This window comes from Cysteiniphilum sp. QT6929, from assembly GCF_030035755.1.
Taxonomy (GTDB): Bacteria; Pseudomonadota; Gammaproteobacteria; order Francisellales; family Francisellaceae; genus Caedibacter; species Caedibacter litoralis.
Genome location: NZ_CP103983.1, coordinates 346,030 through 403,700 on the forward strand (window position 1 = coordinate 346,030; position 57,671 = coordinate 403,700).

General features: G+C 38.5%; 54 protein-coding genes (2 of these 54 only partly in view). 22 read left to right on the plus strand and 32 right to left on the minus strand.

What is annotated here, in order from left to right; genetic code table 11:
* The 8 genes from NYP54_RS01555 to NYP54_RS01590 all read left to right on the plus strand — a co-directional run.
* Window positions 1-212, plus strand: partial view of a type II toxin-antitoxin system RelE/ParE family toxin gene (locus tag NYP54_RS01555; RefSeq protein ID WP_283156867.1) — the 3' portion only. The gene continues 73 nt to the left of window position 1, outside the view; only the last 212 of its 285 coding nucleotides appear in the window; its start codon lies beyond the left edge, outside the window; the stop codon is at window positions 210-212.
* A gap of 81 nt (window positions 213-293) precedes the next feature.
* On the plus strand, window positions 294-920 hold the full coding sequence (rlmE, locus tag NYP54_RS01560; protein ID WP_283156868.1) for a 23S rRNA (uridine(2552)-2'-O)-methyltransferase RlmE: 627 nt from the start codon (window positions 294-296) through the stop codon (window positions 918-920).
* Window positions 921-931: 11 nt separating this feature from the next.
* Window positions 932-1,507, plus strand: coding sequence for a cob(I)yrinic acid a,c-diamide adenosyltransferase (locus tag NYP54_RS01565; protein WP_283156869.1), 576 nt, complete (start codon window positions 932-934; stop codon window positions 1,505-1,507).
* Window positions 1,504-2,877: a Trk system potassium transporter TrkA gene (gene trkA, locus NYP54_RS01570; RefSeq protein WP_283156870.1), complete on the plus strand. Its 1,374-nt coding sequence runs from the start codon at window positions 1,504-1,506 to the stop codon at window positions 2,875-2,877. Before NYP54_RS01565 ends, trkA begins: the two co-directional genes overlap by 4 nt.
* A gap of 99 nt (window positions 2,878-2,976) precedes the next feature.
* Window positions 2,977-3,276, plus strand: coding sequence for a metalloregulator ArsR/SmtB family transcription factor (locus NYP54_RS01575; protein ID WP_151194140.1), 300 nt, complete (start codon window positions 2,977-2,979; stop codon window positions 3,274-3,276).
* Window positions 3,277-3,296: 20 nt separating this feature from the next.
* On the plus strand, window positions 3,297-5,483 hold the full coding sequence (locus NYP54_RS01580; RefSeq protein ID WP_283156871.1) for a cation-translocating P-type ATPase: 2,187 nt from the start codon (window positions 3,297-3,299) through the stop codon (window positions 5,481-5,483).
* A gap of 164 nt (window positions 5,484-5,647) precedes the next feature.
* The gene (locus NYP54_RS01585) at window positions 5,648-6,805 is read left to right on the plus strand and encodes an iron-containing alcohol dehydrogenase (RefSeq protein WP_283156872.1); all 1,158 of its coding nucleotides are present in this window, start codon (window positions 5,648-5,650) and stop codon (window positions 6,803-6,805) included.
* A 224-nt stretch (window positions 6,806-7,029) separates the two neighbouring features.
* Window positions 7,030-7,485 (plus strand): excinuclease, encoded by a 456-nt coding sequence (locus NYP54_RS01590; RefSeq protein ID WP_283156873.1) that lies wholly within the window; start codon window positions 7,030-7,032, stop codon window positions 7,483-7,485.
* A gap of 4 nt (window positions 7,486-7,489) precedes the next feature.
* Here NYP54_RS01590 and NYP54_RS01595 read toward each other — a convergent pair whose 3' ends face one another.
* Window positions 7,490-8,353 (minus strand): class I SAM-dependent methyltransferase, encoded by an 864-nt coding sequence (locus tag NYP54_RS01595; RefSeq protein ID WP_283156874.1) that lies wholly within the window; start codon window positions 8,351-8,353, stop codon window positions 7,490-7,492.
* Between the two features lie 9 nt (window positions 8,354-8,362).
* Window positions 8,363-9,298 (minus strand): aspartate carbamoyltransferase, encoded by a 936-nt coding sequence (gene pyrB, locus NYP54_RS01600; RefSeq protein ID WP_283156875.1) that lies wholly within the window; start codon window positions 9,296-9,298, stop codon window positions 8,363-8,365.
* Window positions 9,299-9,395: 97 nt separating this feature from the next.
* Here pyrB and coaE point away from each other — a divergent pair, with 97 nt between their 5' ends.
* A complete protein-coding gene (gene coaE / locus NYP54_RS01605; protein WP_283156876.1) occupies window positions 9,396-10,001 on the plus strand; it encodes a dephospho-CoA kinase in 606 nt (201 codons plus the stop codon).
* On the opposite strand, the gene truA is transcribed toward coaE, so the two are convergent.
* From truA to NYP54_RS01630, 5 genes are all read right to left on the minus strand, one after another.
* Window positions 9,965-10,762: a tRNA pseudouridine(38-40) synthase TruA gene (truA, locus tag NYP54_RS01610; protein WP_283156877.1), complete on the minus strand. Its 798-nt coding sequence runs from the start codon at window positions 10,760-10,762 to the stop codon at window positions 9,965-9,967. The two genes, coaE and truA, sit on opposite strands and share 37 nt — an antisense overlap.
* Window positions 10,763-10,814: 52 nt before the next feature.
* Entirely contained in the window at window positions 10,815-11,345 is a 531-nt protein-coding gene (locus NYP54_RS01615) for a M15 family metallopeptidase (protein WP_283156878.1), read from the minus strand.
* Entirely contained in the window at window positions 11,338-11,886 is a 549-nt protein-coding gene (locus tag NYP54_RS01620; protein WP_283156879.1) for a DUF4823 domain-containing protein, read from the minus strand. The genes NYP54_RS01615 and NYP54_RS01620 overlap by 8 nt, the downstream gene beginning before the upstream one ends.
* 119 nt (window positions 11,887-12,005) lie before the next feature.
* Entirely contained in the window at window positions 12,006-12,581 is a 576-nt protein-coding gene (gene folE, locus NYP54_RS01625; protein WP_283157500.1) for a GTP cyclohydrolase I FolE, read from the minus strand.
* A gap of 57 nt (window positions 12,582-12,638) precedes the next feature.
* Window positions 12,639-13,415 carry a type III pantothenate kinase gene (locus NYP54_RS01630; RefSeq protein ID WP_117001338.1) on the minus strand — a complete coding sequence of 259 codons (777 nt, stop codon included), beginning with the start codon at window positions 13,413-13,415 and terminating at the stop codon, window positions 12,639-12,641.
* Between the two features lie 174 nt (window positions 13,416-13,589).
* Here NYP54_RS01630 and NYP54_RS01635 point away from each other — a divergent pair, with 174 nt between their 5' ends.
* The gene (locus tag NYP54_RS01635) at window positions 13,590-14,780 is read left to right on the plus strand and encodes a Bcr/CflA family efflux MFS transporter (protein WP_283156880.1); all 1,191 of its coding nucleotides are present in this window, start codon (window positions 13,590-13,592) and stop codon (window positions 14,778-14,780) included.
* Window positions 14,781-14,876: 96 nt separating this feature from the next.
* On the opposite strand, the gene NYP54_RS01640 is transcribed toward NYP54_RS01635, so the two are convergent.
* Window positions 14,877-15,509 carry a hypothetical protein gene (locus NYP54_RS01640; RefSeq protein WP_283156881.1) on the minus strand — a complete coding sequence of 211 codons (633 nt, stop codon included), beginning with the start codon at window positions 15,507-15,509 and terminating at the stop codon, window positions 14,877-14,879.
* A gap of 185 nt (window positions 15,510-15,694) precedes the next feature.
* On the opposite strand from NYP54_RS01640, the gene NYP54_RS01645 reads away from it, so the two are divergent.
* From NYP54_RS01645 to NYP54_RS01655, 3 genes are all read left to right on the plus strand, one after another.
* On the plus strand, window positions 15,695-16,408 hold the full coding sequence (locus NYP54_RS01645) for a UDP-2,3-diacylglucosamine diphosphatase (protein WP_283156882.1): 714 nt from the start codon (window positions 15,695-15,697) through the stop codon (window positions 16,406-16,408).
* A 67-nt stretch (window positions 16,409-16,475) separates the two neighbouring features.
* Entirely contained in the window at window positions 16,476-16,985 is a 510-nt protein-coding gene (locus tag NYP54_RS01650) for a hypothetical protein (protein WP_283156883.1), read from the plus strand.
* On the plus strand, window positions 16,978-17,430 hold the full coding sequence (locus NYP54_RS01655) for a hypothetical protein (protein WP_283156884.1): 453 nt from the start codon (window positions 16,978-16,980) through the stop codon (window positions 17,428-17,430). The genes NYP54_RS01650 and NYP54_RS01655 overlap by 8 nt, the downstream gene beginning before the upstream one ends.
* Here the strand turns inward: NYP54_RS01655 and NYP54_RS01660 are convergent.
* The 8 genes from NYP54_RS01660 to NYP54_RS01695 all read right to left on the minus strand — a co-directional run bounded on the left by NYP54_RS01660 (window position 17,427) and on the right by NYP54_RS01695 (window position 24,822).
* Window positions 17,427-18,791, minus strand: a complete 1,365-nt coding sequence (locus NYP54_RS01660; RefSeq protein ID WP_283156153.1) for a transposase — start codon at window positions 18,789-18,791, stop codon at window positions 17,427-17,429. The genes NYP54_RS01655 and NYP54_RS01660 overlap by 4 nt on opposite strands.
* A 177-nt stretch (window positions 18,792-18,968) precedes the next feature.
* Window positions 18,969-19,442: an IS1595 family transposase gene (locus NYP54_RS01665; RefSeq protein ID WP_283156281.1), complete on the minus strand. Its 474-nt coding sequence runs from the start codon at window positions 19,440-19,442 to the stop codon at window positions 18,969-18,971.
* The gene (locus NYP54_RS01670; protein ID WP_224728298.1) at window positions 19,439-19,927 is read right to left on the minus strand and encodes a transposase; all 489 of its coding nucleotides are present in this window, start codon (window positions 19,925-19,927) and stop codon (window positions 19,439-19,441) included. The genes NYP54_RS01665 and NYP54_RS01670 overlap by 4 nt, the downstream gene beginning before the upstream one ends.
* A 103-nt stretch (window positions 19,928-20,030) precedes the next feature.
* Window positions 20,031-20,918, minus strand: coding sequence for a site-specific tyrosine recombinase XerD (gene xerD / locus NYP54_RS01675; protein WP_117001343.1), 888 nt, complete (start codon window positions 20,916-20,918; stop codon window positions 20,031-20,033).
* Window positions 20,911-21,603, minus strand: coding sequence for a DUF4276 family protein (locus tag NYP54_RS01680; RefSeq protein WP_117001344.1), 693 nt, complete (start codon window positions 21,601-21,603; stop codon window positions 20,911-20,913). Before NYP54_RS01680 ends, xerD begins: the two co-directional genes overlap by 8 nt.
* Window positions 21,596-22,810, minus strand: coding sequence for an AAA family ATPase (locus tag NYP54_RS01685; protein ID WP_283156885.1), 1,215 nt, complete (start codon window positions 22,808-22,810; stop codon window positions 21,596-21,598). Before NYP54_RS01685 ends, NYP54_RS01680 begins: the two co-directional genes overlap by 8 nt.
* A 184-nt stretch (window positions 22,811-22,994) precedes the next feature.
* The gene (locus NYP54_RS01690) at window positions 22,995-23,405 is read right to left on the minus strand and encodes a Tn3 family transposase (protein WP_283156886.1); all 411 of its coding nucleotides are present in this window, start codon (window positions 23,403-23,405) and stop codon (window positions 22,995-22,997) included.
* Between the two features lie 31 nt (window positions 23,406-23,436).
* Window positions 23,437-24,822, minus strand: a complete 1,386-nt coding sequence (locus NYP54_RS01695; protein ID WP_283155933.1) for a hypothetical protein — start codon at window positions 24,820-24,822, stop codon at window positions 23,437-23,439.
* Between the two features lie 224 nt (window positions 24,823-25,046).
* Between NYP54_RS01695 and NYP54_RS01700 the strand changes: the two genes are divergently transcribed.
* Window positions 25,047-25,622, plus strand: a complete 576-nt coding sequence (locus NYP54_RS01700) for a recombinase family protein (RefSeq protein WP_283157501.1) — start codon at window positions 25,047-25,049, stop codon at window positions 25,620-25,622.
* Between the two features lie 18 nt (window positions 25,623-25,640).
* Complete coding sequence (locus NYP54_RS01705; protein ID WP_283156887.1) at window positions 25,641-26,699, plus strand: alpha/beta hydrolase; 1,059 nt, start codon at window positions 25,641-25,643, stop codon at window positions 26,697-26,699.
* A gap of 159 nt (window positions 26,700-26,858) precedes the next feature.
* On the opposite strand, the gene rplS is transcribed toward NYP54_RS01705, so the two are convergent.
* The 6 genes from rplS to NYP54_RS01735 all read right to left on the minus strand — a co-directional run bounded on the left by rplS (window position 26,859) and on the right by NYP54_RS01735 (window position 31,247).
* Window positions 26,859-27,206 carry a 50S ribosomal protein L19 gene (rplS, locus tag NYP54_RS01710; RefSeq protein WP_117001346.1) on the minus strand — a complete coding sequence of 116 codons (348 nt, stop codon included), beginning with the start codon at window positions 27,204-27,206 and terminating at the stop codon, window positions 26,859-26,861.
* Window positions 27,207-27,239: 33 nt separating this feature from the next.
* A complete protein-coding gene (gene trmD / locus NYP54_RS01715; protein ID WP_283156888.1) occupies window positions 27,240-27,986 on the minus strand; it encodes a tRNA (guanosine(37)-N1)-methyltransferase TrmD in 747 nt (248 codons plus the stop codon).
* Window positions 27,987-27,997: 11 nt separating this feature from the next.
* Window positions 27,998-28,528, minus strand: a complete 531-nt coding sequence (rimM, locus tag NYP54_RS01720; protein ID WP_283156889.1) for a ribosome maturation factor RimM — start codon at window positions 28,526-28,528, stop codon at window positions 27,998-28,000.
* A gap of 135 nt (window positions 28,529-28,663) precedes the next feature.
* The gene (rpsP, locus tag NYP54_RS01725; RefSeq protein WP_117001349.1) at window positions 28,664-28,921 is read right to left on the minus strand and encodes a 30S ribosomal protein S16; all 258 of its coding nucleotides are present in this window, start codon (window positions 28,919-28,921) and stop codon (window positions 28,664-28,666) included.
* A 144-nt stretch (window positions 28,922-29,065) separates the two neighbouring features.
* The gene (rlmJ, locus tag NYP54_RS01730) at window positions 29,066-29,878 is read right to left on the minus strand and encodes a 23S rRNA (adenine(2030)-N(6))-methyltransferase RlmJ (RefSeq protein ID WP_283156890.1); all 813 of its coding nucleotides are present in this window, start codon (window positions 29,876-29,878) and stop codon (window positions 29,066-29,068) included.
* Between the two features lie 4 nt (window positions 29,879-29,882).
* A complete protein-coding gene (locus NYP54_RS01735) occupies window positions 29,883-31,247 on the minus strand; it encodes an L-serine ammonia-lyase (protein ID WP_283156891.1) in 1,365 nt (454 codons plus the stop codon).
* Between the two features lie 117 nt (window positions 31,248-31,364).
* Between NYP54_RS01735 and asd the strand changes: the two genes are divergently transcribed.
* The 3 genes from asd to NYP54_RS01750 all read left to right on the plus strand — a co-directional run bounded on the left by asd (window position 31,365) and on the right by NYP54_RS01750 (window position 35,852).
* Window positions 31,365-32,201 (plus strand): archaetidylserine decarboxylase, encoded by an 837-nt coding sequence (gene asd, locus NYP54_RS01740; protein WP_283156892.1) that lies wholly within the window; start codon window positions 31,365-31,367, stop codon window positions 32,199-32,201.
* A 107-nt stretch (window positions 32,202-32,308) separates the two neighbouring features.
* A complete protein-coding gene (locus tag NYP54_RS01745) occupies window positions 32,309-33,433 on the plus strand; it encodes a CoA transferase (RefSeq protein ID WP_283156893.1) in 1,125 nt (374 codons plus the stop codon).
* Window positions 33,402-35,852 carry a mechanosensitive ion channel domain-containing protein gene (locus NYP54_RS01750; protein WP_283156894.1) on the plus strand — a complete coding sequence of 817 codons (2,451 nt, stop codon included), beginning with the start codon at window positions 33,402-33,404 and terminating at the stop codon, window positions 35,850-35,852. Before NYP54_RS01745 ends, NYP54_RS01750 begins: the two co-directional genes overlap by 32 nt.
* A 55-nt stretch (window positions 35,853-35,907) precedes the next feature.
* On the opposite strand, the gene NYP54_RS01755 is transcribed toward NYP54_RS01750, so the two are convergent.
* Window positions 35,908-36,849 carry a LysR family transcriptional regulator gene (locus tag NYP54_RS01755; RefSeq protein WP_283156895.1) on the minus strand — a complete coding sequence of 314 codons (942 nt, stop codon included), beginning with the start codon at window positions 36,847-36,849 and terminating at the stop codon, window positions 35,908-35,910.
* 318 nt (window positions 36,850-37,167) lie between these two features.
* Here NYP54_RS01755 and NYP54_RS01760 point away from each other — a divergent pair, with 318 nt between their 5' ends.
* The 3 genes from NYP54_RS01760 to NYP54_RS01770 all read left to right on the plus strand — a co-directional run bounded on the left by NYP54_RS01760 (window position 37,168) and on the right by NYP54_RS01770 (window position 44,781).
* Window positions 37,168-41,541 (plus strand): hypothetical protein, encoded by a 4,374-nt coding sequence (locus tag NYP54_RS01760; protein ID WP_283156896.1) that lies wholly within the window; start codon window positions 37,168-37,170, stop codon window positions 41,539-41,541.
* 173 nt (window positions 41,542-41,714) lie between these two features.
* Window positions 41,715-44,138: a DUF1554 domain-containing protein gene (locus tag NYP54_RS01765; protein WP_283156897.1), complete on the plus strand. Its 2,424-nt coding sequence runs from the start codon at window positions 41,715-41,717 to the stop codon at window positions 44,136-44,138.
* Between the two features lie 34 nt (window positions 44,139-44,172).
* A complete protein-coding gene (locus tag NYP54_RS01770; RefSeq protein WP_283156898.1) occupies window positions 44,173-44,781 on the plus strand; it encodes a hypothetical protein in 609 nt (202 codons plus the stop codon).
* Window positions 44,782-44,784: 3 nt separating this feature from the next.
* On the opposite strand, the gene NYP54_RS01775 is transcribed toward NYP54_RS01770, so the two are convergent.
* Both NYP54_RS01775 and NYP54_RS01780 read right to left on the minus strand, forming a co-directional pair.
* Window positions 44,785-45,915, minus strand: coding sequence for a CoA transferase (locus tag NYP54_RS01775; protein ID WP_283156899.1), 1,131 nt, complete (start codon window positions 45,913-45,915; stop codon window positions 44,785-44,787).
* A 33-nt stretch (window positions 45,916-45,948) separates the two neighbouring features.
* A complete protein-coding gene (locus NYP54_RS01780; protein ID WP_283156900.1) occupies window positions 45,949-46,713 on the minus strand; it encodes an enoyl-CoA hydratase-related protein in 765 nt (254 codons plus the stop codon).
* A gap of 433 nt (window positions 46,714-47,146) precedes the next feature.
* Here NYP54_RS01780 and NYP54_RS01785 point away from each other — a divergent pair, with 433 nt between their 5' ends.
* Window positions 47,147-49,375: a glycosyl hydrolase family 18 protein gene (locus NYP54_RS01785; protein ID WP_283156901.1), complete on the plus strand. Its 2,229-nt coding sequence runs from the start codon at window positions 47,147-47,149 to the stop codon at window positions 49,373-49,375.
* Between the two features lie 18 nt (window positions 49,376-49,393).
* Here NYP54_RS01785 and NYP54_RS01790 read toward each other — a convergent pair whose 3' ends face one another.
* The 7 genes from NYP54_RS01790 to NYP54_RS01820 all read right to left on the minus strand — a co-directional run.
* Entirely contained in the window at window positions 49,394-49,582 is a 189-nt protein-coding gene (locus NYP54_RS01790; protein WP_283156902.1) for a hypothetical protein, read from the minus strand.
* 137 nt (window positions 49,583-49,719) lie between these two features.
* Entirely contained in the window at window positions 49,720-50,343 is a 624-nt protein-coding gene (locus NYP54_RS01795; RefSeq protein WP_283156903.1) for an NAD(P)H-dependent oxidoreductase, read from the minus strand.
* Between the two features lie 11 nt (window positions 50,344-50,354).
* Window positions 50,355-51,572 carry a pyridoxal phosphate-dependent aminotransferase gene (locus NYP54_RS01800; protein ID WP_283156904.1) on the minus strand — a complete coding sequence of 406 codons (1,218 nt, stop codon included), beginning with the start codon at window positions 51,570-51,572 and terminating at the stop codon, window positions 50,355-50,357.
* 33 nt (window positions 51,573-51,605) lie between these two features.
* Window positions 51,606-54,419 (minus strand): ATP-binding protein, encoded by a 2,814-nt coding sequence (locus tag NYP54_RS01805; protein ID WP_283156905.1) that lies wholly within the window; start codon window positions 54,417-54,419, stop codon window positions 51,606-51,608.
* A gap of 107 nt (window positions 54,420-54,526) precedes the next feature.
* Window positions 54,527-55,939, minus strand: a complete 1,413-nt coding sequence (locus NYP54_RS01810) for a coniferyl aldehyde dehydrogenase (RefSeq protein WP_283156906.1) — start codon at window positions 55,937-55,939, stop codon at window positions 54,527-54,529.
* Between the two features lie 239 nt (window positions 55,940-56,178).
* Window positions 56,179-57,168: a rhodanese-related sulfurtransferase gene (locus NYP54_RS01815; RefSeq protein WP_283156907.1), complete on the minus strand. Its 990-nt coding sequence runs from the start codon at window positions 57,166-57,168 to the stop codon at window positions 56,179-56,181.
* Window positions 57,169-57,312: 144 nt separating this feature from the next.
* Window positions 57,313-57,671: the end of a LysR family transcriptional regulator gene (locus NYP54_RS01820; RefSeq protein WP_283156908.1), read on the minus strand. The gene runs 493 nt beyond the window's last position; the window shows 359 of its 852 coding nt (coding positions 494-852); its start codon lies beyond the right edge, outside the window; the stop codon is at window positions 57,313-57,315.

A 57,671-nucleotide genomic window follows, 5' to 3' on the forward strand; every position in this document is an offset into this window, starting at 1 on the left:
CTGATGAAGTTGTGGCTATGCGCTTCATTGACAGTATTGAAAGTGCTTTAAAGTATATTTCATTAAATCAACATGCCTCACGTATGGTAAGCGAGATTTCCGAGTTAAGGGAATATATTGTCTATGACTTTCCTTTTTTAATTTCTTATTGGATTAAAAATCAAGACGAAATCATCATTACTTCTTTTCTGCATCAAAAAATGAAAAAGTAAAAAAGTAAAAAAGTAAGCTACTGTATATTTTCCTAGGTGATATACTGTTGACATTAATTAGCACGATACCTTTATTTGTTAATGTCAAAAAACAAACATAGCAAAAGCAGCAAACGCTGGCTTGATGAGCATCATAGTGATCATTATGTTAGCCAATCTAAAAAAGACGGTCTAAGATCACGCGCAGCTTACAAACTCATGGAATTACAGCAAAAGGATAAGCTATTCAAATCAGGCATGACCGTCGTTGATTTGGGTGCCGCTCCTGGTGGTTGGTCACAGGTTTTGACAGATTTTGTTGGTTCTGAAGGCAAGGTGTTTGCCTTGGATATTCTCGAGATGGATCCCCTGCCTGATGTGACCTTTATTCAAGGCGATTTCACCGAGGATGAGCCATATGAAGCCTTAATGCAATTAACTGAAGGTGAGTCAATTGATTGGGTGATCTCTGATATGGCACCAAATATGAGTGGAAATCGCAATACCGATCAAGCCGGATCAATGTATCTGGTTGAATTGGCACTTGATTTTGCCGATAGCACATTAAAATCACGTGGTAATTTCTTAGCTAAAGTTTTCCAAGGTGAAGGCTTTGATCCTTTTGTAAAGGCAGTTCAAGAGCGCTTTCAAAAAGTTGTTATTCGTAAACCTGATGCATCTCGTGCGCGCTCACGCGAAGTCTATGTGATCGGATTTAATAAACGTTAAAGGAATCATTCATGGGTCATAGACTATCAAAAATTTACACCAAAACCGGCGACAAAGGTACTACTGCCCTCTCAGATAATATTCGTATTGATAAATGCGCACCGATTATTGAAACCATTGGTCAGATTGATGAATTAAACGCAGCCATTGGTGTTATTGTCGCCTTTTCAAACAATCTGGAAATAAACAACCAACTACAGAATATTCAACATCATTTATTTAACATCGGTGGCGAGCTGTCCTTTCCTCAATTTAGCCAACTAACGGATCAGGCGATTACCGCACTTGAAATCCAAATTGACCAGTGGAATGAATCTTTGCCACCTTTGAAAGAGTTTATTTTACCTGGTGGCTCACAATGTGCGGCTTTAAGTCATCAAGCGCGTACCATAGCACGTAAAGCAGAGCGTCACTATGTTGCCTTGATCCAAGATCAGACAAAAGCACATAACCCACTTATTTTAAGTTTTTTAAATCGCTTATCTGATTATTTATTTGTGTTGGCACGTTTTTTTAATCAGTTAGATCAGCACGATGAAGTGTTATGGAAAAGCCATAGAAGTGATAAAACACAGGAAAAATTATGAAAATTATTATTTTAGGTGCCGGACAAGTCGGCAGCTCTCTGGCTAAGAATTTACAAAAAGATCATAATATCAGTGTTGTTGATGAAAAAGCTGAGCGACTAAGGCATATTCAAAATCACTTTGACGTCAAAACGATCTGTGGCTCGGCATCACATCCCAATATTCTTGAAGAAGCAGGTGCTAATGATGCGGATATGATTATTGCGGTAACTAATAATGATGAAGTTAATATCGTTGCTTGCCAGATTGCCTATAGTCTCTTTAAGATCCCAACGAAAATCGCACGTTTACGTAACAAAAATTACGCGCGCTATCCGCAAATTTTTAATAATGACAATATCCCAATTGATCTTATTATTAACCCCTCTGAATTAGTTACTCAACGTTTGGTACGTTTAGTTGAACATCCTGGCAGTTTCCAGATTGTTGATTTTGCTAATGGGCGCTTGCAGTTAGCAGGGAGTGAAATTGCCGAGGACTCACCACTTCATGGCATGAGTATACGTGAGTTTAGACAAGAGCTTCCTGATATCGATGCGCGTGTTGTTGCCATTTATCGCAAAAAACAAAACTTACTTATATCCGCTGATACCGTTTTACAAAAAGAAGATGAAGTATTCTTTATTGCTGAGCGAATTAATATTCCTGCGATTTTACGCGAATTTCAACCACAACAAACGGCATGCCGCAAACTCTTTATCGCTGGAGGTGGCAATATCGGTATGGGGCTTGCTAAGAAGCTTGAGAATGATTATTTGGTTAAAATCGTTGAGCGCAACTATGAGAACTGTCACTTAGCTGCTGAAACACTAAACAATACCACCGTACTCTCAGGTGACGCCTCAGATGCTGAGCTATTAAATGCCGAGAGCATTGATGACACTGATCTTTTTTGTGCAGTAACCAATGATGATGAGGCCAATATCATGTCGGCAATGCTTGCTAAGAAAATGGGCGCTAAAAGCACCATTGCCCTTGTTAATAGCCTAAGCTATGCGGCTTTAGTTGATGAAACACACACCATTGATCGCGCGATTTCACCGCAAAGAATCACTATTGGTGTGATCCAAACTTACTTGCGCAAAGGTGATATGTTAAATATCTATTCACTCTATGGCGGACATGCGGAAGCTTGCGAAATTGTCGTACACGGCACAGCTGACAGCTCACCAATCGTCGGTAAGAAAATCAGTGAACTAAACTTACCAAAAGCGATTATTATTGGCGCCATCGTCCGCGATAACACCGTGTTAGTTGCGCATGATCATTACACGATTGAGTCAGGAGATCACGTTATTGTCACGATCACGGATCTTGATCATGTCTATACGATCGAAAAGCTTTTTCAGGTATTGCCAGTTTTTCTATAATCCTTTATTACATATTTTTTCATCTACCCACTTTACATCAGCCATATTTTCACCTAAATTATATAAATTATTTTTTATATAAAAATTTATGGATTTATAATGAGTGATATTGATGAACTTATTTTGACGAGAATTGCTGATGTGTGCCATATCATGGGCGATGCCAACCGTATGCGCATTTTGTTCCTATGCGCTAAAGAAGCAACGCCGGTCAATCACTTTGTTGAAAAGCTTGGCGTATCTCAGCCTCTGGTTAGTCATCATTTGAAATTAATGAAAGAACAGCGTCTGATTAAAGGTGAACGCCAAGGTAAACAAGTGCTCTATTCCTTATACGATGAGCATGTGCATTGCATTTTACAAGATATGTATAAACACTGGTCGGATGAAACCCATTAATCGAATAAAGGGGAAACAAAATGTTTGAATATAAAATTTATGGCATGGACTGTTTGGATGAAGTCTCTGTGGTGAAGCGAGAACTTTTACCTTATGTCAAAGATGAAAGTTTGCTACAGTTTAACCTGTTGAAAGGCAAGCTCATGATTCACAATCAAACACAACAATTTACACAAGCTGAAATTGAAAAAAGGCTCAAAGCAACAGGCTACCAATTTATCAGTTGGCAACAATATGAGATCAAACAGCAAACCAATAGCGAAAGCTTTTGGCAAAAGCATATGCGCAGCCTATTAACTCTGATTTGTGCACTGTTTTTAATCATAGGTTTTGCTATCCATGGCAGTTATCATGGTTTTTTAGATGCCCTTATTGGTGAGCATGGGGCAGCAACTGCCCAACCTGTTAGCTCAATTGTTTTTTATGTTTTGGCATTAATCGTTGGTGGCTTCTTTATTTATCCTAAAGCATGGGCAGCATTAAAACGTATACGTCCTGATATTAACCTTTTGATGACCATCGCTGTGATTGGTGCGATATGTTTAGGTCAATGGTTAGAAGCTGGCATGATTGTCTTTTTATTCTCCATCGCTTCATTGCTCGAATCATGGAGTGTTGGCAAGGCGAGAAAAGCGATTCAATCATTACTAGAAATAGCACCCGATACTGCGAATGTTTATTGTTCACATCATAAAGATATCGATGTTAAGAAGGTTGAAGAAGTTAATATCGGCGCCACAATCGTTATCAAACCTGGTGAGCGTGTTCCTTTAGATGGCGTTGTTAAAGAAGGTGAAAGCTTTATTAATCAAGCACCTATTACCGGTGAATCATTGCCTGTTGAGAAAAAGCAAGGTGATCCTGTATTTGCTGGTAGTTTAAACGAAGATGGTCTTTTGTATGTCAAAGTGACAAAACTTGCCACTGAATCAACGCTGTCAAACATTATCCGTCAAGTGGAACTAGCGCAAGCGAATAAGGCAAAGTCCGAGATGTGGGTTGAGCAATTCGCCAAATACTACACGCCTTTGATGATGATATTTGCCCTATTAGTCGCGATTGTGCCACCATTATTATTTGATGGCAGTTGGTACAACTGGATTTATGAAGCCTTGGTGATTCTTGTCATCGCCTGCCCTTGCGCTTTAGTTATTTCAACCCCTGTGAGCATTGTCTCGGGCTTAAGTGCTGCGGCTAATCATGGCATTTTAATCAAAGGTGGCAGCTTTCTTGAGTTACCTGCGAAGCTTAAAGCAATTGCTTTTGACAAAACAGGGACGATTACCCAAGGCAAACCCCTCATTCAGTCAATTATTAATATCTCAAAAGAGTATAGTGATAATGAATTACTACAACTTGCTGCTGCACTTGAAGAAGGTAATAACCACCCCTTAGCACATGCTATCTTTGATAAAATGGTGGCGCTTAAATTAGAAAAAACCTTTAGTGCTTCCAATATCCAAGTGATTAAAGGCAAAGCGATTACTGGACAGATTAATGATCATCATTATTGGATCGGCAGTCATAAATATCTACATGAGAAAACCAAAATTACAGAAAATTTAAATGCCTTTCATGATCAGATTCTCGAATTAGAAAAAACCGGACATTCGCTATTAATCTTTGCTAATAGCAATCATATTCTTGGCTTATTTGCTGTTGCTGATAGCATCAAAGACAATGCCAAAGATACCTTAACTAAACTCAATGCCCTTGGTATTAAAACCGCGCTATTAACTGGTGATAATAAGGGTGCTGCACAGTTTATTGCGCAACAAGCTGGACTTGATGAGGTTTACTCTGAGCTTTTACCCGAAGATAAAGTAGCAAAAATCAAAGCCTTACAAACTCAATATCAAACAGTTGCGATGGTTGGTGATGGCATTAATGACGCCCCTGCTTTGGCAACGGCTGATTTAAGTCTTGCCATGGGAGACGCGGGCAGTGATGTTGCAATTGAAACGGCTGATATTGCATTGATGTCCGATGATTTAGCTAAATTGCCGTGGTTAATCAAGCATGCCAAACGTGTTAAAACCATTATTCAACAAAACATCACCTTTGCTTTAGGGCTTAAAGTAGTCTTTATGGCGTTGGCTTTACTTGAGCTTGCGAATATCTGGATGGCTATTGGTGCTGATATGGGTGCGTCCTTACTCGTGGTATTTAATAGCTTGCGTTTATTAAAAAGCAAAAATCAGGATTGATAGTGCGTTTGGCGCTGTTTATCGCGGAATGCCATATGGCATTGCCAAGGAAGTCCCTGCTCATTAACTGCAAACTGCTACAAAGCCATTAAAGGATATGCTACACTTTGACTCCGTTGATGCCATCAAATCAATGATGGCATAGATCTAAAATGGAGCATCTTATGGAAAACTTTATTTATTACAACCCAACTCGCATTTACTTTGGTCAAGGACAAATTACACAATTAAGTCATGCAATTACCAAAGATCAAAAAGTATTGTTAATCTACGGTGGTGGCAGCATTAAACAAAATGGTGTTTATGATCAAGTAAAAACAGCATTAGCCAACCATCAAGTAACTGAGTTCTCAGGCATTGAACCAAACCCTGAATATGAAACTTGCCTTAAAGCAGTTGAACTCATCAAACAAAATAATATTGATTTTGTATTAGCTGTTGGTGGCGGTTCAGTCATTGATGCCACTAAATTTATTGTTGCAGCCGCTAAATTCAAAGGTGATGCATGGAATATTTTAGCCAAACATGCTGATATTACTGACGCTGTACCTTTTGGCTGTGTGTTAACACTGCCTGCGACAGGCTCTGAAATGAACTCAGGATCGGTTATCTCGCGCCGAGCGTTGAATAAAAAACTTGCATTTATGCATGAGAAAGTATTCCCTGTTTTTTCAATTCTTGATCCAGAAACAACTTACACCCTACCAGCAAGACAAGTTGCCAATGGTGTTGTCGATGCCTTTGTCCATGTGATGGAGCAATATTTAACTTATCCGCAAAATGCCCAATTACAAGATCGTTTTGCTGAAGGCATTCTCAGCACGTTAATTGAAGAAGGTGAAAAAGTACTTACTCATCCTCATGACTATGATGTGCGTGCTAACATTATGTGGGCAGCAACACTTGCATTAAACACATTGATCTCTCAGGGTGTTAAAACCGATTGGGCAACACATATGATTGGGCATGAGTTAACTGCCTTTTACGGTTTGGATCATGCACAAACCCTTGCAATCATTCTGCCAAGTATCATGGAATACAAAAAGGATAAAAAACAAGCCAAACTAATTCAATACGCTGAACGTGTCTGGCAGGTTGAGAAAACACTTGATGCTGAAACAAAGGTGCAAATCGCTATTGAGAAAACACGCGCCTTTTTTGAAAAAATGGGTAACCCAACCAAAATTAGTGCTTACCAACTGTCACAAGATAAATTTGACGATATTATTAATAACCTCAAAGATAATGGTCTTACCGCATTGGGAGAACATGCGGATATCACGCCTGAAGACAGTTTAAAAATCTTGCAAATGAGTTATTAAATAATGATGACAATATTTTTCATTAAGCGCCGGCTGAGCGTAAGTCGAAGCCTCTATGAATGTGATTTTTCTAAGCTTACCCTTCGACTTACGCTCAGGGTACGATGAGCAACTATGGGCAAACATTTAGTCTTAGGCTCTTAATTTTATTTTCTTTCACTTATCAACACATCCTGCTAAAATTCACCCACTAATATCATACTTATTTATCAAAAAATCAAAAAATGAAAAGATCTAAACTAATCAATACAGCTTTACCTATCCTCGTTGCAACAACAGCCTTAGCAATAAGCGCTTGCTCATCAAATACTGGGTTAGGCAATTACAATATTAATCAAGCGATGAACTCAATGCCTACCAAGGTAAAGACACAAACGACAGACTTTAAATTTTACTTTGGTAAAAATTCAGCTCCCACAGGCGCTAAAGACTTAGGTGAGATTACAACAAGCCGCCGCGCTAATGCCTTTGCCAAAGACCCTGTTGCTTCTTGTAACTGGGTATTCTACTCAGCCCTTCTGAGCTTAGAAAACCAAGCCAAAGAAATGGGTGGCAATGGCGTTGCTAACATTCAATCGAATTGGAAAAATAATACGACATCAAGCACAGATACTTATGTGTGTGAAAATGGCTTATGGATGTCAGGTGTCGCTTTAAAAGGTAACGCCATCAAGCAGTAAGTCATTACCGCTTTCTGGCACAAATAAACCGATGTGGCATCTCTTTTTGATCCTCTAATACGTCAAATCCTGTCTCAATAAATAATTGATGTAAATCCAGCTGATGAAATGCTTTAACAAAGGGTTCATTTAATTTGCGCGCTAACAATTTAAAATAAACACCTTTGACCCCGTGGTCTTTACATAATTGCCACGTTTTATCTTGATATTGCAGTGGTGATGGCTCAGCAATGACAAACACCCCACCCTTTTTAAGCACACGTGAAGCTTCTGCGATAAGTTGTTTGATATATTTGGGTGGAATTTCATGTAACACATAACAAGCACTTAAACCATCAAAGCGTTCATTAGTAAATGGCAATGATTCGGCAACACCTTGTATAAACTTTATGTGTGGGTAGTCTAACGCCGCATGCTTTAATAAATAAGGACTTGGATCAATCCCCCAAATATCGTGGGCACCTTGTTGATAAATCGCGTTGGAAGTTTTACCACCGCCACAACCGATATCTAGCACAGCGTGACAGTCTTTTAGATAATGTGCTATTTTTTTGCGTATGGGATCAACTTGATTAAGCATTGCAACATCAAAGCCTTTGATATAACCACGCGTTAATAGCTTTGAATAGTTTCCACAAGGAATATTATGAAACTCCTGTAAAACATACTTAGGAACAGGCATTTCCTGCAATAGTTTTTCATCTAAACGCACAGATCTATTTTTTGGATAAAAAACTGCCTTCACTAAGGTAAGCCAAGCCATTGGTGATTTAAAATTTAACTCATCAACCCAGCTTTTAGGTAAATCCAACTCATTCCAGTTTTGGATGTCAGGATCTAGGAAAGCTTTATTATCAACTTGCTGCATGGTTGAAAATCACACATTCAACAAACTATAAAGAATCGCCTGACGCATAAATACACCATTTCTAGCCTGCTGGAAATACCACGCATATTTAGTGGCATCGACTGAATGACAGATCTCTTGCACGCGCGGCAGTGGATGCATCACAATCAAATCATCATGTGCATTATTGACCAACATATCCGCCGTCAGCACATAATCCATTGTATGTCCATCTTCTTCGGAAAAACGCTCTTTTTGCAAACGCGTCATATATAAGACATCAACCATAGAAATGACATCAGATAAGTTCTCAACACAGTGTACAGCTATGTTTTTATTTTTAAGTTGAGCTAAGATTTCTTCTGGAATTTGCAACGCCTTTGGTGCCACATAATATATTGTAATATCATGATAGTTTAATAATGCATAGCTTAATGAATGTACAGTGCGGCCATAACGCAAATCACCAATCATCGCGATTTTTATACCATCAATCTGCCCAAATTTTTGCTCTATCGTAAATAAGTCAAGTAAGGTTTGTGACGGGTGTTCATTTGAACCATCGCCAGCATTCACCACAGGGATATGCGAAATATTTGCAGCAATGTTAGCACTTCCTGATTCAAAATGACGCATCACAATCGCATCAGCATAGCCATTAAGCATTTGGATGGTATCGCTTAAGCTCTCTCCTTTCTTACCAAAGGAGGTATTATGCGCATCAGCAAAACCAATGACCTTAGCACCTAAGCGATGAATCGCTGCTTCAAAGGATAAACGCGTACGTGTTGACGCTTCAAAAAAGCAGCTGGCAATAATCTTATCATTCAAAGTATTGATAAGTTTGCCATGCTCGGCATCATGCGCAAGATTCATCAGTTGATCAAAATTATCCCGTTTTAAATCTTTGATACTGACAAGGTGCTTTGTTGTGTTATTGGCTGTAGATAATATCGTCTCAAGCATATTATGTCCCTTAAGGTGTTAATTACTTTAATTACTCTATGCATATCAGGCAAACAGCGCTATCCTATCAAGAAAAAATAACAAGGTATATTAAAACATGTTTCCCGTTGCATTGACTGGTGGTATTGGTAGCGGTAAAACAACAGTTGCTCATCTTTTTCATCAGCTTCATAACATTGATATTATCTGTGCGGATCAAGTCGCTAGAGAAGTCATTCTATTACCCAAAGTCATTGAAGCGATTATTAATGAATTTGGCAACACAGTAATAACTAACAATATGATTGATAGAAAAGTCTTACGCAGTATTATCAGTCAAGATGCCGCAGCACGCACTTGGTTAAACAATCTCATGCATCCGATTATTCGTCAGCAGATTGAATTAAAACTCTCAAAAAGCCAATCCATCTATACAATCATAGATATTCCACTTTTAACAACTGCAACACTTACTAATTACCCCTATCTTAAAAAAATCATCTCGATATGCGCATCTATGGAAACCAAACTTGATCGCATTACAACGCGTGACAACCAAACAAAATCGCAAGCTTTATTGATGATTCAAAGCCAGATTAGTGATGATGAACGTCACACATTTAGTGATTTTATTATTAAAAATGATGGCGATATTTCTGAGCTTACACCACAGATTAATGCTATTCATCACAGCATATTGTCATTCTTAAACGGCACTTCCTGACAGGCGATAATCTCTAATGCTCGTGGATAACCCACTTCAATTAAGTACAAACCTTGAGGCGGTGCCGTGATACCTGCTTGCGTGCGATCTTTTGCACCTATCAATACTTTGATCCAATCGGGCGACTTTTTTCCTAAACCCACCTCTAGCATTGATCCGACAATATTTCTGACCATATGATGCAAAAATGCATTTCCTTGAATATCAAAAATAATAAACTGACCATGCTTAATAAAATGCGCATGCTGAATGTTGCGCTTAGCACTTATTGATTGGCATTGTGATGAACGAAAAGAGCTGAAATCCTGCTCACCGAGCAAATACGCACAAGCTGCGTTCATTTTGCTTATATCCAGTGACTGATTGATCCAGGTTACTCGCTCATGCCATAGAGCACTCGATGTTTTAGTCTGATAGATCACATATTGATAGCGTCGATATAATGCACTAAAGCGCGCACTAAATCTCTCATCAACCTCATAAGCAGCAGAGACATTAATATCATTAGGCAAATGCGCATTAACACCTAACACCCATGCCTTCAACTGCCTCACTGCTGACGTTGAAAAATTTATCACTTGTGCCGTGGCATGTACACCAGTATCCGTTCTACCTGCGCAGACCACCTCAATCGGTTCATTGGCAATAATGGATAAGGCTTTTTCTAAGCGCTCTTGTACACTATCGCTATGATTTTGGCGCTGCCAGCCACAGTAATTGGTGCCTGCATATTCAAGCACCAACGCATAATGTTTTAACATCGTTTTTTAGTTTAAAATCAATATTCACTAAGATCGTGAATCATAGCACAACTTAAGATGTTTTATAACACCAATGCCAAGGTTCATAAATAAACCCATAGGTATTATCTCGAGGGTAACTCAGTGAGAAATGAAATTTTATGGCATGCTTTGATAACCATTTAAAAGCTTTGGTTTGCTCAAAACCTTCTGTTAGCACCTCACTCTCCTCATCTGAGGTAAAATCCAAGGCACATCCTGTGTGATGCTCACTAAATCCAGGCAAGGCTGATACTTTTAAAATATCCTCCAGCAATAAGCCTTTATTTAACTTATTTAAAATAATATTAGCTTGATACAGGTAGCTACGAAACGCTGAAACAATCATGAGATTCACACCATCTTGCAAAGCGCTTTGCTGCATTTTCAGCCATGCATGATATGCCTCACGTTGCATATAACAATCTCGATTAAACACATCTTTACCGCCACAGATGAGCGTCGACTCTGCACATTCTTGAAAAAATGGCTGTTTTTTATTATCGGCAAATGCTATTGGCAAAATCGCATAAGCGCTCTCAAGTTTTTGATGATTATTAGGCATTGGCTGGCTTTCCTTGCATAAATAAATTCTCGGCAATTGCTGTTAATGGTTCGTGTAATAGCTCAAGTGGTGTTTTTTCAAAGCCTGGCATTTTTGAACTTATGCTATTAATATGCACTTCATCAATAAGTTGGTTCGTTCTTAGATCATATATTTTAATGCTTAATTCAACTTGATCAGCGACCCCAGTAAGTAATGTATAACTCTCTGTCCACTTACTGATTCTCGGCAAAATAAAATAATCATACTTTTTATCACGCGCAGCCAAGTATTCAAACTGTGCTGATTGGAAATGTGATGCCAGCGTCAGCGTTTTAAAGTGGTCTTTTAATGCATCATTTAAAATTGATAATGTATCCTTAGCAGTTCCTGGATAACTATGTAAATCATCATAGCCATTGTTAGGATATGCCATATAAGCGGTAGCATCCTTAGGCAATTTCACTAAGCCATCACGAAAATGAATATCATTACTCTGTGCTGCCACTGTCTTTTGCATCGAGTTTGCAACGATTTCATGTGTGCTTGCACAACCTGTCATTAAAAAGCAAAGAGCTAAAAAAAGTTTCTTCATTTTTGTTAAAAACACAACTAACGATACAAATATTATACAGAATATAGCGTTTAGACCAAGTAGGCACAGCGCTTTTTTTGATTTTCTTATAAGCCTGAAATCAATGACATTAATTCACTACGACTTTTCTCATCTTTTCTGAAAATCCCGCGCATACAACTTGTCACTGTTGAGGTTTCTGACTTATGTACTCCTCGCGTTGTCATACATTGATGCATGGAATCAATAATCACGGCAACACCTTTGGGTGCTAATGCTTTCTCGATTGCCAAAGCAATTTGCATGGTTAAACGCTCTTGTGTTTGTAAGCGCTTGGCAAACACATCTAACACGCGCGCTATTTTACTGATGCCAACAACTTTGCCATTAGGCAAATAAGCAACGTGCGCTTTACCGATAATCGGCACCATGTGATGCTCACAATAGGACTCCAAGCGCATATTCTTTAAAAGCACAATCTCATCATAACCTTCAACATCTTCAAATGTTTTTGATAATATCTCATCTGGATCTTCTGCATAGCCTTTAAAAAACTCAGCGTATGACTTAATGACACGCTTGGGTGTTTCAAGCAATCCTTCACGATTAGGGTCTTCACCAATATATTCGAGTAAAGTTTTTACCGCTGCCTCAGCTTGCTCGGTATTTGGTTTTTTTGTCATTGTATTCACTTCATTTATTTTATTTATATAATTTGTTTTTTTATTTCATTTACTTCATTATTTATTTTTATCAAATGCCATTTTAATGCCTTGTAGTACCAAGTCAGGCACGATAGCATCAAATAACCCAGGGACATTAAATAATTGCGAAAATCCACCAGTAGCGACAGTAATGACATTGCTTGGATCTGTTTTTAATTCTTGAATCATCACTGATTTGAGCTCTTTTAGAGCACCTAAGTGCCCATAATAAATACCTGATTGTAGATTAGTATCGGTATCTTTGCCTATTGCCATCATTGGTTTGACAATACTCACTGACGACAGCTGAGCGGCATTACTACTTAATGCTTCAAGTGAAATACGCACGCCCGGCAAAATGGCGCCACTTAAATAGGTTTTATCTTTACGCACCACATCAAAAACCGTGGCTGTACCCAAATCAATCACCAAAATATCTTTGTTGGCAAATAACTCAACAGCAGCGATGCATCCGGCAATCCGATCAGCACCAACCTCTTTAGGCGTTGCTACTTGCATTTTCAAGCCTGTTTTGACACCCGGTTGCAAGAAAAATGGTTCAAGATCAAAATACTTTAAAATGGCGGAGCGCAGCGAATAATTAATGGCTGGCACCACAGAGGCAATGGCAACACCTGTTATTTTATTTGGATCAAGGGCATTCTCACTCAACGCCTGTCTTAAGAAAATACCTATTTGATCTGAACTACCATGTGCTGATGCCGTAGTATAACGAAACTGTAATATCAACTCATCATGATCAAAAACACCCGCATGAATATGCGAGTTGCCAACATCTAAAGTAAGTAACATCTGTTTTTTCTGTCTTTATAAATATCCCGCTTAGTTTAATGTCGCAGTATATACCCATCATTAATTCATTTACAGCACTAATCCACATTTTTTAAGTGTCTGATACTATTATTTTTTACGGTTTACGTTATGATGGCAGCAAGTTTATCCGACCCTATTTATTGAAGTATAAACATGGCTAGTTTTGATCGTCATTTTTATCGCATTTTATTGCTTATTATTTTGCTCACTGCCGCAGGGCAAATGACCAATACCATTTATGTGCCCGCATTAACGCAAATGGCGCACGAGTTCTCCGTCAGTGTTGGGCGTATGCAAGCTGTGATTGCTTGTTATCTTTTCCCTTATGGTTTACTGCAATTTTTCTATGGTCCTTATTCTGATCGCTTTGGTCGCAAACCGATGATTTTAATTGGTATTGTCTTTTTTACACTGGGATCTATTTTGGCTGTGTTTGCAACACACTTTATAACCCTTTTGATTGCAAGCTTCTTACAAGGCAGTGGTATTGCTGTTGCTGGTGTCATGGCGCGAACGGTCATGCGTGATCTATATTCTGGGATGAAGCTTCATAGTGCTAATAGTATTATGGCAATTGCGCTTATCTTCGCACCCTTAATTGCACCTTTATTGGGAGGTCTTTTTACAGATCTTCATAGTTGGCGTGCTATTTTTGTTTTTCTAACCATTTATGGCATTTTGCTTCTTGTCATTCAGTGGCTTTTCTTTCCTGAAACCAATACACAAAAATCAACTAAAGGTAACCTTTTAGCCAAGTATAAAACCGTAATATCCAATGGCAACTTTATGATTAATCTGATTTTATTGATCGTTGCCAATGGGGGTGTTGCGGTATTTGAAGTCAGCTCAGGTGCGCTTTTCACTTCCGTATTACAGCTTTCGCCAGCAGTTGCCAGCTTATTCTTTATTATTCCTTTGCCTTGTTATATGTTTGGCAGCTTTCTCTCAGCACGTCTTGCGCGACGCTACAGCCTCGATCGCTTATTACTAATCGGTTGTTTTACCCTTTTGATTAGCGGTATTGCCCTTGGTTTATCCTATTATATATTTGGTGTCACAAGCTTAAGTATTATCTTACCAGGTTGCCTATATTTTTTAGGGTGTGGCATTATTTTCCCAACAGCAACCACCAAAGCATTAGAAGAGTTCCCAAGTATTGCAGGAACCGCTGGCGCTGTTTTGGGTGGTGCGCAAAACTTGGGAGCGGGATTATTAACAGCATTAGCGGCATTTATTCCGTTAAAAAATCAGCTCCCTTTAGCCATTATTCTATCGACTTTATCCGTATGTGCTTTAGTCAGTGTGATGATGAGTCAGCGCTCACGTATTGTGAAAGTAAGTTAAATATAAAGAATGTATAAAAAACATAAAAGAAAGCTCATCTTCCTTTGGGAAAATGAGCTTGTATACGGTTGGTGAGTAATTTTTATTGGTTATCAATTAAAAATTCAAAGACATCTTTTGTAATTCACTCACCGGCACTTGCTTGACTTCTTTTTGCACTTTGCCATCTTTACCCAACCACTCTCTTGTTACTGTCGCCGTCTTGCCGTCTTGATTGGTTTGAATGCTTACGGCATTAAATGAACGTTGCATCTGATTAGCATTAGCATTCGGGCTTGCATTTGCTGCCACCATTTTTTGTGCAGGCTGAGCTGAGGCTTGCGTTGGTGCAGTTTGTGATTGTGCTTGACTCATTTGTTGCTGCAGGTGTTGCATTTGCTGTTGAAGATTCTGGGCAGCTCTTTGATATCTTTGTTCAAATGCCTGACGTTCAGCTTCTAACTGTTTTTGTTGCATATTAAGTACATTCACGGCTTGTTGGTATTGTGTTTGCATTTGTGCCTGTTTAACTTGTGCCGTATTTACCCAGCCAACTTGCCCTGTTTGTGTATCTGCAACTTTAATCCAGTTACCCTGTTGATAGAACTGAATGTATTGATTTTGATTCTGATCAGTTAGTTGAGAGACCACTTTAGCATTAGTCGTTGGCTCATTATAAACCTGATAAGTCGCGGCAAAAGCGGCACTAGAAGCGGCAATTAGACCCAAAGATAATAATAATTTTTTCATGCTGATTCCTTAAATGTTAAGTTAATTAAAGTTGTTGATCAAAAGATCAGTTATGCTTAAAAACACAACAAAGTTAAAAGGGAAATCTTAACGCAAACTTAAGAAAACTGGCACAAATTTAAAAAAGCACTTACTAAGCGACTCAATAACATTTATGATTTGTGGCATGACTAAGCTTTCGCTTTATGATGATAACGAATTACTACATTATTGCTGACTTGCATTTAAATGAGTTGCGCCCACAAACTACTGATTTGTTTAAAACGTTTTTAAATAACATTAGCCACATGAGTAATGCCCTTTTTATCTTAGGTGATTTTTTTGATTACTGGGTTGGCGATGATGTAATAAGTCACATGCAAGAAGATACTATCAAAGCACTTCATGATGCTCATGATAAGGGACTAACCATTTATTTTATGCATGGCAATCGTGACTTTTTAATCGGTAAAACCTTTGCGCAAAAAGCAAAGCTAACCCTTATTAATGATCCTTATCTTTTACAATTAAAACACAAAAATATTGTGCTCATGCATGGTGACTTATTATGCACTGATGATAAGAGCTATCAAATGTTTCGCTGCATTATCCGCACTCCACTGATCAAAAAACTTTATCTATCCTTATCAGTAAAAACACGCCAACGCATCGCACAAAAAATTCGTGCTAAAAGCAAACAGAAAAACGAAAAATACAAAATAATCGATGTCACGCCAAAAGGCATTAAACGATATTTAGGTAATAATAAATTATTAATTCATGGACATACCCACTTGTTTAATACCCACCATGAAAAAAACTATACACGCTATGTTTTAGGTGACTGGTTTACTACAGGCAGTTATATTCATATCGATCATGATGAAAATATTAGGCTTTTAAAGCTAGATGCAGTTTGAAAAATAGCAAGACTTTGCCATACTTGCAATGCAACAACTATTTAAAAACACATGGAGCTAACATACGATGAGTCAGGAAAGCATTACTAGCATCACAACTCAAACCACTACTTTATCAAGTGACCCTCATGCCATTTTAGGCATGGGTATTGCATTACTTATTATGATCGTTATCTTTTATATTTTCTCGATTGCCTTTTCATGGAGCGTTTATAAACTGCTGAAAATCATCGATAAGGATAAACAAGTCACCAAGCCATGGTTTGCTTGGCTTTTCCTTATTCCAATCGTCGGTTATATTTTCCAGTGGATCGTATTACCCTTTGGTGTTGGCAACGCGCTTAAAAAATATCAGGATATGACCATTAAACTGCGAGGTGATACTTTATTTATCTTGGGATTAGCTTTGGTGATATTACCCATTGTTACCTTTATCCCAATCATATCGCCGTTTGCATCTGTCGCTTGCATGGTGATCTATATTATTTATTGGGTGAAAATTGTTAAAGTGCGTAAACTGCTAGTTTTATCTATTAGCACACCTAAAAATTCAACAGGAGATATGGATATTGATTGAGTCATTTTATTGGAAGCAAGACTTACTTTCTCTAATAAAAAAGATTGAGCCTAAAAAAAGCCCCAGACGTTGGTCTGAAAAACTCCAAGTTTGTATTGAAAAAGAGCTTATTTTATCCCTGTTTATAATTAGAAAATTAATTGAAGTAAATCGTGTTTCCTCAATAACAAAGACGGAAAAATATCACATTTATCAAGCTCCAGCAATCACTGATATAAATAATCTAAATTATCAAAATATTGAGCAAAATTATGATTATAAACAACGTAAAAAAGTACTCAAAGATGTTAAGTTTATATGCAATCAATTTATTCACAGCAAACTAGTTTGGGCTTATAGAGACACCAATAGAAATTGGTCTGGAGTCATCACATGTTCTGATTTTGAAATAGCAAAGTTTATATATGACATACCTATAGAACTGAACTTTCCCAAGTTTTGTTAAGCGGCAAGCCCAATAATCATTTGAATCCATGAATTTCTATGATTTTTTAGCTCAGATTCACCATTTTGACAAACCCTGAGTTTATTCTGACGCTTTATCAACAACTTTCGTGCCGCAGAAAAGGTGTATTGCGGCTTAGTGCCATTATGTGTTAGCTCATTGACTGCATCACTTGGAAGATGCATGACAGCGATCCAAATAATCGTAATGGCAAGCATGCACATATTCAAGTGGTTTATCACCGAATGCTCCAATCTTACTTGGGCTTTTTGGCTGCCGATGTCATGTTTGAGCTCTTTGAAACCAGACTCGATCTTCCACCGTGCGCTATAGTACTCCAATATCTGCGTTACGCTTAAGCTTAAGTCTGTTGTTGCTAAAGCAACGAAGTGATTTTTGTAATAGGCAAAGACAACTTTTATCGGGCATTTAAAAGCTTTAGACATGAAGTTTTTCTCGTAGACAAGCATGTCACGCTTTTTACCATAAACAAAGCTTGTGACTTTTTGGGCTTTAGCTTTATATTCATTTGCCAAATCCCTAACAGAACCTGCTTTGGCACCATATTTTGCAGGACGCCCACATGTTTTACCTTCGATAACCTCAGGAAAACCGTATAAAACACTGTTTTTGCGTAACATGGTGAGGATATGGACTCGATTACCTAGTTGATCTTTTAACGGGTTGTACAATTTACCATTACCAAACCATGAATCAGTCACAATAAGAATGGGGGATTTTGTCCAGGTGCTAAGCTTAAGAATCATTTGGCAGGCCAGTGTAATTTTACTGTTAAAACACTCAGCCGCTGCTTTGTTGCTAGAGTGATAAAATCGCGTCAACAATGGCAAAAATGCCCAACGGGTATGAATGAACTTTAAGAGCCCCAGTTGAACAAAGCACTGTGACCAAGGGTATTTACTTTGATTGTGCTTGGCTGCATGATCAAAGAAATGCTCACAACCAAATATTTCCTTACCGCTTTTAGGCGTGGTAGAGTCATCTAAGGCTATGATAAGGCGTCCATCAGTCAATGGTAATGGAATCAGTTTGAATATAGCTTTCCAAATCACATCCCAGTTAAAGCATTTACTTGCCATAAAGCGATAAAAGCGTGTTCTGCTAAGTGAGTAACCTATTATCTGAACGAGTTTACGATAAATTTGACTACTGATACCAGAACCGATAGGTATAATCATTGCTAAAATCACTGCACTAAAAAGCCGTCCTTTTTGAGTGCTTCTTTTAAAAAGTGCTTGCAAGTGATTAAGTAAAGGTTGTAAGGTATCCATCGATGAGTTGCTCCTGTTTTTTAGCAACCCTAAGATATAGGGATAAACTTTGGTCTGCAGCTCATCCATAGCAAATTCTTACAAAATTCGGGAAAGTTCAGCTATAGAAGTAATTATAAAACTCATGAATACTGCTGCTAACGACTATCCCACAATGGTAAGCATTAGTAAAAATGAATATAAAACTGATTAACTCTAAAATAAATCAAGGCTCTATTTGTGTTGTAAGGAGATTATAATTCATACTTATTGCATCGTTAGTTTTTTACAAAGGACGTTTTCTAACAACGAGAAAATTAATGCTTTTCCTCGCTTCTTTGCATTATGAACAAACTCAAAAAATGCCAAATACTTTGGTAGCTTTTCTTGAGAAATCCCTCGATGTGGTCTTAACCATGATCTTAATAGCGACCAACAACCCTCCTGAGTATTAACGTGGACTTCATAAAACCCATCACCATCCTCATCGCGTGCATATTCCCCAGAACCATGATTCACTGTTTTATGCTTATAGCCTAATTGCGTCAAATTGGCGTAAATGACATACTCATCCGTATAGACGGTACTGCCTGGCTGTATGCAAGATTCAATATAGGGTTTTATCGTCTTCTGTTTAACATCAGGTAGCATTTGCACCACAACATCTCCTCCACGTTGAATCATACCAAATACTGGCGGCTTTTCTTTTTCCAAAGTGCCTCGTCCTCGAGCTCCTTTCAATCGATTACGCCTTGCCTTACGCCCTTTTTTTTAACCGCTGTTGGATTACCCTTATGCCCTGCAACCACATACACTTCATCGCACTCGACCTCACCTGATAATACGGTAGGTTCTCGTCTTTGCTCGACACCTTCGCGTAATTGCATAGTCATGGTGTACACGTCAGTCTCATTCAGCTCCAACTCCTTTGCAATCTGCGCATTTGAGAGGTTTAGCCCCATGAAATAAAGGCATAGAATCCATGTCTTCAAAGGTTGGTGCCGATTGGTGAAAATCGTATGTGTTAAGTCGTCAAAATCTTTATCGCATTGTTTGCAATGGTAACGTTGGCAAAACTCTGCTTTACTTGAGGCTCCTCGCTTGATGATTTTGTCTGCCGACGCCATACAATGCGGACAAGTTACTCCATTTGACCAGCGCAATTTACGCACTGTTTCATAGCACTGCTGCTCATCTATTAAGTGTTGAATATTAATCATTGCCATATCTAATCACATAAAAACGTCATAAAACTACAGGATTTATCACTATTGCACAACACTTTATTTAACTCCCTGAAACACAAATAGAGCCTAAATCAATAATTTTTTAAGCACGTGGATGATGTTCCTTATATAAATTCATTAATCGCACTTGTGAGATATGCGTATAAATCGTTGTTGTCGATACACTGCTATGCCCTAACAGCATTTGTACTGAGCGTAAATCAGCCCCATGGGTTAATAGATGTGTTGCAAACGCATGACGCAAAGTATGTGGTGAAATTTCTTTTTTGATGCCGACAAGATCAGCGTAAAACTTAATACGGTGCCAAAAAGTCTGACGCGTAATACCCTTTCGGTGATGCGATACAAATAATTTATCAAGCTTTAAGCCTTGCAGCCAACCATCGCGCACTTCATTAATATACTTGTGTAAACACTCCAAAGCATATTCACCGGTTGGTACTAAACGTTCCTTTGAACCTTTACCCATCACGCGCACGACACCTTGGCGTAAATTGACATCATCTAAGGTTAAATTAACCAATTCACTGACGCGCAAACCCGTGGCATAAATAAGCTCTAATAATGCCTTATCACGAATGCCAATCTCTGTCGTTAAATCAGGTGCATCCAACAGTTTCTCAACATCTTCTTCAGATAGATCTTTAGGTAGACTTTTCGGTAATTTGGGTAATATTAACTTCTGTGTTGGATCTGTTGTAATCTTTTGCTGTGCGTAACACCAACCGTAAAATTTATGTAAGGTCGAAATCATCCGCGCATTAGATCGGGCACTATAGCCCTCGTTTAAACGCTTAGCTAAAAAGACTTGTAGCTCTGAAAGTTTTAGATTAACCACATCATGCTTTTGATAGAACTTAAGCAGATGATTTAAATCCGTTTTATAAGAAGATAAAGTGTTTTGACTTAAGCCTTCGCTTAGCCAGATATCATCGATAAATTGATTAATAATTTCGGAGTAATCACGCATTTTTAACAGCAATTAAATTTTCTATGCTTTCAAGCCATTCATTAAAGAGAAAACATTTTTCTCTTATACAAGGGACGCCTGTTTTTATTGCGATAGCTATCCCCGTTGTTGTTTTGGCAAATTTGCCTGTTGCAGTAAATCCGTCAAGTCTTTTGGAAGGTGCTGTTTCTCTAGAGTTGTTAATTTCTTCTGGTGTAGCAAATGTTTTAACTGTCTTAGTTATCTTATGTTCATCAATATTTAATGATTGCGCCAAAATCTTACTGTCACTAAATAATAATGCCTCAAACTCATGCATTATCATATAGGGGATAAATCGATTTTTAATTTGTAATCGTGGTGATAAGTCTTTGTATAAAGCACTAAGCGTCTGATCATTGAGATATTTTGAAATTTCTTTTATCGAGCTATTTTGTGGTATCCCATCAATGCCAGGCCATTCTTTAATCCCGTAATAATCAATCATCGTTGTTACATAAATATCAGGTCGCTGCTTTAAATGTATGGCTATATCTTGCTTAACCCTTTCAAAGCGAACATCGCCACCTTTTTGTCCAGGTTTTGAAACTTGAGTTGCACGTATAAATATATTTTTAGGCGCAAGATACGGTTGTACTACTTTTTCAATAAATGTCTGCTCCGTTCTACCCTCAACTATGGCAATGACTTCAATATAATTACTCATACTGAGGTCCCCCTGCAATAACATTTTTAGCCCATAACTCTCCAACGGAATAACTCTCAAGCCATTGTGAAAAATCTTTTTCATTTAATCGCTCAAAAGTTGACGCTCCTTCTTTGCGATTAACAACAATAATATCTTCAACTGCAAACTGATCGATTAACGCAGGAGATTGCGTCGCTACAATCACTTGTGTTCTTTGAGCTGCTTGCTGAATAAGCTCTGCTAGGATAACGATAGCTGCTGGATGAAGTCCTAACTCTGGTTCATCAATAATAATTGTTGATGGTGGTTCAGGTTGTAATAAGGCAGTTGCCAAACAAATAAAGCGAATTGATCCATCGGATAAATGATATGGCTGCATCGGGTAACCTGAGCCTTTTTGTAACCAATCAAGCCTCACTGTTTGCTCTTGTCCAGATACTTTAATATCCAATATGAAATCATCAAAAAATGGCATAACCAATCTAATAGCATTAAGAATTTCCATATAAGAATCATGAGAGTGATTTCTTAAATTTAATAAAAATGATGCGATATTTTTTGCATTACCATAAAGTTTCTTATTATTCTCAACAATATCTGATCGACGCATTGGTGAGTTAGCACTTGTATCATGAAAGTGATATACAACCCAGTTAGATATCGAACGATGCACAAAATATCCAATGCCATTATATTTGCCATCTGCAGACCTCTCACTTTTTAACTCAGAAATTCTGCTCTCTCTACTGGGTAGTCCATAGCTACGCCATGTATCCTTTGATGGCCATGACCATCCTTTATTTTCTGCATGCAGGTTTGAATCCATTTCGTCAATCTCAAATTCCAAACCTATGAAAGGGTTCTTTTGAAATGCTCTACTTTCTTCAATTAGAAAATCCTCCTCTACTGTTGGCACTAATTCAAGAGCATAGTAATTTCTCGCTTCCATATTATTTGTTGACTGAAATTCAAAAGAAACTTTTATTCTTTCTGTAATTTTGGGACCATTATAAAGAAAGTTATCGGCTCTGCCACGACTACTAATAAATGACGTAAAGCTGCCCTCACTCATTGACATCAGCATACGAAAAATTTGAATAAAGTTACTTTTTCCTGCGCCATTAGCACCAATTAAAATATTTAAACTTCCAAGCTCTAAACTGTCTAAATCAGCGATAGATTTAAATCCACTAACTTTCATTCGCGTTAAATAACCATTTTTCATATTATCCTTTGAGATCACTCAAAACTCTGAAATTATCTAAGTACATTAAAACTATTTTAATCAATATTTCAGATAACGTTAACCAATATTTTGGATCAAAAAACATGATAACGAAAAACTTTAATCGGCCCTTATGGAAGAACCCCCAAAAATGGGGATCGTTTTTTAATCAGGCTACTTAAGATTATATAATACCTAGCTTTTTAAGCTGTTTTTCAAGAATTAAAATGATTTTTTGCAGATCAACGCTCACTTCTTTATCGTTAAAGTGATAACGACCAGTGAAAGTAATATGAATCCATGCCATAGGTGATATTCTGAGAAATTTTTCTAAGTCAGCAGTGGTAGCACCATTTGCCTTCATTTTCTCATAAAGGTTATTCAAAATCATTGCATTGTAAGCAACAATAACATTAGACACCAATCTAACCGTTTGAGTGCTTACATCTTGCCCTGATATGCGCTTACTTCTGAAGATCCCATAGTATATGTTGCGTATTAATTTTTGCAGTTGATGATATGACTCAGTTCTGTTTCGTGCGATTTTCATCGCTTTCCTCATTGGCATGTCATCAATCATATTCAAGATATGCAAGGTTTGGGCGCATTCGCAATTTGTGGGTATTTTAGGAAGCCATTGCTAACCCGCCTGCATAAGCCATTCTTTCAATATCTTCCCATCGCCCAGCCTTGTAAAAAGACCGTATGAATAACATATCATTAGCGCTGTCCTCTTTCCAATAAATGGAGTTACCTTTCATTTTGAGATTAACAACTCTTCTGACGCCGCTCTCAATAGCACCACTGCCTTGAGGCAAACCATGATCCTTGCATGTTTTATAGATTAAACGATCGGCGTTATTAATAAAGTAACCTTTCTCTGACTTAACCAGCTTCCCTTTTTTATGCTTACTATCCAGCTTGATTTTTGCAATAAACTCATCAACTTTACCGGCATGCAAAAGCTCCTTGCACGACTTTACCCCTTTACTCTGATCACGTTTACTTTTATAAAGCTGCTTAGCTAAAGCATTTAAATGCTCCATCGCATGATAATAGTCAAGAACCTGATATACCTTGATGTCAGATCGTAATGTCATCGTTTCAAGAAGTTGATTAATACGCTTCCAAATCCAAGGGGCTCCATCAGCAACAAAAACAAGATTATTCACTGTGTTTAAATCAAGTCCCGCCAAGTAGTTTTTGAGTAAATTAAACGCCTTCTGAGGACTGCCAATGATGCCATCAATAATCGGCAACTCCTTCTTAATCTTATTACCTTCCTCATCAACCACGTAAATAACAAATAGCTTAACCTCTCGCCACTGACCCTTAAATCGATTACGCCTCTTAGCTGTCTTTGGACCTCGCTTTTTACTTCGTATTCTAATGCGACCACCATCTATCGATACAACAATCGTGTTGGTGTTGTTAAATCCTGATAAATACTTTTCAGCCGACTGACTTAGGCGTGCTAATTTACTGATGTGTTTGCTGATCTTAACAATTGACGCCACTGACAAATGGATGTTGATTTTAGCCAGATGCTTTTTGACTTCATCATATGAGCTCAATGCTGCCGAAAGCATCGCAATATAGGTGCTTAAACCATTGGATACAGCATGGTGAATGCCTAGCAATTGCAAGCCTGGTTTACAGCCTGTACCTTTGCCTTTATTTGTTCCTTTGAAAAGATAGTAGGGCATATAAATATCAAAACGGTTACCATTGCGATACATCACATTAGTCGCCCTGTAGTCTTTGAAAATATAGCGCTTGCCTGTGGCATCTAACTGTGCTTTTTCATCTTTTTTAAATGAGTCGCTAAGCACTTTTTCTTGGTGACTTAATGCTGCGTATAAATCGGAGAGTTTGCTTGATAGATCTTGTGCATGCTTAATACGATCTTTATCAAGCTTATTTTCCGTAACGGTATTAAGCTTAGATAGTTCTACTATTGTATTTGATATCTCGTTTTGAATCGTTTCTAGGTTTTGCTCAGCTAAATTCATCCGTAACTTGCTTATGTTTTAAAGGCAGTAGGGTATTTGTACATAAGTATCGCATTCAGTTCAAGTTAAACTACAGCTGATTTACCCACAAATCGCGAATGCGCCCGTTTTGTAACGATTTCACACGCTCGCCAAATTCTCAAAAACCATTCTTGATTATACTGAGCCAGCATTATATACTTTTCATGAGTTATGAGAATATTTATGTAATTTGGAAGGCAATTATGTTTATTGGCTACGCAAGAGTCAGTTCACAAGAGCAAAACTTAGCATTGCAACATGACGCTTTAAGCAATGAAGGCTGTACTAAAATTTATGATGATAAAATATCAGGTAGCAAAGTCAGTCGAGAAGGTTTAAACATGGCTATTGAGGTCTTACGAAAGGGTGATACCTTAGTTGTTTGGAAGTTAGATCGTTTAGCAAGATCACTCAAACATTTAATGGAAGTCGTGTCTACTTTAGATAAAAAAGGAGTAAATTTTAAAAGTATTACCGACCAAATTGACACATCAACACCTTCAGGTAGGTTCTTTTTTCATGTTATGGGATCACTTTCCGAGATGGAGAGAGACCTTCTTATCGAGAGAACCAAAGCTGGTCTTAAGGCAGCCAAAGCTAATGGACGCATCGGTGGACGTAAAAGAAAAATGACTGATAGTAAGCTGGAGTCAGCAAAAAAGCTTCTTGAAAGTGGCCTACTACCAAAAGATGTTGCTCAAAACTTAGGAATTTCCGTTCCTACTTTATACCGTTGGATCCCTAGTGCTTCGAGGTTTAATCACATTAATAATAGTTAATTCTGGAAGGTGTAAAATATGAATAAAACAACATTTAAAGAAGTTTTAAACATGCCTCGTCTTATCACGACTTTTACCATCGCATTACTTGCGTCTATTTGTGTTGGCTGTGTAGCTAAAGTACAAAACAAAGAACAAAGGTACCAACCTAAATTTACTCACTATACTAAAGAGATGAATCGTTGCTTAGCATGTAGTTCGCCAACTTATGCTCCTGCCCATTATAAAATTCATGGTGATTTTGTTACTGTGGATGGTGAGGAAATTTGGGTAGAACGTTATGGCTCGGGTTCTCCTTCTATTGTTTTGCTGAATGGAGGTGGTGACACCATCAGAGAATGGAATAAAAATATTCCCACCCTTGCACAACATACCACAGTTATTGGGTATGACCGCCAAGGTCTTGGTCGTACCCCACTAATAAATAAAGACATTAGAACAGCTAAAGCTGTCATTGAACGTTTACATAAACTTTTACAAAAAATTGATGCAAAACCACCATATATTTTGGTAGCCCATTCCATCGGTGGTTTGTATGCATCATATTTTTCACGTAAATATCCTGACGAAATTGCTGGAATTGTCACATTAGATGGCAATAACCGCTTTGAAGTTTTCTGGGATCAACTTGATAAAAGCAAATTATCAACAAAAGAACGTACCTTTCTTAAAAAATACATGAAAGATAACGCTCATCCAAAAAAAGTCACCAAAGAATCACAGCAATTATTGACTAAACCTCAATTAACTGCAACTGAACAAGCTAAGTTAATTGAATATTTAGAAATTATGGGTAAACCAGAAAGCGCTAGAGAGATTGAGCGTTTAGGCGCTTTACCAAAAGTACCATTAATTGCCATTACTGAAACCAGTCCTCAATCAGCAAAAGACCCAGAAGCTAATTTATGGCGCACAGCAATGTATCAATTCAGCCAAGAAGTTCCTTGTAGTGAATTTAAAGTAATTCAACATAGTGGTCATTATAGTATGATTGACCAGCCTAAGATTATAAATAACGCAATTCTGAGAGTACTTCAATTTGCTAGGGAAAAACGTTCATTATGTGTTGCAACTTAATAGCTCGAAAATACTGATCAAATAGTGATCCCCATTTTTGGGGGTTCTTCCATAGGGGCCGTTAATGACATGAGGAAAACTTACTTTAACAAAAAATCGAACGGTTCATTTAAAGCAAGTCATAAAAACAAAAAAGGTTGGCATCGCCAACCTTGAAAATTATACTTTTTCTTTGATTCTTGCGGCTTTTCCAGTCAAGCCACGCATGTAGTAAAGCTTAGCGCGACGAACTTTAGCACGTCTTTCGACAACAACGCTGTCAATGATTGGGCTGTGTGTTTGAAACGTACGCTCAACACCTTCACCAGATGACATTTTACGCACAGTAAACGCTGAGTTGATACCACGATTCTTGATCGCAAGTACGAAGCCTTTAAACGCCTGAATACGCGCTTTATCACCTTCTTTTACCCATACGTTAACTGTTACTGAATCACCAGGGTGAAATGTTGGTAAGTCAGTACGTAGTTGTGAATTTTCAACCATTTCTAAGTATTTATTCTTCATTTTTTTCTCCTAATTGTGCATTCTCTATCACATTTATTGTTTTTCATCTTGGGCTAATTGCTCAAGATATTGCTTATCTTCATTCGATAGACATAGGCACTCAATCAATTCTTTACGTCGCAAAAAAGTACGTTTCAACTTTTGTTGATGCCGCCATTGTTGAATTTTTTGATGATCCCCAGATAATAGCACCGCAGGTACATCACCTGCATCCACATGTGTCGCAGGACGCGTGTAATGCGGACAATCTAATAAACCATCATAAAATGAATCCTCAACAGCTGACGCTTGATCGTTTAACACCCCAGGCAGTAAGCGCACAATGCTATCAATCAGTGTCATCGCCGGTAGCTCGCCACCGCTTAAGACATAATCACCTATTGAAATTTCTTCATCAACATGACGCTCAATCAAACGCTCATCGATACCTTCATAACGACCACAAAGCAAGATTAAAGCATCTTCACAAGCAAACTCTTTAACTAAGTTTTGAGTTAAGGGTTTTCCTTGCGGCGACAAGTATACAACTTTAGCGGGTTTGTTCAATCTTTTTTTGGCTTCAGTAATGGCTTTTTGCAGTGGGTCATACATCATCACCATGCCAGGTCCACCACCAAAGGGGCGATCATCAACTGTCTGATAGCGATTGGTTGCAAACTGACGCGGGTTAATTGTCATAAGCCCCGCTTTTTCAAGCTGAAATGCACGTGCTGAAACGCCATATTGGGTAATCGCATCAAACATTTCAGGAAATATCGTAATCGCTGCAAAGTTAATCATTGTGCTTACTCTTAATAGTCGTACTGCCAATCAACAGTTATTAGCTTCTGATCCTTATTGACTTCAATCACATAATCATTCACAAAAGGGATTAAATACGATTGATCTTTATGTTTACAACAAAGCACCTCATTAGCACCTGTATCTAAAATATCATCAACCTTGCCAAATGATTGCCCTTCTTTGTTGACAACTTGCATACCGATTAAGTCTACCCAGTAGTATTCATCTTCTGCTGTCTCTTTTAACACCGATCTTGGCACAGCCAATAAGGCATTGGTATATTTCGCTGCAATCTCTTTGACATCGGCATCAGCAAATTGAATCACAAGCTTATCACCGACGCGACTGACCGATTCACCGGTTAACACGGACCACGTGCGATCACTTGCTTTTTTGATATACCACTGACCATAAGACAACGCCGTTTCAATCGAATCACTTAAGACATATAGTTTTAATTCGCCTTTTAAACGATATGTTGCACCCACCTTGGCAATGACGATCATCTCATCATTTTGTACATTATCTTGCTGTGACATGTTAACAACCTTATTACGCAATCAGTTTTAAAACAAATAAAATACATAAAACAAAAACGCCAATCAACGATACGAGCGTGATTGGCGTTTCTTAAAACTTAACATAAGCACTTAAGCGTGCTTTGTGCTTTTTACTTAAGCTTGTACTGTTGCTTTACGCGCTTCTTTAACGATAGAAGTTACACGATCAGACATCTTAGCACCTGTACCTAACCAGTAGTCTACACGCTCAAGATCAACACGTACTTTTTCTTCATGTTCTTTTGCCAATGGATTAAAGAAACCAACACGCTCGATAGGACGACCATCACGCGCTTTACGGCTGTCTGTTACCACGATTCTATAAAAAGGACGCTTCTTAGCGCCGCCTCTAGCCATACGAATTACGACCATTAGTCTTCTCCAAATTTTCTATTTTAGTTATTGTTGCTCTAGAATTTGTGCTAAACACAAAAACGGGCGCATTTTAACGTACTTTTGACGTGGGCACCAGTGATTTTAAGGCGTTAATTCATTTTTTATGGTGTTTTCACCATTTCACCCCTTACTCATGCCTTTCTCAAGAATGGATAGTGCTCGTTTTACCTTTTCAGCTGCGGTATAAGGTGAATTCACGATAATCATGCCTGAGCCATACATGCCAATGGCTTTACTTGGGTTTTCAAACACCCACTCATCAACCGTCATCATAAGTTGTGCGTCACGCAAAACCTCTTTTAGACGTTCATGGCGTCTTTGTGGCAACAAAGGATACCAGAGCATAAAAGTACCTGTTGACCATTTTTTGACGGATTGCATGAGTAGTCTTGCTTGACTTTCATACTCACTTTTAATCTCAAAGCTTGGATCAATCAGAATACCACCTCGACGCTCTTTAGGTGGTAAAAAGCCTGATATCAGCTTTGACATATCACCATATTTTACGGTGACTTTCTCAAAGTCATGCATTGCTAGCTTAAGATGCTCAATCTCTTGCGGGTGCAACTCAAATGCCGTCATTCTATCTTGCTCACGCAGCAAACTTGCCGCTAAATAAGCTGATCCTGGGTAAAACTGCAATGTTGTTTTATCAGAGTTCAATTCGTCAATGAGTGTTTTGTATTTTGCCAACAAAGGGTTGTCACTTTTCTCAAAAAGCTTGAGCACCTTGCCAATGCCATTTAGCCCTTCTTTAGTCTTTTGCGCCTCAGGACTATACAGATCATAGATCCCACGTCCGGCATGCGTATCCAACCAAAAAAAAGGCTTTTCTTTATTGCCTAAATGCTCAATAACCGCGATAAGCCATAAATGCTTATGAATATCCGCAAAATTGCCCGCATGATATATATGTTGATAACTTAATGACATAGGCTTAACACGCTGGCAGGTTGACTGCCAAGCCACCAAGAGATGTTTCTTTGTATTTAGTAGACATGTCTTTACCGGTTTCTTTCATTGTCTGAATCACTTGGTCTAAGCTCACATGATGCTCACCATCGCCTAGTAGTGACAACTTGGCACCATTGACAGCTTGTACTGCACCCATGGCATTTCTCTCAATACATGGAATCTGCACCAAGCCACCAATTGGATCACAGGTTAGACCTAAATTATGCTCCATGCCCATCTCAGCGGCATTTTCGACTTGTTCAACACTGCCACCTAGAATCGCGCAAAGCCCCGCTGCTGCCATTGAACAGGCGACACCAACCTCACCTTGACAACCTACTTCAGCGGCTGAAATAGATGCTCCTTTTTTAAATAAAATACCAATCGCTGCCGTTGTTAACAAATAATCAATAATCTCTTTTTTACTGGTAAAGGGATGGCTTAATACATGATGCTTTAAAACTGCAGGAATCACGCCTGCTGCCCCATTCGTAGGTGCTGTAACCACCTTGCCACCGGCAGCATTTTCTTCATTAACAGCAATGGCAAAAACATTAAGCCAATTAAGATCCTTGATATCTAAACGCGATTCTTCTAAACGTTTTTTAAGTTTATACGCACGACGTTTAACCTTAAGCCCACCGGGTAGCTCACCATCTGTTTGTAAACCTTTTTCAATGGACTGATCCATCACCTGCCAGATTGCTAACACCCCTTCTTCGACGTCATTTTTATCACGTAGCGCACATTCATTTGCCATCATTAAATCAGCAATACTCATCTGATGTTTTTCACACAGATCCAATAACTCTTTAGCCGTTGCAAATGGATAAGGTACAGCATGCGCATCAACAGGAGCTGGATCATTATGCCGATGCATCTCATGCTCATCTAGGATAAAGCCGCCACCAACTGAGAAATACTTCAATGTGCCAAGCTTTTCACCTTGGGCATTCCATAGTGTAAACAACATACCATTGGCATGCTCTGGCAGCGCTTCATTATAATGAAATATCAGATCAGCCGTATAATCGAAATCAATCTCATAAGATCCCAATAATTTCATCTTTTTGCCTTTAAGCATCTCATCATAACAAAGTGCAGCCGCATTAATATCAATACTATGCGGCTCAAAGCCTGCAGATCCCAAAATACAGGCATAATCTGTTTTATGCCCTTTTCCTGTCAATGCTAGTGACCCAAAAAGTTCAATCGTAAAACGCTTAGTCTCTTGTAATACAGCTTGATGTTTTTGTAAAAACCGAAAGGCTGCGCGCATTGGACCCACTGTGTGGGATGATGATGGTCCAACCCCAATAGAAAACAAATCAAAAATACTAATATTCATAAACTCACCCTTAAAAAAAGCCCATTTACCTCTAAAAAACCTGCTTACAATAAATCAGTGGCTGGCAGATGTAAAATAATTTACAATGCCAGCCAAAAATATATCGCTTAATACTGCATGTTTAAAGATACCTTATTTCTAACGCTTCAAAAAATATTACCACAAGCCTGCTTATCACGCCTTGCTGGGAAGCTTGCTAATTGTGAAAACCCAACCGTTAAAAATAGATTAATTCACCTGGCGATGAAACGTTTTAATATCACATTAACTGATGCATTAATCGACGATCCGACAGAATATACTAGCTTTAATGATTTTTTCACCCGCAAATTAAAACCAGAAGCGCGTCCCATTGATCCAAACGATAATAGTATTATCTCGCCAGCTGATGGCAAGATCACGCAAGCTGGAAAAATCACCGAAGGCAAACTAATCCAAGCCAAAGGCAAGTGTTTCTCGTTAAAAGCACTTACAGCGGATACGGCAAAAGAGAACTATTCTGATTTCTCAGTGATTTATTTATCCCCTTCGGATTATCATCGCGTGCATATGCCCATCGATGGGAAACTGACACGCATGACCTATGTTCCAGGCAAATTGTTCTCAGTCAATGAGTTAACCGCGGAAAACATTGATGGACTCTTCGCCAAGAATGAGCGCCTGATTTGTTACTTTGATACTGCTATTGGTGAGATTGCCGTTATTTTTGTCGGTGCAATGCTTGTTGCAGGGATTGAAACTGTTTGGCACAAGTTAGTGGCTCCCAATTACTACAGCAAAGTGACACACTTTGATTACTCTGAGCAAAGCTTGCATTTTAATAAAGGTGATGAGATTGGTTTATTTAATTTTGGCTCAACGATTATCACGCTTTTTCCTGGCAATAAAATCGCATGGCAAGCCAATATCGCGGGCAAAATCAATATGGGGCAGACGATCGCCAGCACTATCTAAAAGCACTTCGCATGATTTAAAATTTAAAATATAAAATATCAGCAAAGCAATTTTTTTTATCTATACTCAAACTTGTCAAAAGCTAACAAAGAAACAAGGAGTTTGTGATGAAACCATTTGACGGATTATTAATTGCTGATTTTACCCATGTGTTATCAGGACCGTTTTGCACCATGCTATTGTGTGATCTCGGTGCCAGAGTAATCAAGCTTGAGCGCCCTGAAGTTGGTGAAGATTCACGCCAATTTGGTCCCTTTATCGATGGGATTTCCATGTATTTTGAAACAGTCAATCGAGGCAAAGAAAGTATTGGTGTTAATCTTAAAGATCCTAATGATCTAGCACTTGTTAAAAACATTATCAAACAGGCCGATGTTGTGGTTGAGAACTTTCGCCCAGGCACCATGGCTAAGCTTGGTCTTGATTATGACTCTCTTTGTAAACTTAATCCTCGGGTAATTTTCGCCTCTATCTCAGGCTTTGGACAATCTGGTTCGATGTCTCAGTTGCCTGCCTATGATGAGTTAATTCAAGCAATGAGTGGCTTTATGAGTGTCACCGGTGAGCCCGATGGTCCACCAATTAAAGCAGGTCCATCAGTTTCTGATATGCTTGCTGGTGTGTATTGCTTCTCGGCAATTGCTACAGCGCTTTATCAGCGTGAGAAAACAGGCAAAGGTTGCCAAATCGATATTGCCATGTTTGATGCAATGTTGTCATTTTTAGAAAGTGACGTCGTCTCTGATAAAATGTTGCATAAAATCCCTAGCCGGATTGGTAACAAGCACCCCAATATCTCACCCTTTAGCACCTTTAAATGTAAGGATGATGATATTGTTATTTGTGCGGCAACCGATAAGCTTTTTGCTTCTGCTTGTGACATTATGGGACTTGATCAACTTAAAAATGATCCAAAATGCCAGAGCAATAAAGATCGCTTAGCACATAACGATCTTATAAAAGCTGCCTTTGAAAAGTCGCTTGGTAACGATATTGTCGCTAACTGGTATGACAAGTTTGTGAAAGCCGGCGTTCCTGCGGGTCCCATTAATAATGTCAATCAAGCCCTTAGTCTTAAGGTTGTTAAAGAACGTGATATGATTGTCAAAGCGGGGAAATATCAGCTTCCTGGATGTCCATTGAAGTTCTCAACCAATAAGGAAACCGGCACAAGAAAAGAAGCACCTAAGGTAGATGCTGATGGCGCCAAAATTAAGAAAGAATTTAAATAATCGCTCTTTGATCATGCAATTAGCTTATATTCTACGCTTTTGCCTCTTGCGTATGTTTTGTCGTGGATTTAGCGCTGCCATTTTGTTTGTTTTTTTATCACATTTGGCATTTGCACAACAACTTGAAGATAAAAATCAGCCAACGATGATGGCAGCGCATTACAATGCTTTATTAACTGCCTTTAACACTGATTTACACATGACACAAACACTACTGCATGATATTAAGCTTAGGATATATGAGCCTGATATTAGCCAAAAACAATATGCCTTTTTTACCAAACAATTAGATTTCGTGCGCCAGAAATTCTATCAATATCAAATTGAACTGATTAATGAAAGGCATAAACTAAGTCATGAACTGACTTCTTTTGAAGAAATCAGTCAACCAGGATCTATTCGTGATTTGAGTAATGGTATCGCGCTATTTAAACGCGTGCATGCCGATATTAATAAGCTTAAAGAGGCACAACAACAAGCACAAGAAATCATTAAAGCAACAAACCATCTACTGCTTAAACTCTCCGATCATGAGCGTTTAATCAATGAAATTAAAGAGCTGAAATCAACACCATTTATGATCTCACCACATTCATTTATAACGTCATTTAAAGAGTTTAACGCTTATTTTAATGATACTCATTTCAAGAAACATCATCTGGTTTTCCCCACCAATGGGCAGCTGATCTTAGGTGCGTTATTGCTGCTGTTACTACTGGCGAATATGACTTATCGTAAGCGACTGCAAGCTAAGCTTTACTTTTATCTGCGCCATTATGTTTATCGTTATATTTATTTACGCGTGTTTTCTACCTATTTCAATGAAATAAGCTACTTATTTACGCGTAGTATTTTTCCAGCATGTTTGCTGTATCTCATCTACTGCATTGTTTCCATTGATCAAAACCCGCTCAATATTATTAATATCATGGTTAACGCCTTGGTGCTGAGCTTGATCTTTTATGTATTATTTAGCACCACCATCAGAAACTTACTACATCTTAATTCATCTCAAAATAAATCTAGCCATCGATATGTTCGCCCCTTAGCTTTTGTGAGCTCAATGATTATTTTTATAGAGCACATAAATCCGATTGCTTTTGGCTTTAATATTGAGCCCTTTCTCATTGACTATGCTTACGCTCGCGTTTTTTGCATGCTTATCTTAGGTATTGTTCAACTCATATTACTCATAAAGCTATATTTGAGTTACGCCAAAACGCACCACTTTCATTCAAGTCGCTATGGCTTACTTGTCTTACATTTTCTGCTCATACTCTATAGCTTATATGTTGTGATGGTGCTCATCGGTTTTGGCAATCTGGCATCGATTGGTTTTTATAAGTTATTGCAAACCTTATGGGTAATTTATATCGCCAGTCAAATAACACGTTTGATTGCTTTTTTATTAACACCATTAAGTGCGCTTAAGCTCCAACGCATTGCTCCGCGCAAAAAACATACCAAAGCCCATGCAATTGTTGTCTATCACTGGTTAAAGCTCATTGGCATTATTATTAGCTATATGTCTGCGCTACTTCTTATTACCCTATTATGGGGTGTCGAAGCCAATGAGTTAAATGCGATGATGGTTTATCTTTTTACGACACCTTTTCCTATTAGTGACAATCAGATTTTTTCTGTTATGCATATTTTCAACGCATTAGCTATTTTCCTGATTTGCTACGTGGCTTTATTGATTGTCAAATGGATGATTCAACGCCTGATTGTTCATTATTTAACCATAGAAGCTGGTACAAAATACGCGCTTGATAAGTGTCTTAACTATCTGGTATTTATTTTTGCAATTGTTATTCTTATTTACGCCATGGGGGTTAGCACACATGCATTAACTTTTATCATCAGTGGTTTATCCATTGGTATTGGTTTTGCACTACAAGATGTCATCAAAAACTTTTTTTCAGGGTTTATTCTACTGATTGAGCGCCCTATTAAAGTTGGCGATATGGTGCATTGCGGTAATGATCTAGGATTTGTTAAACACATCAATATTCGCACGACCATTATTGAAACATTTGATAAAAACACTTTAGTCATCCCTAATAGCCTTTTGATCAATGATAAATTAAGCAATGAAACCATTAATCCTTTAAGCCGCGCTAGCATTAGTATTGGCGTTGGTTATAACAGTGACCCTGAAGTGGTGAGAAATATCCTATTACAAGTTGCTGAAAATAATCAGTATGTCTTTGATGATCCTAAGCCATCGGTGAAATTTAATGACTTTGGCGACTCAGCACTTATTTTTGTCCTTAAGGCGTTTGTTAATAAGCTTGAGCAAAGCAAAGCAGAAGACAGTCTCCGACACGAGATCTTTGCAGCCTTTAAAGTTCATAATATCGATATCCCTTTTCCACAATTGGACATTCAATTTAAAAATATGCGACGACCTTCTTAAGGTCTCATCACAATAGATATGGTGGGTTACTGACTTCTGTCATTTAGCACCCTAATCACCCCCAATATTCTAGATTATTTAAAGTATCAATCATTGCCGTAATAACTTTTTTAATGATCGGATTTTTATAGGATTCACTATTCACAAGCAGATAGGTTGTAAATGGTTTACTCGATAAGTTAGGTAATATATTCACCAGTGTTTGATGATCTGATTTCACGACCGACTCTGGAATCAAGCTCACTCCATAGCCTAATTTTGTTAACTTATACTGCATAATAACCGCATCACAACCTATGCTTTGCTCAAATGTGACGGCGTGTTCATTTGGCTTATTTTGCTCATCTTGTAGCAACCATGATTTCGTCGGCAATAAGTTATTATAAATACAAATATGTTTTTTTAAGTCTTGTAAATCATTAATCGCTGGATGTGTTTTAAGATATTGTTCACTAGCATATAGCTTATGTGTCGTTTGTAAGCGCATTTTAACGAGCCATTCTTCATCATTAATTAAATGAATAAGTGCATCATGGATAAAGATCACATCAAATTGATCAAAAAGAGACTTCGAGACTGAGCCGAAATTAAGCATTTGGTAATAACTATAACTGATCATCTCAATTGAAATATCAGGATTTATTGCCAATACTGACCGCAAACACTCGTCAATAAAAAAGTAATACACCCCTATATTATTAAAAAAGCGTACCTGCATTTTTTGCGTTTGCTGCTTTTGAACCAGTTGCGAGAAACTTCGATCCATATGCTGCACCATTGCTTGCAATCTTGGGATTAGTTCAGATCCATAAGGCGTTAATTCAACTCGCCCACTTTTTGTCGTAATCACTGTATTTTTAAGATGAAACTCCAAGCGCTGAATGCGTCGTGAAATGGTTGTGCGATGCTCACCCTTAGCATCTGATAGTCCCGCAATTGAACCTATTTTAATGATATCTAACAAGGTAAGCGCATCCGTAAAAAACTCAGTATACATAACATTCCTTCGCTATTAATCAGTCATTTAATCTGCTATCAAGCATAGTTCAATCCATCTATAAGTAAAGTATGGATTCTAATACTTTTGTCCTCTGTCCTCTGTCCTCTGTCCTCTGTCCTCTGTCCTCTGTCCTCTGTCTTCTGTCTTCTGTCTTCTGTCTTCTGTCTTCTGTCTTCTGAGGAAGTGTACACAAAATGCAACAACTGGTGCAACATGTGATCTGTTTCCCATGCGCCAACCTGTTCATAATGCGACCACACAAGGTGATCACTAACTGTCATCTTGCGATGTTCAACAACCTTCGAGGAAAACATTATGAAAAAGATCACTCAACTTAACAAACTATATACTCTTTGTGCATTATCTCTTGGTAGCATCTCATTGGTTGCCTGTGGCGGTGGCGGCGGCGGTGGTAGCTCTGAAGAAAACACACCTGTTGCACAAACAAAGATCAACGCTGCAGTTACATTGGATACACCAAATAATGTAATCAATGGTGACAAAGCACTTTATAGCACGCAATTAACTGCAGAGGTTGCAAGCCTTTCTGTCAGTGCTGAGCCAGCTCAGATTATCGCTAAATACTTCTCACCACAGCTAACTACAGTACAAGCGAATGCATTAACGCATAATCTTGGCTGTTATGAAGGTTTAGCATTAAGTGCTGGTGAACATTGTGAAGATCATTATGAAGTTACATCAACCATAGAAAATGCAAGCTACCATGGTAGCCTTGTTTATGAAACAACAACGGGCACAGTAACAACGCCAATCAATATCGATTTTAAGGCTGATAATGATGCAGTATTTAATCGCTCAGACATTCAAGTGACAAGTGTTGGTTCATTCTCACCAGGACTGCAGTCAGCTATCGATATTATTAACACTTCACAAAAAGTGCTACAAAATCCACAAATGCTATTCCCAGAGTCTGTACGTGCATATATCCATCCATTAAATAGTGTATCAACATTAGCAAGTGGGCAAGCAACAACCTTAAAGTTTGAAGTAGATAATTCCGCTGAGGCACTTGCCGCATTAAAAGCATGGAAAAATGAACTTGATCAAGCGTTAGCAACAAGCGCTTTATACGTTAAAACCAATGCGCAAAAAGCGCAAAAGGTAGAATTAACACCGTCTTTTAGTTTGGCAACACTAGTAGCTGTAAATAATTCAAATGATTTTTCACGCAATGCTAATGGCAACTTAGAAAAAGTTATTACTTTAAAAAATACAACCAGTGACGTCATCAATAGCATTGATGCGCAGTTTTCACCTGTTATAGAGGGCGTAAATGCTGACTTTTCACTATGCACATTGCCACTAGCCGCTGGTGCAAGCTGTCAAATCAAAGTCATTGTCAGTCCTGAAGTCAGTAATACAGGTATTTCAAGCTTTGAGACAAATGTTACCTTTGTTACTGATTCAATTTATCATCTTGATGATTTGAAGACGACAGTAGCAATGAATACAGGTGTTGCACTAAGCCTTGATCCATTGAGTGTTTTTATTGATCATCATGATAGTGTGATTAAATTTATCAATACCGGAGATGTTAATTTTAAGCCCTCAATGCTTGCTAGTGATTATAAAGTTTACGATGCGACAGGCAAAGACATCACTAACCAGATCAGCATTTTAGAAACCTCATCATGCTTAAGTGGCAACGTTGTCGCACCTAAAGCAAGCTGCTCGCTAGTGGTTAATCCAGAAATTGCCATCTCCCAAGTTGTCCAACCGTTTAAATTAGTTATTAATAACAGCAACACAAATACTGAAGTGACCTTACCAAACTACAGCGATAACGGGATTTTTGTTGATGCAACACACACACCAAATGCTTTTGTTTCAGGTAAAGATGCCTCAATTTATGTAGTACTTGCACCTGTTGAAGCCAAAGTGCTCTACGGCTTTAAACTACCCTTTGACATGCCATACACATTAGATACCAGTGTTGAAAACAGTTGCCAAATTGGTAGTATGATTAGCACACCTTGTGTTGCCAAGCTTGATATCTCAGGGGTTGATTTAGCCAATAAAAGCCTGCTGAGTAACTTGATCATTCAATGGGGTGACTCAAGCACAGACACAGAAACACTCAATATCAAGGTTGTCGATATTAATGATCCTGAAGCAAATACGAGTGAGCTTGTGGATCTTAATGTACTATCGCAATTAAGCAGTAATGCAATTACTGTTGATAAAGAAGGCTTACATATCAGCTTAACCAACAACGCCAGCCAAGCACTACAACACTTAAGCGTTAGCGCTCCACAATGGTTAAGCGATATCGTTGATTTTCAAGCACTTAACACCTTAAGTATGCTTGCGGTTAACGAATCTCAAACACTTAGTCTACCTTTACTTGCGGGTAAAACGGTTGCTGATTTGCAACAAGTAATGATGGCACATCAAAGTGAGGTTCTTGCTAATAATGATGTTAATGCAACACTGGATAAAGTCTTTGGCTTTGCTGCAAATAATGCTGCAACCTTATTTTATCCTAGCATAGGTAACTCGCTTTATCCGACGTTTGATGATGGGATGCTCATACAAGAAGTTGTCTTTACAGCACCTGGCGTACGTTATATCCCGATTACCAATAACACGACTGAAGCACAGATAATAAGCTTTGAGCAGAATTTACCAACAGGTGTCACACTATCTCAGCAAACCTCATCTCAAGAGATGACCCTATGTCAAGAATCGATGACATTAGCCAGTGGTATGACTTGTTATGTCGCCTTTAATGCAGCAGCTGATGCCAATGAGCAGGCAGGTAACTACTTTAACCTAACATTAACACCGGATGCTCAGTCTGGATTATCGGCAACCACATTACAGATGAGTTTTAAAACCAATTTTGTTAACGAGTTAAGCATTAGTGCACCTGAGTCAGCGATCAATATTCCATTAACTGGCGTCAAACACTATGACTTAAAAATTGTCAACAATGAGCTCTTTGTTGCCTGGTTGCCATCAACGGATATTGCGAATTATCACCTAACAGGAGATGATCTAACAGGTTTACAATTAACTGACCCAAGCATGAGCCCAAGCTGCTTCACAGGATCTGCTGTTGCCAGTGGTAGCTATTGTTATGTTGGTTTAAACGTATCTGATAACAGCACAGCAGCAGAGTATGGATTAGTCTTAGATATGGGTAGTAACAGCAATTTAGCACAAGATAATCTTAATATCGGCACAGTGAATATTATTGATCATGGTGTTGCATCTGCTGAGCTTGTTGCTAATGGTCAAAATATCACAGGCGTTGTTGCAGGCTTAGGTTTTGACGTTGTCATTCATGCACCTGAAAATTGGTTTAATGAAGTTTCAACGGATCAAAGCTTCACGATTAGTTCAAGCTCGCCAGATATCCTAATCAATGGTGCAGAAAGTAGTACTTGTAGCTTGTCACAAACTCTGCAAAGTCTAACTTGCCAAGTACATGTTACGACTACTGAAGCGCTTGCTGTTGGTAGCTATGAGCTAACTATCACCGCAGATAATGATATGCCAATTAATAACTCGATCATGAGCTTTAATATCCAAAGTTATGCATGGAAAGCCTTATCACAAGTCTCAACACGTATTCGTATTGGTTCATGTGGTATCGGACATGATAACAAGGCCTATTGCTGGGGAAGTAGAAATAACTATAGATTAGGGGTTAATGTTTCTAGCGCTCAACGTAAACCTGTTGCCGTATCTCAAGGGCAAATGCCACAAGATGTTGTACTTGAAACCATTATCGCTGCTGAAGACACAAGCTGTGCGCTAGATAATACCGGACAAGCTTACTGCTGGGGGAATAATAATGATGGCAAAACAGGTACAGCGAATGGCGATAATGGTAATATTCTACAACCAACTAAAGTTGCCCAAAATGGTGTAACTTTCAAAAGTATTGTTGGCGGACAATTCCATCTTTGTGCGATCTCAGGTAATGAGGAATTATATTGCTGGGGATCAAACCAAGATAACCAATTAGCCACAGCTATTCCATCAGATGAGAATATTGATCATCCCGTTGTTATTCCTAGAGGAGATATCCCCGCATCAGAAACAGTTAAGCAAGTTGCTGTGAGCACAACCCAAACCTGTGCGCTTGCAAGTAACAACTGGATATATTGTAGTACTGAGACCAGAGATAAAGACAAGGCATCTCAATTAACGGCAATTGCCCAAGGCGCTTTGCCACAAGGTGCTCACTACACCAAGATTCAATCAGGATATGATTACTTCTGTGGACTTGCCAGTGACAATCATGCCTATTGCTGGGGGCGTAATCTACGTGGTCAACTGGGTGATAATACAACGATTGATCGCACGACACCGGTGCAGGTCAAAGCTGGAGCCATTCCAGCTAATGCAACCTTGCAAGATATCTCAGCTAACTTTAGAACTACTTGCTTACTTGCTGATAATAAAGCCTACTGCTTTGGTGACAACGAAAATTATGACCTAGGTATTGGAAATACAACTCAAAACAGAGTGCCGGTTGCTGTTGCTCAAGGTCTACTAGCTCAAGATGAGACGGTGAAATCACTGGCTGGTAACAACTGCTTTATCAGCAGCCAAGATAAAGCTTATTGCTGGGGTAATAACGAGAACTATAAAACTGGTACCAACTTAACTAATACCTACATTACAACACCTAAAGTAGTATACCCTTATAATGAATAATTTTTAATCTACTAATAACTTAAGCCTGCGACAGCAGGCTTTTTTATTGTTATCGCAAACCATCATGCACACATTACGCACAACTTGGCGCGCAATGTGTCGTTTTTTTAATCACTTAAGCTTTTTATGATAAGCAACATCTCTCAGCGTGATTAACTTTAAGGAAACTTACGATGCAATATAAAACATTAATCAAACTTATACCTTCACTCATTAGCACCTCTTTAATCAGTGCCTGTGGTGGCGGTGGAGCGGGTGCGCCCTCACCAGAACCAATCATTGGCAGCACTAAACTTAACAATGAAACTTTATTAGCACCTGCCTCTAGCATTAAAGCCGAAGGGATTGGCATCAATAAGCAACGTCTAAGCACTGAAACCACTTATAACCTGATGGCGGGTTTAAATGACTCGCAACAGGACAACATTAAGGTAATAGGCGCGCATATTGACCCACAAATTGATGGGCTTACATTGAAATATGTGGCTGATAAATCAGAGAAAAGCTGTCTTATCACCAATGATGATGGTTCGCTCACACAAGCGACATTAACTGCTAATGATAGTTGTGTGCTTAATATTGAAACCATCTACACCGGCTCGCAAACACTTCTTGATCAAGAGCTTAACTTAATTATCGAAGTGGAAAATATTGACAACAAAGTACTGCATTACCAAGGCAATTTTATTAAACAAGAAGATATCGCAACAGCACAATCATTAGCTAAAGCAAGTGTTACACCGATTACCATTCATAGTGACGGTCAGATTGATATTATTTTTAAAAATATTTCAGATAAAGCGATAAATCGCGTAGTATTAAATATCGCTGAAGATGATGATAGCAAATGGTTTATCGATCTGTTAGATGAGGCGACAAAAAAGCAATTAAATGCAAATAATCAAATCGTTGATGATGAAAAAAATATTTTGCCTGATGAGGCTGGCATTATCACTTTGCAACTTGACCCGATAAAATTAAAAACTGCCCTTGAAGATGAAGCTCATCAAGCACAACTTGTAGATAATATTAACAAGGGTCATCTTCTTAACATTGATGCCAGTAATATTGCTAAAACCAATATTGCATTAGCCTATGATAAGCGTGTACTTGTTAGTGATCGCTCTAATATCCATTTCACACAAGCAAATAGTAATATAGTCACGCTAAAGAATACCTCTAATAACCCAATTAAAATCAATCACATAGACATCACAGGCGATATTTCAGACGTTAACCTTACAGCAAACATCACAGATATTGCCCCACTATCTAATGCCATGATTATGCTTAATGCACAAGCATCGGCAAAAGGTCAAGGTGAATTAATCATTGAATATACGCACGATCATGGCATAACTGAGACAATGAATATTCCAGTAAGCATTGCCAATACCAGCATTACTCTATCTGCAATCAATAATAACAATCCCTTTGAGATACAAGACCAAAGCATTGAAGTCTCAACACAGATCACCAACAATGGTAATTTCAACTGGTATCCAGCAACAGCATCAACACAAGGAGCCTATCAAGTGCAGCGAGTTGGTGACAAGAATATTGATCACTCTTTATCTAATGCAACCAATTGTCTTAGCTTAAGCGAAACGGGATTAGCACCTCAGCAAAGCTGTGAGATGCCAATAATGACCATTAATCCAGATACACAGGCAGGCACCTATGAATTTACTCTATATGCTCAGGCTCAAGATGGTACTGTTTACACCAATCTTGATAACAATCACAGTGCTGTATTTTCAGTTATTGAAAAAGAAAAAGGACAAGCACAGTTTCAAGCAGTTGATGGCACAGCATTAACCAAGCTTCAGTTAAATAACATCGACAATAAAGCAACGATTGTGGTTAAAAACATCGGTAAAGGCGATCTTAACAACTTAAGCTTTAGCAGTGATCAAGCTGATGTACTGCATATTGATAGTCAAGCTTGTCAAGAAACCTTAACGGCAGATCAATCATGTCAAATCATTGTTAACTCTGATTATGCTGCTAATGATCCGCTTTATGCCAAGATTAAAGTATCTGCTCATAATATGAGTGAAGACAGCGCTGAGCTTCCTACTACTATTACTAAAGCAAAAACACGCCTGATATTCATAACTTATCAGAGCTTTAATGGTAATTTAGGTGGCGTTGAAGGTGCTAATGACAAATGCCAGCTTGAAGCAAGCTCTCGGGGAATGCATGGTCAATACAAAGCAGTGCTGCCGGATACTTGGCGCAGTGTTAAAGATAATATTGGTTTTGATCAAACGGCATACTATATAAATTTAAATGGTGACGTCGTGGCTGCTCCTAACACACTCTTTTTGGGCAATTTAAAAAATCCTATTGCAAAAGATACTGATAGCTATGTTTGGAGTGGATTTGCGATATATGATGATGTTTATGGCTTAAGTAGCAATTGTAATAACTGGGCAAATGATGGCACTTCAAATAGCCCTCAATATTTTGCCAATGTTGCCAATCCTTTAGCAACAGACAATTCATGGGCTGCTAAGTTTGATAGCGAGAAACACAGCTTGCAACTAGCTAGCTGTAACACGCCAAACAAACTCTATTGCGCACAAAAATCTTAATTATCAATAATTCAAATCACAAGGAACATTCATTATGAGTATTAAAAATTTAACTAAAAAGATTGGCTATTTTGGTTTACTTAACCTAAGTTTCATTGGCAGCAGCTTTGCCAACTCTAGCGTATCTATCTATGTTGACCCCGCAGTAGCAGATCTTGATGCAACGCAAACACAGTTTATCGTTGCCAGCGCATACCCTGAAGTAACACCACCAACACTAATTGTTGATACTGATAGGGTTACGATTGATATTGGTTATAATATTATGTCAGAAAACAGTGACGTTGCTAATTGGCTTAAAAACATCCGCAGCACATGCGATACTGATGATACTAACTGCAAAGCAATTGGCAGCAAAATGAGTAATCCTACAGCAGGTCTTGGTTTATACGGTGATCTTATTTTCACCTCCAAAGATCACCAACATCACTATATTTGCAAAAACGTCGTGTTAGGTGCTGTTAAACTTAGCTATTTTACAGCGACTTGGTCACTTGGCGCTAAGTCAAGCCTACCAAGAAAATATAATGAAACAACTAAAGACTGGGAACTCACCTTAAATTGTGAAAGTATTCAACAAGAGGTTAAACACATTACACTCACAGGAGGTAACAGCCTATTTAAAGTGATCAGTGTCAACTAACAATCACTTAAATTCTTTTCTTATCTTCGCTGTTGACGCACCCAATGCCTCTGGCGTATTAAGCGTATCTAGATCATGACTTCCATTAATCTTCATAGGATTCCCAGGCACAGTATAATCGCCAGCGTTAATCAGCATATTGCGTGCTTTAATCTGTGGCAGCTCACAGGCTTGTTTGATGTTATTAACGATACCATTTGGAATACCAGCATCAGTTAAGATCCTCTGCCATTCTGCTGTTGTCTTTTGCCTAAAAAGTGGTTGTACAACAGATTGTAAATCAGTGCGATTTTTAATGCGATCAGCTCCCGTTTTAAACTTAGGATCATCATGCCAATTCATTTTATCTAGTGCTTGACAGAAACTTAACCACAGCTTTTCGCCCAAAACAGCCACAATAACGGCGCCATCTTTTGTACGTAATGCACCAAAAGGTGCAGCAGCTGGGTCAATATTACCACTACAATGCTCAATTTCATTAAGTTTGGTATAAGCCACGACTTCAGCTGGCATCATTGCAAACAAACCATCTAGCATCGAAACATCAACATAGGCGCCCTTGCCATTTCGCAAGCGCCCACAATAGGCAGTCATCGTTGCCATATAGCCCCACATACCAGCACTGACATCACCGACAGGAAAGCCAATGCGTCCAGTATCTTTATCTAAATCACCATTAATTGACATCATGCCTGAATAGCCTTGTCCCACCAAATCAAAGCCTGGAGCATGCGCCATAGGTCCTGTCGTACCAAAACCTGAGATCGAGGTGTAGACGATCGCGGGATTAATTTTTTTAACCTCTTCATAACCTAAGCCTAGTTTTTCCATGACTCCAGGTCTAAAATTCTCCACAAGAATATCTGCCTTTTGAATGATCTTTTTAATCAATGCGATATCTTCTGAATTTTTCAAATCCAGCGCACAGCTTTCTTTATTGGCGTTGGCTGATGCCCAAAAAACTGAAATTCCTTCTTTGGTGAAAGGCGCCGCTGAACGCAACATATCACCATCTCCTGGACGTTCAATTTTAATGACTCGTGCGCCATTATAAGCCAAGAGCATTGTGCAATAAGGTCCAGCAAGTGCTTGGGTAAAATCCAATACTAATACATCATCTAAAACGCGTGACATTTTTCTCTCCTTGAATCTTTCATTTTTTCATTTTTATTTCTTATGATGAATCTTAGCAATAAGTGCTTCAACACGTTTAGTAAACTGTGGACTATTCAAAATCTTATGTCTCGATTCCTCAATAGCCACGGCTTCATCATAATTAATCGTCACATCATTAGCCAAAACATTAAGCTGCAATTTACTATTAGCAACTCCTTCAGCACAGCAACTAATAATTGCCTGACAGACCTCATCAACACGCGCTGAAAGTGATGTACCATCACTAAAAATGGCATTAAAAATTCCTGCATGATAGGCATCCATTGCATCGATGCTACTAGCGGTAAAAAATAGCTCTTTGGCTTTATGAATACTCATAACTGACAACCAATTTTGGTAATTACGCAATGAGAAAGGCACACCCATTTTATTGGCGGTAATAATCACCTTGCTGTCATTAGTGGCATAAACCATGTCACACACCATCAGCATATGTAAAGCACCCGCATAAACAGCACCTTCGACTTGGGCAATAATAGGTAAAGGTGATGCCGTCATTGCATCAAACATTTCAAACATCGGATCATTGGTAATCTCATCGACTGATGTCAGTTCATTTAAATCATGCCCCGCTGAAAATATGCCATGCGAAATATTGGCTTTAAGCACAATCACACGCTGTTTTTTGCGTTTTGCCTCATGAATAAATTGTGTGACGGCTTTTGACATCTCACTATCAAAAGCATTGCGTTTATCACCATTATTGATCGTTATTGTTGTAATGTTGTCATCGTGTTGACAGAGTATCTTATCCATTGAAATATCTCCTTTTCGGTTTTACAGTCCAAACGCATCGCGCCAGTGCTTCTAAGTATAGCGTGAGATTTTTAAAACAGGCATTCATTCAGTCGGTTTTTTAAACTTTACTTTTTTACCTCTTTTATCTCTTCTATATTTTGGCTATGACCATATTCCTGACCACTTTGATTGTGTAAGCGTTGGTTGAGCGTCAGTCGAAGCCTCTATGAAGTGTGATTACCCACTTCGACTGATGCTCAGTGCATCGCTTCGACTTACGCTCAGGGTACGGTGAGCACTTGTGGGTGAATATTTAATCTTATCCTATATTTTCATCTCTTTTATCCAATATGCATAAATTACGCACACCGCTGTTCATAATCTGTAGTTACAGTTGCTTGATTGTTTTGCGATCATTTTCTCTGCCTGTGCAATTATTAAGGAGAACAGCATGAAATTATCTAAACTTTATTTTCTCACATTGACGGCTTTGATCATAAGTGCTTGCGGTGGCGGCTCTGATGGCGCAAGCAATGAAACATCACCAACATCAACACCTACGTCTGAGTCAGACCATCAAACCTTACCATCATCTGAAAACACAACGATAGGAAACACAGAAAACACAGAGAACACGGAAAACACCGAGCCTGAAGTACCTGAAACCGAGGTTGAGCCGACACCAATACCATCAATTAATATCGTGCAATTTATAGTAAATGGTATTCCTGAAACAGCCGATGGCACGGTTAACTTTATTAAACCAAATCAAGAAGTTATCAGCTATAGTTTATCGGAAATGCGTAGCCAGTCAGGTGTTACCTTAACAAGCAATGACTATTCTGTTGAGTCCACTATTTTATATGAAGGGATCAATTATGTACTAACAACGGCGAGCATTTCAATACACAGTGGCATGACCAGCCCCGTTTCACTTAATTACAATGCGCTTGCCGCAGAAGCTGGCGTTATTCATATCACATTAAACAACCTTCCTAGTGGCAGCACTGAACGTTTGGTAAGTGTTTATGATAATGAATCAAACCTTGTTAATTCACAAATGACCAATAACTTCAATGTCACTTTGAGTCTTAATCCTGGCACTTATACGATTAGCTATCAAGGCTATCTTGATAATGCAAATAATCGCTACTATAGCGCAAATAACACCAACAATATAACCGTTACGGCTGCAAGCACACAAGATCTTGCGATTAGCTATTCAGCGGATAATGTTTTTTACGAGGTTGGCGCCTATTATCCTGCGTGGGGAACCTATGGACGCGATCACCAAATACACCACTTAGATGCAAAAGATCTTGATGTGCTTTATTATGCTTTTTTGAACTTTAACGCTAATGGTATTGTCACACTTGGTGATGGTTATGCCGATACGGAGAAACGCTTTACAACAAACGTTACCACTGCGCATGGTGTCTATCAAGCAGGCACATGGTTTGGCGAGGGTTCTGACAAACCTTTCTATGGTAATCTAGAGCGTATTCAACAGTTAAAGACATTGGCAAAGAACCAGTATAACAACGATTTGATTGCTGTTTTTTCTATTGGAGGTTGGACATGGTCTGGCAATTTCCCAAGTGTTGCTGCTGATCCACAAAAACGTCTAGCCTTTGCCAATAGTGCCACGGCATTGGTTGAGCAATACAATATGGACGGGCTTGATCTTGATTGGGAGTTTCCTGTATGGGGTGTGCAAAATGAGCATATCAATGCCGCTAATACGGCTATTGCTGCCCAAGGGGCTGGGATTACTAATGAGCAAAAGCAAGCAATTCTTGATCAATACTTACAATATAGCGATGCTGCTAACTATGTCGAGCTTATTAAAGTTGTTCGTCAAAAGTTGGATAACTTAAGTAACACCACTGGTAAAACCTATCATTTAAGTATTGCCATCAATCAAGCACCTGAAAATATCACCCTTAATCACTATAGTCAGATGCTACCGTATCTTGATTCGATCAACATCATGTCCTATGATGCCGCAGGAACGTGGGATAGTACCACAGGACATCAATCCCCCTTATCTGCCACAGAAGGTACTGATGCACCAAACTATACGACAACCAAAGGACAATGGAATCTCATCAGCAGTGTTGCCGCACTTAATGCCGAAGGCGTCAGCAATCAAAAAATCATCGCCGGCATTCCACTCTATGGGCGCCAGTGGGTAGAAGTAGATGTTGGATTAGCACATATTCCAGGAGTTTATCAGTCAGGTGTTACAGGACCTGGTGAGTGGGAGGATGGCAGTCTAGGATATAACTGCCTCATGGGGGATAGCTTCTCCAATGTTAAAGATAATGAAGTATGCGCAAGCTTTGCTAACACAGCATCTGATTACACCTATATTCTTGTGCGCGATAACAACAATGTATTAAGAAGTGTTGGCAACTTTGGTGAGGTGGGCATCAATGGTTATACAATCTCAGGTGTTACCTATCCATTTGATCGCATTGTTGAAAGCTATTATTACAACCCGTTGTCACGGATGTTTATTACCTATGATTCGGCAACAATGGTTAAAATCAAAGCACATTGGCTAAAACAGCAAGGGTTAAAAGGGGCGATGTTTTGGGATACTTCAGGTGATGCGCCAAACCCTGAAACCAATCCTGATCCATCACTGATTGACGCACTAGCTAACACATTTAACTAATACGATGCAGTGTTACTGTTACATACCATCCGAGCCTGTCATTGGTATGTTCGGGGTATTTTGAGCTGGTTGAACAAGACTGTGCTTGTATGCTTTATTTGAGTTTGATACATAATCGGTACCGGCATAAGCAGCAGCTAAGTTACCTGCTAAGAAAATACCGATAAATATCATTGCAATCGCTTTAAAAAATTTGTTCTTTTTCATCTTAAGTGCTCCTTTAATTATTGTTCATTTTCTGGGGTGAGTGTTATAACACCTGTCCATCATCAATAATCAAAATTAATAAAAGCTTAAGATGTCACAGCAAATAAAAATGGTTTTAGAAAAATCACATTCGATCGCTAAATTTCAATAATAACTTCGGTTGAAGCAGCACGAAACTTTTTTGGTAAATCCATGGCACTATAACCAAATGCACACATCACACCTGAAAAATCAAAATCATCAAAATTGATTTGTTTATATTCATCAAGGACTTTCTTGACATTTTCAGCTTCAAAACCCTCAATTGGGCAGCTGCTAATACCTAAAGATTGTGCGGCATTGAGTAGATTCGTTAGTGCAATATAACACTGTCTTTTTGCCCAAGCATCCGTATCTTCAACACTGAGATAGTTTTGCACTAAACCTAGGTAAGTATCCTGCATTTCTTGTGGTAAATTTCGGCGCGAAACCTTTTGACGAACATAATCACTCTTACCACGGAAGTTATGCGCTTTGCGACTTAAGATAATAACAATAAAGCTTGAATCTGTAATTTGGCTTTGATTCCAGCATGCAGGTTTTAATTTCTCACGCAATTTATCATCTTGGATCACAATAAACTGCCATGGCTCCAAACCAAACGATGATGGTGACAGCCGCCCTGCTTCTAAAATAAATGCTTTATCTTTGGCAGAAATTTTGCGTGTTGGGTCAAATTTCTTGCAAGCAAAGCGTTGCTCTAATAGTTCAATATAATTCATCATGATCCTCTTTATAATGCTTTGGCATGTACTCTTTCTTGTTTAACATAATCAACTAAGCGTTCCATGGCATCTGTTAAAACACTGACCTCATCGGCACAGCTAAGGCGTAGGTAACCTGGTGCGCCAAACGCGGAACCTGGCATAACAGCTAAATGCTTGGTTTCTAATAAATGCAAACAAAAACTCACATCATCTTTAAAGCCTAATGCTTCAATAATTGGCTGCACATAAGGGAATAAATAAAAGGTTGTCTCTGGTAATAGACAATCTATCTCTGGCACGTTTTGTAATGCCTCATAACAAAAATTGACACGTTCTTGATATATTGTTAGTTGTTCAAATAGTGCTGATCTTGGTAAATTGAGAGCTTCTATTGCAGCATACTGTGAGATAGAGCACGCGCATGACATCGATTGTGACTGATAACGCTTAAGCATATTGATCATATCCTCGGGTGCAATGATATAGCCAATGCGCCATCCTGCCATCGCATAACTTTTAGATACGCCATTAACAATGGCATAACGCGATTTTAACTCAGGCGACACTTCAATCAATGTCAGTGGACGATCTCCCCAATAAAGCATATCGTAAATATCATCACTAATGACCCAAACATCAGGGTAATCTTTTAATACACGAGCAATCATATTCAATGTTTCTTTGTGATATATCGCACCAGTTGGGTTATGTGGAATATTAAGCACTAACGCCTTTGTTTTGGTATTAAGTTTTGCTCTTAAGTCATGCTCCGTTGGCTGAAAATCATTGTGATGCGTTGTCTCCACGACTATCGGTTTACCATGCGCAAGCTTAATCATATCAGGATAAGATGTCCAAAAAGGCGAGAAGAACAGCACTTCATCACCTGCATTTAAAATACAATTAAAAATATTGTATAGACTGTGCTTAGCACCTGTTGTCACACACACTTCATTATGTTGAAAATTAAGCTGATAATCGCGGCTGTAGCGTTTCATAATCGCCTCTTTTAACTCAACAATTCCATCTACTGGTGTATATTGCGTGCGATTTTCATCAATCGCTTTTTTAGCAGCTTCTTTAACCACGCTAGGTGAATCAAATCCTGGCTCACCAACCGCCAAAGAAATCACATCTTGATGCCCTGCCTTAATAAGACTTGCAGCACGGGCTGCCATTTCAGCGGCTTTTGAACCTTCAACATTTAGCACGCGCTGACTAAAGCGTTTTGCTTGATCTAACATTTCGCTTTCGCTCCTTAAATTTATTGACTCAATTTATTGATTATATTGATGATAAGCTTGTATTGTTTTATCACAAACCATCACAAATTGCTCATACTTCTCTAGCACAATGGCATCAATCGTATAATTATTATGTTGCAGCGCTTTTTCAAGCTGTGCTAATTTATTTTTCAACGCAGGCACGCCACAGTAACTAGCACCGCCGTGAAGCTTATGTACTAAATCTCTTAAGTGTTTACCCTCGTTATTTTCATAAGCGCTCACGATCTCTTCAACAGCACTATTTAAAGAGCCCATAAATGCTGCCAGCATTTCCTTGGCAAAAACAACATTGCCACCTGCTAGGCCTGACGCAAGATTAATATCGATATAGATTTCATCATCAACCGCTGCATTCTTATTGCTAAGCTCGCTTATATGCTCGAAATTTTCATTTTTCTCGTCATTTTTAGTTTGTAATGACAACTCATTACTACCTAAATAATGCATCAATAATTCGGATAACGCATTGTCATCAATCGGCTTGATTTGTATGGCATCAAAACCCTCTTGTAAAAGGCTCTCGCCCTGCCCTTCAACAACATCTGCCGTGACAGCAATGATAGGGGTATTCTGATAACGCTGATCTTGGCGCAAGGCATGACATAACTCAACCCCATCCATCTCAGGCATATGCACATCGGTTAAGACCATCATAAATTTTTGCTTTTGAGCTAATGATAACGCCTCTTTTGCACTAAAGGCATCAACTGGAGAGTAGCCTTTTGTTTTCAATAAAATATGCAATAGCTTTAAATTAATGGGATTGTCATCAACAATAAGTATCGATTTTTCTACTTGTATATTAGGTATGTCACCTACAGTGTCAGCCTCTTCTGTTTCACTCAATTCAAGAGAACTCTCTAAAAAAGAAACCAGTTTATTAGGCTTATATGGGTAATTCAAACAATTCTTAAGATCTAGCTTATGCGTGTAATCAAAGAGTTCATTTAGCGGCATATTAGCAATAAGAAAAATATTCGCTTGCGTAAATGACTGCAAATCCATAATTAATGACTGTTTTAATTTCTGCATTTCAGGCAGTGTGTTATAAATCAATACAATATCAACCGTATCTTGTTCAACCACACTATCAATTAATGCAGTCTCACTCTCACAGCAGATAAACTCAATATCAAGAAGTGCAATATGCGCAAGAAACATCTCACAGGCATAGCGACTTTGATTATAAACGATGAGCTTTTTAATGCTTTTTGGTTTCTTTCTTTCAATCGTTACACTTGGTCCTTGCTCAAAAAACACATTAAAGCTAAAGCATGCGCCATGACCCAACTCACTTTCAACTTTAATTTCCCCATGCATTTTTTCAATCAGCGTTTTACTAATAGTAAGTCCCAGTCCCGTGCCTCCATATTTGCGACTAGTTGATAAGTCAGCTTGCGTGAAGGCATGAAATAGCTTAGCTATTTGCTCAGATGATAAACCAATGCCCGTGTCCTTAATCGTAACATATAATTCTACTTGCTCACTTTGCGCATTTTTCTCGTTTTTCTCATTATGAATTGCTTTTAATTCAATACCAACGCGCACGCTCCCTTGCTCAGTAAATTTCAATGCATTGCCCACAAGGTTGGTTAAAATTTGGCAAAACCTTAATGCATCACCTGTGACCATCTGTGGCAATTGCGGGTCGAGCAACACACCAAAGTCAACCTGCTGCTCAATGACCTTGGGCTTGAATAACATCATGCAATTGGTAATTTCTTCACGCAAATTAAACGGCTGATGTTCAAGAATTAAGTTGCCCGATTCTATTTTTGAGAAATCCAAAATATCATTGATAATGCTCAATAGATTATTGGAAGATAAGATAATTGTTTCTAGATACTCACGTTGTAAGGAGCTCAGCTTACTTTTTGCCAATAAGTCCAAAAAGCCTAATACTCCATTCATGGGTGTGCGAATCTCATGACTCATATTGGCTAAGAATTTACTTTTTATCTCGCTAGCCTCAATCGCTTCTTTACGTGCCTGATCTAATTGAATATTTTGGCGTTCAATCGTTTTAAGCGTATGTCTTAGCTCTCTTGTCGCTTGTTTAATATTACGCTGCATTTCTTGATGCGCATTATTAAGCGATAGCGCCATGCTATTGACACCTTCTTCAAGATTCTTAAGCTCGCCTGGTGGATTGCCATCAAGCTTGGTATCTAACGCACCTTCTTTAATACGTTTCACTGCATTGATAATATCAAAAAGCGGATTGATCAAATCCCCACTTAAACGTAGCCCAAATAAGATACTCACCGTTAACCCAATCAATACAATCAGTAATGTCGCAATAATTGCCTGATACTGATTCATAATAGTGTTTTCACGACTTAAGGTAATAACAACCCAGCCGATACGTTGATCTTTTTCCGTATAAAGCTTATCAACACTTGTTTCTTTTGGGTTAATGGTGCGTGAAATAACAGGCGCTAAAAACTGGATATTTTTATGCCCTTCTTGCATAAAGATTTTTTTACTAATCAAGTCTGAATTTTCTTTAAAAAAACGAGGATTTACTTGCGGTATTCTACCCGTGAATGTTAATAAATTACCATCACGATCATAAATCGCAGCCATGCGCACATCCGGATAGCTTAAAATATTATCCGTGACATTTTGTAAGATAATCTTGCTGTCAAAGTACAGACCATATTCAGAAGCTGCAACAAGCTCAGTAGTAACTGCCTCACCACGAATATATAGATTACGATCCAAATCAGAGAAGCGCATGCTGATAAAATAAAACCCAAGCAATGCTGACACTGTCAGTGTTGGTAATAAAGTTAATAAAATCATCCGCCCGCGGATGCCAACATTTTTAAGCATAAAATGTGCTTTTGATTTAGCGCGTTTAATGATGAATTATATCACCCATAAATCATTTTGCAGTGGGAAACTGCCATCTATCCTTTAAAGAGTTTACGAAACCAAGAAAACCGTTGCCCATAGGGCGGATAAAGCCAAAGCGCACTATTGAGTCTACCGCGCTGACAAATTGATTTGGCATTAGAGAATGTTTTAAACCCTTCAAAACCGTGATAGCGCCCCATACCTGAACTACCAACGCCGCCAAAAGGCAAATCATGCTGCGCGATATGGTTTAACACATCATTGATACACATCCCGCCACTAATAATATTCCTATTAATATACTCTTGTTCAGTGCGATTATAACTCAAAAGGTAAGCAGCTAATGGACGAGGTTTTTGATTAATATAACTTATCACCTCTTCAATCGATTGATAGCTTAACACCGGCAATAATGGACCAAAGATCTCATCTTGCATCACCTGTAAATCCTTCTTTGGATTTAATAGCAATGAAATAGGCATTTTTCGACTGTGGTCATTAGTCGCTTTAAGCTCATCTAGCACAACGACCTTAACACCCTGCTCTTTTGCCTCGTCAATATATTCTTGCAAGCGATTAAACTGTGCCTCATTCATCACACTACTATAATCATCATTAGTCATATATTGTGGATACATTTCTTTAAACGCTACTTCCATTTCAGCTACAAATGCCTCAAGTTTTTGCGCATGAACAAATATATAATCCGGCGCAATACACGTTTGTCCAGCATTTAATCCTTTGGCAAAAGTAATCATTTTAGCTGCTTTTTTTAAAGGAAAATTTTGACTGATAACTAACGGCGATTTGCCGCCTAATTCAAGCGTCACGGGTGTTAAATTCTTAGCGGCAGCCTCCATTACCTTTCTGCCAATAGCCGTTGATCCAGTAAAAAACAAATGATCAAAAGGTAATTCGCTAAAACTTTGCGCCACTGTAGCATCGCCTGTGACAACCGCCACTTCATCAATATTAAAAGCGCGTTTGCAAATTTCTATAATCACACGATTGGTCTTAGGTGTATGCTCTGAGAGTTTAATGCACACTCGATTTCCCGCAGCCAAGGCATAGATAAGTGGCGACAAACTCAACAAAATGGGATAGTTCCATGGCACCATAATACCAACAACACCTATTGGCTGATAATAAACATAGTTTTTAGCAGGTTTAAAAATCACACTGGTATGACGTTTCTCTTTAGCCATCCAACTGCGCAAATGTTTAAGGACATACTTAATGGTACTGGTAACTTGAAAAATCTCACTCAACCAAGTCTCATTGGCACTGCGATGACCAAAGTCATCACTTACCGCATCAATCAATGCTTGTTCATGCTTTAATAATACTGAATATAAGCGCTTAAGCTTCTCTTTACGCAATACATAATCAGGATATTGATCAAGTGAAAAAGCTTTTTGCTGTAGTGAAAACAGTTTTAATAAATACGTTTTATCGATATTATCCATTGATCTAGCTATTCCTTTGCTTTAAGTAACTGAGCTAATTAATTTATAGTTTATATTGACTCAAGCTTCCCATTTCAACACCCCGCCTCACAAGTTCGGCACCCCTCTTGCAAAGAGGGGAATATAAAATCACAATTGCCTAATTCCCCTCTTTGCAAGAGGGGTGGCAGTCGTAGACTGACAGGGTGTTTTAAAAAACTATAGTTTTTCTAGGATGCGCAACTCCAACCTATCTATTGTTAACACCTCTTATTCGCCAAACGATCTCTTTCGCGCTTTTGCTGTTTCTGCGCTTTACGGATTAATCCTACTTGTTTTGCCTCTTCACCAATATGCAACTCACCTCGCTCACGTGCTAATTGACTTTGTTTTTCACGCTCTAAGAAACGCTTTCTTTGTTCAGAGGTATGATTGCCCTTACAATGATGACAAGACACACCTTGCTCATACTCAGGTTTCAGCTTGTCTTCTTCAGTAATTGGGCGGCGACAAGCATAGCATTGATCATATTGACCTTTGGCTAAATCATGCGTCACAGCAACACGTGAATCAAAAACAAAGCACTCACCTTGCCATAGACTTTTTTCTTCAGGTACTTCTTCAAGGTATTTTAAAATACCACCTTCTAAATGATAGACCTCATCAAAGCCTTGTTCTTTCAAAAAAGCAGTTGATTTTTCACAACGAATGCCACCGGTGCAAAACATTGCTACTTTTTTGTGTTTTGTCTTATCTAAATGTTTTTCAACATATTCAGGAAACTCACGAAACGTCTCCGTATGCGGGTTAACCGCATTTTTAAATGTACCAATGTCAATTTCGTAATCATTGCGTGTATCAATTAATAAAACGTCAGGATCCGAAATTAAGGCATTCCAATCTTGTGGTTTAACGTAAGTGCCACATACTTTAAGAGGATCTAATCCTTCGACACCTAAGGTCACAATTTCTTTTTTTAGCTTCACTTTGGTGCGATTAAAAGGAATATGCTCATCAAATGATTCTTTATGTACCAAATTAGCCAAACGTGCATCAGATTTTAGAAACTTAAGTACAGCTTCAATACCTGCAGCAGTGCCTGCGATCGTGCCATTGATACCCTCTTTGGCTAACAATAGCGTGCCACGCACCATATTATCTTCCATTGTTTTTAATAATGGTGCTCTTAATGCTTCATAATCGTCCAGTGTGACAAACTTATACAGTGCTGAAACCACGTACTTTGACATGCTATACCCTTTATACCTTATTTATTTCTACTATCATTTGTATTATTCGATTTTAAACACACAACCGCAATCAAAATATGATTAGTGATAGGTGCCGAGTGAGCGCATTATACACCATTTCACCTAAACGCCAAATAACCGTTTTTATCTGACATTAAAAACCATTTCAATAAGACTCAATAGTGGTGAATTTTGCGCAAAAACATAATAACTTTGCATATTAGGAGTACGCTCAGGAATCTGCTCATTGATATTCAAAAGCATCTCTTTTTCCTGAGTCGCTAACAGTGGTGTTGGTAAGAAGCCATAACCAATGCCTTGGCTAATTGCATGCAATATTGTCGTATATGAGGAAAAATAAAGCGCATTTTTAATCTGTAACATATCTTTTAATTGGGTTTGCATAATACATTTTAATGTTTTTAACTCATCTTCAATACCTTCGAAGCCTTTTGCTAAATCACGTGAAATATAAGCATCAAAAATAATATCCGTATAGAGCC

What these genes read in the sequence shown, in the direction of transcription:
- NYP54_RS01795 (WP_283156903.1), bottom strand. Translation starts at nt 50,343, where the DNA reads ATGAATTATATTGAACTATTAGAGCAACGCTTTGCTTGCAAGAAATTT.
- NYP54_RS01595 (WP_283156874.1), bottom strand. Translation starts at nt 8,353, where the DNA reads ATGCAGCAAGTTGATAATAAAGCTTTCCTAGATCCTGACATCCAAAAC.
- NYP54_RS01660 (WP_283156153.1), bottom strand. Translation starts at nt 18,791, where the DNA reads ATGGATGAGCTGCAGACCAAAGTTTATCCCTATATCTTAGGGTTGCTA.
- NYP54_RS01755 (WP_283156895.1), bottom strand. Translation starts at nt 36,849, where the DNA reads ATGTATACTGAGTTTTTTACGGATGCGCTTACCTTGTTAGATATCATT.
- NYP54_RS01700 (WP_283157501.1), top strand. Translation starts at nt 25,047, where the DNA reads ATGTTTATTGGCTACGCAAGAGTCAGTTCACAAGAGCAAAACTTAGCA.
- rimM (WP_283156889.1), bottom strand. Translation starts at nt 28,528, where the DNA reads ATGTCACAGCAAGATAATGTACAAAATGATGAGATGATCGTCATTGCC.
- NYP54_RS01585 (WP_283156872.1), top strand. Translation starts at nt 5,648, where the DNA reads ATGGAAAACTTTATTTATTACAACCCAACTCGCATTTACTTTGGTCAA.
- NYP54_RS01565 (WP_283156869.1), top strand. Translation starts at nt 932, where the DNA reads ATGGGTCATAGACTATCAAAAATTTACACCAAAACCGGCGACAAAGGT.
- NYP54_RS01615 (WP_283156878.1), bottom strand. Translation starts at nt 11,345, where the DNA reads ATGCCTAATAATCATCAAAAACTTGAGAGCGCTTATGCGATTTTGCCA.
- NYP54_RS01705 (WP_283156887.1), top strand. Translation starts at nt 25,641, where the DNA reads ATGAATAAAACAACATTTAAAGAAGTTTTAAACATGCCTCGTCTTATC.
- NYP54_RS01800 (WP_283156904.1), bottom strand. Translation starts at nt 51,572, where the DNA reads ATGTTAGATCAAGCAAAACGCTTTAGTCAGCGCGTGCTAAATGTTGAA.
- NYP54_RS01805 (WP_283156905.1), bottom strand. Translation starts at nt 54,419, where the DNA reads ATGATTTTATTAACTTTATTACCAACACTGACAGTGTCAGCATTGCTT.
- NYP54_RS01645 (WP_283156882.1), top strand. Translation starts at nt 15,695, where the DNA reads ATGATGATAACGAATTACTACATTATTGCTGACTTGCATTTAAATGAG.
- asd (WP_283156892.1), top strand. Translation starts at nt 31,365, where the DNA reads ATGTTTAAAGATACCTTATTTCTAACGCTTCAAAAAATATTACCACAA.
- xerD (WP_117001343.1), bottom strand. Translation starts at nt 20,918, where the DNA reads ATGCGTGATTACTCCGAAATTATTAATCAATTTATCGATGATATCTGG.
- NYP54_RS01760 (WP_283156896.1), top strand. Translation starts at nt 37,168, where the DNA reads ATGAAAAAGATCACTCAACTTAACAAACTATATACTCTTTGTGCATTA.
- trmD (WP_283156888.1), bottom strand. Translation starts at nt 27,986, where the DNA reads ATGATTAACTTTGCAGCGATTACGATATTTCCTGAAATGTTTGATGCG.
- NYP54_RS01785 (WP_283156901.1), top strand. Translation starts at nt 47,147, where the DNA reads ATGAAATTATCTAAACTTTATTTTCTCACATTGACGGCTTTGATCATA.
- rplS (WP_117001346.1), bottom strand. Translation starts at nt 27,206, where the DNA reads ATGAAGAATAAATACTTAGAAATGGTTGAAAATTCACAACTACGTACT.
- NYP54_RS01770 (WP_283156898.1), top strand. Translation starts at nt 44,173, where the DNA reads ATGAGTATTAAAAATTTAACTAAAAAGATTGGCTATTTTGGTTTACTT.
- NYP54_RS01630 (WP_117001338.1), bottom strand. Translation starts at nt 13,415, where the DNA reads ATGTTACTTACTTTAGATGTTGGCAACTCGCATATTCATGCGGGTGTT.
- rpsP (WP_117001349.1), bottom strand. Translation starts at nt 28,921, where the DNA reads ATGGTCGTAATTCGTATGGCTAGAGGCGGCGCTAAGAAGCGTCCTTTT.
- NYP54_RS01695 (WP_283155933.1), bottom strand. Translation starts at nt 24,822, where the DNA reads ATGAATTTAGCTGAGCAAAACCTAGAAACGATTCAAAACGAGATATCA.
- coaE (WP_283156876.1), top strand. Translation starts at nt 9,396, where the DNA reads ATGTTTCCCGTTGCATTGACTGGTGGTATTGGTAGCGGTAAAACAACA.
- NYP54_RS01680 (WP_117001344.1), bottom strand. Translation starts at nt 21,603, where the DNA reads ATGAGTAATTATATTGAAGTCATTGCCATAGTTGAGGGTAGAACGGAG.
- NYP54_RS01590 (WP_283156873.1), top strand. Translation starts at nt 7,030, where the DNA reads ATGAAAAGATCTAAACTAATCAATACAGCTTTACCTATCCTCGTTGCA.
- NYP54_RS01580 (WP_283156871.1), top strand. Translation starts at nt 3,297, where the DNA reads ATGTTTGAATATAAAATTTATGGCATGGACTGTTTGGATGAAGTCTCT.
- NYP54_RS01635 (WP_283156880.1), top strand. Translation starts at nt 13,590, where the DNA reads ATGGCTAGTTTTGATCGTCATTTTTATCGCATTTTATTGCTTATTATT.
- NYP54_RS01575 (WP_151194140.1), top strand. Translation starts at nt 2,977, where the DNA reads ATGAGTGATATTGATGAACTTATTTTGACGAGAATTGCTGATGTGTGC.
- NYP54_RS01750 (WP_283156894.1), top strand. Translation starts at nt 33,402, where the DNA reads ATGGCGCCAAAATTAAGAAAGAATTTAAATAATCGCTCTTTGATCATG.
- NYP54_RS01735 (WP_283156891.1), bottom strand. Translation starts at nt 31,247, where the DNA reads ATGAATATTAGTATTTTTGATTTGTTTTCTATTGGGGTTGGACCATCA.
- rlmJ (WP_283156890.1), bottom strand. Translation starts at nt 29,878, where the DNA reads ATGTCATTAAGTTATCAACATATATATCATGCGGGCAATTTTGCGGAT.
- NYP54_RS01775 (WP_283156899.1), bottom strand. Translation starts at nt 45,915, where the DNA reads ATGTCACGCGTTTTAGATGATGTATTAGTATTGGATTTTACCCAAGCA.
- NYP54_RS01765 (WP_283156897.1), top strand. Translation starts at nt 41,715, where the DNA reads ATGCAATATAAAACATTAATCAAACTTATACCTTCACTCATTAGCACC.
- rlmE (WP_283156868.1), top strand. Translation starts at nt 294, where the DNA reads ATGTCAAAAAACAAACATAGCAAAAGCAGCAAACGCTGGCTTGATGAG.
- truA (WP_283156877.1), bottom strand. Translation starts at nt 10,762, where the DNA reads ATGTTAAAACATTATGCGTTGGTGCTTGAATATGCAGGCACCAATTAC.
- NYP54_RS01790 (WP_283156902.1), bottom strand. Translation starts at nt 49,582, where the DNA reads ATGAAAAAGAACAAATTTTTTAAAGCGATTGCAATGATATTTATCGGT.
- NYP54_RS01780 (WP_283156900.1), bottom strand. Translation starts at nt 46,713, where the DNA reads ATGGATAAGATACTCTGTCAACACGATGACAACATTACAACAATAACG.
- NYP54_RS01640 (WP_283156881.1), bottom strand. Translation starts at nt 15,509, where the DNA reads ATGAAAAAATTATTATTATCTTTGGGTCTAATTGCCGCTTCTAGTGCC.
- NYP54_RS01810 (WP_283156906.1), bottom strand. Translation starts at nt 55,939, where the DNA reads ATGGATAATATCGATAAAACGTATTTATTAAAACTGTTTTCACTACAG.
- trkA (WP_283156870.1), top strand. Translation starts at nt 1,504, where the DNA reads ATGAAAATTATTATTTTAGGTGCCGGACAAGTCGGCAGCTCTCTGGCT.
- NYP54_RS01650 (WP_283156883.1), top strand. Translation starts at nt 16,476, where the DNA reads ATGAGTCAGGAAAGCATTACTAGCATCACAACTCAAACCACTACTTTA.
- NYP54_RS01815 (WP_283156907.1), bottom strand. Translation starts at nt 57,168, where the DNA reads ATGTCAAAGTACGTGGTTTCAGCACTGTATAAGTTTGTCACACTGGAC.
- folE (WP_283157500.1), bottom strand. Translation starts at nt 12,581, where the DNA reads ATGACAAAAAAACCAAATACCGAGCAAGCTGAGGCAGCGGTAAAAACT.
- NYP54_RS01685 (WP_283156885.1), bottom strand. Translation starts at nt 22,810, where the DNA reads ATGAAAAATGGTTATTTAACGCGAATGAAAGTTAGTGGATTTAAATCT.
- NYP54_RS01670 (WP_224728298.1), bottom strand. Translation starts at nt 19,927, where the DNA reads ATGGCAATGATTAATATTCAACACTTAATAGATGAGCAGCAGTGCTAT.
- NYP54_RS01620 (WP_283156879.1), bottom strand. Translation starts at nt 11,886, where the DNA reads ATGACAGGTTGTGCAAGCACACATGAAATCGTTGCAAACTCGATGCAA.
- NYP54_RS01745 (WP_283156893.1), top strand. Translation starts at nt 32,309, where the DNA reads ATGAAACCATTTGACGGATTATTAATTGCTGATTTTACCCATGTGTTA.
- pyrB (WP_283156875.1), bottom strand. Translation starts at nt 9,298, where the DNA reads ATGCTTGAGACGATATTATCTACAGCCAATAACACAACAAAGCACCTT.